This is a genomic window from Pseudomonas sp. CH235 (assembly GCF_004368175.1).
In the GTDB taxonomy this organism is placed as follows: domain Bacteria; phylum Pseudomonadota; class Gammaproteobacteria; order Pseudomonadales; family Pseudomonadaceae; genus Aquipseudomonas; species Aquipseudomonas paraglycinae.
Genome location: NZ_RRZJ01000012.1, coordinates 1 through 55,921, shown reverse-complemented (window position 1 = coordinate 55,921; position 55,921 = coordinate 1). Strand labels below are relative to the sequence as shown.

53 protein-coding genes (1 of these 53 cut by a window edge) are annotated in these 55,921 nt (G+C 60.2%); 25 read left to right on the top strand and 28 right to left on the bottom strand.

What is annotated here, in order from left to right:
• The 5 genes from EIY71_RS14835 to ppnN form a co-directional block, all read right to left on the bottom strand.
• Positions 1-179, bottom strand: partial view of a hypothetical protein gene (locus EIY71_RS14835; RefSeq protein ID WP_039767006.1) — the 5' portion only. 70 nt of this gene lie to the left of the window's left edge; 179 of the gene's 249 nt are visible here — the first part of the coding sequence; it begins with the start codon at positions 177-179; the stop codon falls past the left edge of the window.
• 108 nt (positions 180-287) lie between these two features.
• On the bottom strand, positions 288-1,022 hold the full coding sequence (locus EIY71_RS14830; protein ID WP_085746179.1) for an ABC transporter substrate-binding protein: 735 nt from the start codon (positions 1,020-1,022) through the stop codon (positions 288-290).
• Between the two features lie 161 nt (positions 1,023-1,183).
• Positions 1,184-1,606, bottom strand: a complete 423-nt coding sequence (locus EIY71_RS14825) for a hypothetical protein (RefSeq protein WP_085746180.1) — start codon at positions 1,604-1,606, stop codon at positions 1,184-1,186.
• 151 nt (positions 1,607-1,757) lie between these two features.
• On the bottom strand, positions 1,758-2,495 hold the full coding sequence (locus tag EIY71_RS14820; RefSeq protein WP_039766999.1) for a response regulator: 738 nt from the start codon (positions 2,493-2,495) through the stop codon (positions 1,758-1,760).
• 61 nt (positions 2,496-2,556) lie between these two features.
• On the bottom strand, positions 2,557-3,930 hold the full coding sequence (ppnN, locus tag EIY71_RS14815; protein WP_039766997.1) for a nucleotide 5'-monophosphate nucleosidase PpnN: 1,374 nt from the start codon (positions 3,928-3,930) through the stop codon (positions 2,557-2,559).
• Between the two features lie 210 nt (positions 3,931-4,140).
• Between ppnN and EIY71_RS14810 the strand changes: the two genes are divergently transcribed.
• Complete coding sequence (locus EIY71_RS14810; RefSeq protein WP_085746182.1) at positions 4,141-4,662, top strand: DUF3087 domain-containing protein; 522 nt, start codon at positions 4,141-4,143, stop codon at positions 4,660-4,662.
• Here the strand turns inward: EIY71_RS14810 and EIY71_RS14805 are convergent.
• Positions 4,659-5,045 carry a DUF2784 domain-containing protein gene (locus tag EIY71_RS14805; protein ID WP_007950517.1) on the bottom strand — a complete coding sequence of 129 codons (387 nt, stop codon included), beginning with the start codon at positions 5,043-5,045 and terminating at the stop codon, positions 4,659-4,661. The genes EIY71_RS14810 and EIY71_RS14805 overlap by 4 nt on opposite strands.
• A 155-nt stretch (positions 5,046-5,200) precedes the next feature.
• Between EIY71_RS14805 and EIY71_RS14800 the strand changes: the two genes are divergently transcribed.
• From EIY71_RS14800 to EIY71_RS28565, 3 genes are read left to right on the top strand one after another with little or no spacing between them, the layout of a single operon-like run.
• The gene (locus EIY71_RS14800) at positions 5,201-5,899 is read left to right on the top strand and encodes an AzlC family ABC transporter permease (protein WP_134022132.1); all 699 of its coding nucleotides are present in this window, start codon (positions 5,201-5,203) and stop codon (positions 5,897-5,899) included.
• Positions 5,899-6,210 carry an AzlD domain-containing protein gene (locus tag EIY71_RS14795; RefSeq protein ID WP_164872179.1) on the top strand — a complete coding sequence of 104 codons (312 nt, stop codon included), beginning with the start codon at positions 5,899-5,901 and terminating at the stop codon, positions 6,208-6,210. The genes EIY71_RS14800 and EIY71_RS14795 overlap by 1 nt, the downstream gene beginning before the upstream one ends.
• Positions 6,211-6,250: 40 nt before the next feature.
• Positions 6,251-6,397 carry a hypothetical protein gene (locus EIY71_RS28565; RefSeq protein WP_165369550.1) on the top strand — a complete coding sequence of 49 codons (147 nt, stop codon included), beginning with the start codon at positions 6,251-6,253 and terminating at the stop codon, positions 6,395-6,397.
• A gap of 46 nt (positions 6,398-6,443) precedes the next feature.
• On the opposite strand, the gene EIY71_RS14790 is transcribed toward EIY71_RS28565, so the two are convergent.
• The 4 genes from EIY71_RS14790 to EIY71_RS14775 all read right to left on the bottom strand — a co-directional run bounded on the left by EIY71_RS14790 (position 6,444) and on the right by EIY71_RS14775 (position 9,607).
• On the bottom strand, positions 6,444-6,716 hold the full coding sequence (locus EIY71_RS14790) for a hypothetical protein (protein WP_085605099.1): 273 nt from the start codon (positions 6,714-6,716) through the stop codon (positions 6,444-6,446).
• A gap of 268 nt (positions 6,717-6,984) precedes the next feature.
• Positions 6,985-7,665 (bottom strand): SOS response-associated peptidase, encoded by a 681-nt coding sequence (locus EIY71_RS14785; protein WP_134022130.1) that lies wholly within the window; start codon positions 7,663-7,665, stop codon positions 6,985-6,987.
• Between the two features lie 54 nt (positions 7,666-7,719).
• Positions 7,720-8,559, bottom strand: a complete 840-nt coding sequence (locus EIY71_RS14780) for an ABC transporter permease (protein WP_011334671.1) — start codon at positions 8,557-8,559, stop codon at positions 7,720-7,722.
• A gap of 61 nt (positions 8,560-8,620) precedes the next feature.
• Positions 8,621-9,607: an aliphatic sulfonate ABC transporter substrate-binding protein gene (locus EIY71_RS14775; RefSeq protein WP_085746185.1), complete on the bottom strand. Its 987-nt coding sequence runs from the start codon at positions 9,605-9,607 to the stop codon at positions 8,621-8,623.
• 292 nt (positions 9,608-9,899) lie between these two features.
• On the opposite strand from EIY71_RS14775, the gene EIY71_RS14770 reads away from it, so the two are divergent.
• The 3 genes from EIY71_RS14770 to EIY71_RS14760 all read left to right on the top strand — a co-directional run bounded on the left by EIY71_RS14770 (position 9,900) and on the right by EIY71_RS14760 (position 12,246).
• Entirely contained in the window at positions 9,900-10,847 is a 948-nt protein-coding gene (locus EIY71_RS14770; protein WP_085746186.1) for an ABC transporter substrate-binding protein, read from the top strand.
• Between the two features lie 134 nt (positions 10,848-10,981).
• On the top strand, positions 10,982-11,881 hold the full coding sequence (locus EIY71_RS14765) for a polysaccharide deacetylase family protein (RefSeq protein ID WP_085746187.1): 900 nt from the start codon (positions 10,982-10,984) through the stop codon (positions 11,879-11,881).
• A 122-nt stretch (positions 11,882-12,003) separates the two neighbouring features.
• A complete protein-coding gene (locus tag EIY71_RS14760; RefSeq protein WP_007950507.1) occupies positions 12,004-12,246 on the top strand; it encodes a DUF1652 domain-containing protein in 243 nt (80 codons plus the stop codon).
• Between the two features lie 3 nt (positions 12,247-12,249).
• Here the strand turns inward: EIY71_RS14760 and EIY71_RS14755 are convergent, their stop codons facing one another.
• Positions 12,250-12,612: an NUDIX hydrolase gene (locus EIY71_RS14755; RefSeq protein ID WP_085602944.1), complete on the bottom strand. Its 363-nt coding sequence runs from the start codon at positions 12,610-12,612 to the stop codon at positions 12,250-12,252.
• A 197-nt stretch (positions 12,613-12,809) separates the two neighbouring features.
• Between EIY71_RS14755 and EIY71_RS14750 the strand changes: the two genes are divergently transcribed.
• Positions 12,810-12,998 carry a hypothetical protein gene (locus tag EIY71_RS14750; RefSeq protein ID WP_039766970.1) on the top strand — a complete coding sequence of 63 codons (189 nt, stop codon included), beginning with the start codon at positions 12,810-12,812 and terminating at the stop codon, positions 12,996-12,998.
• Between the two features lie 59 nt (positions 12,999-13,057).
• Here the strand turns inward: EIY71_RS14750 and EIY71_RS14745 are convergent, their stop codons facing one another.
• The gene (locus tag EIY71_RS14745) at positions 13,058-13,297 is read right to left on the bottom strand and encodes a hypothetical protein (protein WP_007950501.1); all 240 of its coding nucleotides are present in this window, start codon (positions 13,295-13,297) and stop codon (positions 13,058-13,060) included.
• A 176-nt stretch (positions 13,298-13,473) separates the two neighbouring features.
• Here EIY71_RS14745 and EIY71_RS14740 point away from each other — a divergent pair, with 176 nt between their 5' ends.
• Positions 13,474-13,809, top strand: coding sequence for a hypothetical protein (locus EIY71_RS14740; RefSeq protein WP_041475321.1), 336 nt, complete (start codon positions 13,474-13,476; stop codon positions 13,807-13,809).
• Between the two features lie 63 nt (positions 13,810-13,872).
• Here EIY71_RS14740 and EIY71_RS14735 read toward each other — a convergent pair whose 3' ends face one another.
• Complete coding sequence (locus EIY71_RS14735; RefSeq protein WP_007950499.1) at positions 13,873-14,421, bottom strand: Rrf2 family transcriptional regulator; 549 nt, start codon at positions 14,419-14,421, stop codon at positions 13,873-13,875.
• 337 nt (positions 14,422-14,758) lie between these two features.
• On the opposite strand from EIY71_RS14735, the gene EIY71_RS14730 reads away from it, so the two are divergent.
• The gene (locus EIY71_RS14730) at positions 14,759-15,964 is read left to right on the top strand and encodes an NAD(P)/FAD-dependent oxidoreductase (RefSeq protein WP_134022128.1); all 1,206 of its coding nucleotides are present in this window, start codon (positions 14,759-14,761) and stop codon (positions 15,962-15,964) included.
• Positions 15,965-16,019: 55 nt separating this feature from the next.
• Here the strand turns inward: EIY71_RS14730 and EIY71_RS14725 are convergent, their stop codons facing one another.
• The 3 genes from EIY71_RS14725 to EIY71_RS14715 are packed head-to-tail and all read right to left on the bottom strand — an operon-like array spanning position 16,020 to position 17,300.
• Positions 16,020-16,298 carry a Rho-binding antiterminator gene (locus tag EIY71_RS14725; protein ID WP_102717555.1) on the bottom strand — a complete coding sequence of 93 codons (279 nt, stop codon included), beginning with the start codon at positions 16,296-16,298 and terminating at the stop codon, positions 16,020-16,022.
• Positions 16,299-16,302: 4 nt separating this feature from the next.
• Positions 16,303-16,560: a DUF2024 family protein gene (locus tag EIY71_RS14720; RefSeq protein ID WP_007950496.1), complete on the bottom strand. Its 258-nt coding sequence runs from the start codon at positions 16,558-16,560 to the stop codon at positions 16,303-16,305.
• A complete protein-coding gene (locus tag EIY71_RS14715) occupies positions 16,560-17,300 on the bottom strand; it encodes a hypothetical protein (RefSeq protein ID WP_102717554.1) in 741 nt (246 codons plus the stop codon). The genes EIY71_RS14720 and EIY71_RS14715 overlap by 1 nt, the downstream gene beginning before the upstream one ends.
• Positions 17,301-17,417: 117 nt before the next feature.
• On the opposite strand from EIY71_RS14715, the gene EIY71_RS14710 reads away from it, so the two are divergent.
• Positions 17,418-17,984, top strand: coding sequence for a MarR family winged helix-turn-helix transcriptional regulator (locus tag EIY71_RS14710; protein ID WP_102687084.1), 567 nt, complete (start codon positions 17,418-17,420; stop codon positions 17,982-17,984).
• A 183-nt stretch (positions 17,985-18,167) separates the two neighbouring features.
• On the top strand, positions 18,168-18,773 hold the full coding sequence (locus tag EIY71_RS14705; RefSeq protein WP_134022126.1) for a DUF6338 family protein: 606 nt from the start codon (positions 18,168-18,170) through the stop codon (positions 18,771-18,773).
• A gap of 142 nt (positions 18,774-18,915) precedes the next feature.
• Here EIY71_RS14705 and EIY71_RS14700 read toward each other — a convergent pair whose 3' ends face one another.
• Positions 18,916-19,815, bottom strand: a complete 900-nt coding sequence (locus EIY71_RS14700) for a LysR substrate-binding domain-containing protein (RefSeq protein ID WP_064379392.1) — start codon at positions 19,813-19,815, stop codon at positions 18,916-18,918.
• A 126-nt stretch (positions 19,816-19,941) separates the two neighbouring features.
• Between EIY71_RS14700 and EIY71_RS14695 the strand changes: the two genes are divergently transcribed.
• The gene (locus tag EIY71_RS14695) at positions 19,942-21,309 is read left to right on the top strand and encodes an MFS transporter (RefSeq protein WP_134022124.1); all 1,368 of its coding nucleotides are present in this window, start codon (positions 19,942-19,944) and stop codon (positions 21,307-21,309) included.
• Positions 21,310-21,333: 24 nt separating this feature from the next.
• On the top strand, positions 21,334-22,608 hold the full coding sequence (locus EIY71_RS14690) for a glucarate dehydratase family protein (RefSeq protein ID WP_134022122.1): 1,275 nt from the start codon (positions 21,334-21,336) through the stop codon (positions 22,606-22,608).
• Positions 22,609-22,650: 42 nt separating this feature from the next.
• Here the strand turns inward: EIY71_RS14690 and EIY71_RS14685 are convergent, their stop codons facing one another.
• On the bottom strand, positions 22,651-23,535 hold the full coding sequence (locus EIY71_RS14685; RefSeq protein WP_134022120.1) for a LysR substrate-binding domain-containing protein: 885 nt from the start codon (positions 23,533-23,535) through the stop codon (positions 22,651-22,653).
• 159 nt (positions 23,536-23,694) lie between these two features.
• Between EIY71_RS14685 and EIY71_RS14680 the strand changes: the two genes are divergently transcribed.
• The gene (locus tag EIY71_RS14680; protein WP_134022118.1) at positions 23,695-26,724 is read left to right on the top strand and encodes an FAD-binding and (Fe-S)-binding domain-containing protein; all 3,030 of its coding nucleotides are present in this window, start codon (positions 23,695-23,697) and stop codon (positions 26,722-26,724) included.
• Positions 26,725-26,839: 115 nt separating this feature from the next.
• Positions 26,840-28,009, top strand: a complete 1,170-nt coding sequence (locus tag EIY71_RS14675; protein WP_134022212.1) for a DUF1624 domain-containing protein — start codon at positions 26,840-26,842, stop codon at positions 28,007-28,009.
• A 6-nt stretch (positions 28,010-28,015) separates the two neighbouring features.
• Here EIY71_RS14675 and EIY71_RS14670 read toward each other — a convergent pair whose 3' ends face one another.
• Positions 28,016-28,921 carry a LysR family transcriptional regulator gene (locus EIY71_RS14670; protein WP_134022116.1) on the bottom strand — a complete coding sequence of 302 codons (906 nt, stop codon included), beginning with the start codon at positions 28,919-28,921 and terminating at the stop codon, positions 28,016-28,018.
• Between the two features lie 130 nt (positions 28,922-29,051).
• Here EIY71_RS14670 and EIY71_RS14665 point away from each other — a divergent pair, with 130 nt between their 5' ends.
• Both EIY71_RS14665 and EIY71_RS14660 read left to right on the top strand, forming a co-directional pair.
• Positions 29,052-29,882: an oxidoreductase gene (locus tag EIY71_RS14665; RefSeq protein WP_134022114.1), complete on the top strand. Its 831-nt coding sequence runs from the start codon at positions 29,052-29,054 to the stop codon at positions 29,880-29,882.
• A gap of 76 nt (positions 29,883-29,958) precedes the next feature.
• Positions 29,959-31,491: an MFS transporter gene (locus EIY71_RS14660; protein WP_134022112.1), complete on the top strand. Its 1,533-nt coding sequence runs from the start codon at positions 29,959-29,961 to the stop codon at positions 31,489-31,491.
• A 47-nt stretch (positions 31,492-31,538) separates the two neighbouring features.
• Here the strand turns inward: EIY71_RS14660 and EIY71_RS14655 are convergent, their stop codons facing one another.
• Positions 31,539-32,930, bottom strand: a complete 1,392-nt coding sequence (locus tag EIY71_RS14655; RefSeq protein ID WP_134022110.1) for an aldehyde dehydrogenase family protein — start codon at positions 32,928-32,930, stop codon at positions 31,539-31,541.
• 103 nt (positions 32,931-33,033) lie between these two features.
• Here EIY71_RS14655 and EIY71_RS14650 point away from each other — a divergent pair, with 103 nt between their 5' ends.
• Together EIY71_RS14650 and EIY71_RS14645 are read left to right on the top strand one after the other, a co-directional pair.
• Positions 33,034-33,915, top strand: a complete 882-nt coding sequence (locus EIY71_RS14650) for a LysR family transcriptional regulator (RefSeq protein ID WP_007950470.1) — start codon at positions 33,034-33,036, stop codon at positions 33,913-33,915.
• 87 nt (positions 33,916-34,002) lie between these two features.
• Positions 34,003-34,665, top strand: a complete 663-nt coding sequence (locus EIY71_RS14645) for a M24 family metallopeptidase (RefSeq protein WP_134022108.1) — start codon at positions 34,003-34,005, stop codon at positions 34,663-34,665.
• A 45-nt stretch (positions 34,666-34,710) separates the two neighbouring features.
• On the opposite strand, the gene EIY71_RS14640 is transcribed toward EIY71_RS14645, so the two are convergent.
• The gene (locus EIY71_RS14640; protein WP_134022106.1) at positions 34,711-36,276 is read right to left on the bottom strand and encodes an aldehyde dehydrogenase (NADP(+)); all 1,566 of its coding nucleotides are present in this window, start codon (positions 36,274-36,276) and stop codon (positions 34,711-34,713) included.
• Positions 36,273-36,911 carry an isochorismatase family cysteine hydrolase gene (locus EIY71_RS14635; RefSeq protein WP_011334648.1) on the bottom strand — a complete coding sequence of 213 codons (639 nt, stop codon included), beginning with the start codon at positions 36,909-36,911 and terminating at the stop codon, positions 36,273-36,275. The genes EIY71_RS14640 and EIY71_RS14635 overlap by 4 nt, the downstream gene beginning before the upstream one ends.
• Before the next feature lie 99 nt (positions 36,912-37,010).
• On the opposite strand from EIY71_RS14635, the gene EIY71_RS14630 reads away from it, so the two are divergent.
• The gene (locus tag EIY71_RS14630) at positions 37,011-37,508 is read left to right on the top strand and encodes a helix-turn-helix domain-containing protein (protein WP_134022104.1); all 498 of its coding nucleotides are present in this window, start codon (positions 37,011-37,013) and stop codon (positions 37,506-37,508) included.
• A 70-nt stretch (positions 37,509-37,578) separates the two neighbouring features.
• Here EIY71_RS14630 and EIY71_RS14625 read toward each other — a convergent pair whose 3' ends face one another.
• From EIY71_RS14625 to EIY71_RS14600, 6 genes are all read right to left on the bottom strand, one after another.
• Entirely contained in the window at positions 37,579-38,994 is a 1,416-nt protein-coding gene (locus tag EIY71_RS14625) for a cytosine permease (RefSeq protein WP_007950463.1), read from the bottom strand.
• Positions 38,995-39,283: 289 nt separating this feature from the next.
• Complete coding sequence (argE, locus tag EIY71_RS14620; protein ID WP_134022102.1) at positions 39,284-40,432, bottom strand: acetylornithine deacetylase; 1,149 nt, start codon at positions 40,430-40,432, stop codon at positions 39,284-39,286.
• Entirely contained in the window at positions 40,429-41,106 is a 678-nt protein-coding gene (locus EIY71_RS14615) for a DUF1028 domain-containing protein (protein ID WP_074688650.1), read from the bottom strand. The genes argE and EIY71_RS14615 overlap by 4 nt, the downstream gene beginning before the upstream one ends.
• Positions 41,107-41,133: 27 nt before the next feature.
• Positions 41,134-41,550 carry a RidA family protein gene (locus tag EIY71_RS14610; RefSeq protein WP_007950460.1) on the bottom strand — a complete coding sequence of 139 codons (417 nt, stop codon included), beginning with the start codon at positions 41,548-41,550 and terminating at the stop codon, positions 41,134-41,136.
• A 58-nt stretch (positions 41,551-41,608) separates the two neighbouring features.
• The gene (locus EIY71_RS14605) at positions 41,609-42,916 is read right to left on the bottom strand and encodes an NAD(P)/FAD-dependent oxidoreductase (protein ID WP_134022100.1); all 1,308 of its coding nucleotides are present in this window, start codon (positions 42,914-42,916) and stop codon (positions 41,609-41,611) included.
• Between the two features lie 260 nt (positions 42,917-43,176).
• The gene (locus EIY71_RS14600) at positions 43,177-43,995 is read right to left on the bottom strand and encodes an alpha/beta fold hydrolase (protein ID WP_134022098.1); all 819 of its coding nucleotides are present in this window, start codon (positions 43,993-43,995) and stop codon (positions 43,177-43,179) included.
• A 181-nt stretch (positions 43,996-44,176) separates the two neighbouring features.
• Here EIY71_RS14600 and EIY71_RS14595 point away from each other — a divergent pair, with 181 nt between their 5' ends.
• From EIY71_RS14595 to EIY71_RS14580, 4 genes are all read left to right on the top strand, one after another.
• A complete protein-coding gene (locus EIY71_RS14595; protein ID WP_085746213.1) occupies positions 44,177-44,626 on the top strand; it encodes a helix-turn-helix domain-containing protein in 450 nt (149 codons plus the stop codon).
• Between the two features lie 150 nt (positions 44,627-44,776).
• Complete coding sequence (locus EIY71_RS14590; protein ID WP_134022096.1) at positions 44,777-46,483, top strand: ShlB/FhaC/HecB family hemolysin secretion/activation protein; 1,707 nt, start codon at positions 44,777-44,779, stop codon at positions 46,481-46,483.
• Positions 46,484-46,508: 25 nt separating this feature from the next.
• Positions 46,509-55,172: a DUF637 domain-containing protein gene (locus EIY71_RS14585; protein WP_372239288.1), complete on the top strand. Its 8,664-nt coding sequence runs from the start codon at positions 46,509-46,511 to the stop codon at positions 55,170-55,172.
• Positions 55,172-55,756, top strand: coding sequence for a hypothetical protein (locus tag EIY71_RS14580; protein WP_039766929.1), 585 nt, complete (start codon positions 55,172-55,174; stop codon positions 55,754-55,756). The genes EIY71_RS14585 and EIY71_RS14580 overlap by 1 nt, the downstream gene beginning before the upstream one ends.
• Positions 55,757-55,921: the final 165 nt, after the last annotated feature.

The window sequence follows — 55,921 nt, the reverse complement described above, 5'->3', positions numbered from 1 at the left end:
TTCTGTTGCAGTTTGAGGCCTTGGTGTTCGGCGTCGTTGCTGACGGTGTCGACGTTCAGGGTGCCGGACTGGCCGACGGTCGCCGCCGCGACAACCGGGGTGCTGGCGTGTGGGGCGGCGATGGCGGAGGTGGCGCCAATCAGAGAAACAATGAAGCCGAGTGCGATGATGTCTTTCATGATGTTGCTCCAGAGAGTGGGGAGAAGATGGGGCCCACTGTAGTGCTGGAGGGGTTTGATGTGAAAACACCCTTGCGCATAGTTGTTATCGAAGGTGTTGATGCGCGATCAGCGCGGTAGGGTATTGCTCAGCCAGCGCTGGCGCAGTTGCTCCAGACGACCGTCGGCCCGCAATGTATCCAGCGCCTGCTGCCAGCGTGCGACCTGTTCCGGATCGGTCTGCGGCGAAAAGGCAATGTAGGTGTTCTGTTTCATCAACGGGATCTGGTACTGCAAGCGTCCCGGCTCCATGCCTTGTTCGCGGGCGAGGGCGGCTTTGGACCAGGTATCGGAGACCACGAAATCGGTACGCCCCAGGCTGAACAGTCGCATCATCTGCTCCGGGGTTTCCACGCCGTAGAGGTTGTTCAGGTCTTGCCCTTGCAGATAGCTGTAGACCAGCCATTTGCGCGGTACGGTGATCCGGCCCAGGTGATCGGCTTCACGCAGGCTGTGCACGGGAGGCTGGAGATTGTCGCGGGCGTATAGCGCGGTTTCGACTTCGATCAGCGGCCCGACCCATTGATAGCGATCGTCGCGCGCATCGGTACGCAGCACGGTGAATACGCCGGTGTCGGGCGTGTCGCTGGCCATGCGCAGGGCGCGCAGCAGCGGGACTTGTTGCAGATGGATGCGGTCGCCGGTCTGGGTCGCCAGAGCCTGCACCACGTCCACACCGAATCCTGCGAGCTGATTGCCTTGCATGAAATGCAGGGGCGGGTGGTTGTCGGTGAGCAGTTGCAGATCCGCCGCAGTGGCCGTCAGGGCCAGCATTGACAGCAGACAGGCGGCAAATCGTTTCATGGATCGTCCCTGAACAAAACAATCGCGCAGCTTAGTACGAGCCATGACGGCTGTCGTGGGGAAACAGCGGGGCTTTTGTGTCAGAGAACAAGGCTTATCGGTAGTGATCGCTGCGGGGGCAGAGCGCCCCCGGCAGGAATCGACAACGGCGGTACAAACGATCAGTAACGCTGGTACTTGGAGCCGAACTCGGGACGGTTCTCGGCGACCAGTACGCTGCGGGCCGAACGTTCGCGCAGTTCCTGTAAGCGATCGGCACCCCCTTCGGCGACGCGTTCGCGCAGCTCTTGCAAGCGGTCCGCACCGCCCTCGGCGACGCGCTCACGCAGTTCCTGCAAACGATCCGCGCCGCCTTCAGCCACGCGTTCGCGCAGTTCCTGCAAGCGATCCGCGCCGCCTTCAGCCACGCGTTCGCGCAGTTCCTGCAAGCGATCCGCGCCACCTTCGGCTACGCGATCCTTCTGCAGGTTTTCCGAGCCGTATTCGGCAACCAGCGGCTGGGAGCTGGCGGACGCCAGGTCGGCCAGGGCCAAACCGCTGAACAGGCTGATTGCGAGTACCAGGGATTTCGAGGACTTGAACATGGTGCTTCTCCTTGCGTTTGAGATGAGTGAACCAGTGCTTTCTGGTGGGTTCATTCAAACGCGAGGGTGTATCGCTGATATGTGGTGTTGCGGCCCGAAAACGCGGATTACGTATCTGCGCGGCGAATTTATACAGAGCGATACAAATCCGTCAGGATTCGGCGAGCATCTCCACGGCGAAGGAGAAAACATAACCCTCGTTGCGCACGGTCTTGATGTAGGTCGGCTCGCGGGAGTCGTCCAGCAGACGCTGGCGCAGGCGGCTGACCAGCAAATCGATGGAGCGGTCGAACAGGTCCGCGTCGCGACCCTGGGTCAAATTCAACAACTGATCGCGGCTGAGCACCCGTTGCGGATGATCGAGAAACACCCGGAGCAGGCGATATTCGGCGCCGCTTAGGGCGACCATGGTGTCGTCTTCATCGAGCAGGTGTCGGGCGGTGGTGTCCAGGCGCCAGCGGCCGAACGCGAGCAGGCGTCCGGTTTCGGTGATCAGCAGATTGGGCGGCAGCATTCGCGTGCGGCGCAGCACGGCGTTGATCCGCGCCAGCAATTCGCGGGCAGCGAAGGGTTTGGTCAGGTAATCGTCGGCACCCATTTCCAGGCCGAGGATGCGGTCGGTCTGGTCGTCGCGGGCGGTGAGCATCAGGATCGGGATCGCCTTGTGCTTGCCGGCGCGCAGTTCGCGGCACAGCACCAGCCCGTCATCGCCGGGGAGCATGATGTCGAGCACGATCAGGTCGACCGTGTTGGCTTCCAGAAAACTGCGCATCTGCCGGCCATCGGCGACCACGGTGCTGCGCAGGCCGTTCTTGGTCAGGTAATTGCCGACCAGCTCGCGGATCTCGCGGTCATCGTCGACGATCAGGATGTGGTTGATGTGATCCATGGTTCGCTCTTTTTATAAGGAGTGCCCGAAGCGTTGCGCTTCGGGCACTGGTCGCTTCTAGTCAGGACACCACGCGATAGCACGGCACATACGCCGCGCCGCCCGGCAGTTTCATCCGGTGCTGGGCGACGAAGGCTTTGAGCAGCAGATCGAGGGGCTGCATGATCGCGGCGTCGCCACGGATCTGATACGGCCCGTGTTCCTCGATCAGGCGGATGCCCTTGTCCTTGACGTTGCCGGCGACGATCCCGGAGAACGCGCGGCGCAGGTTGGCCGCCAGTTCATGGGGCGGCTGATCGCGGTGCAGCTTGAGGTTGGCCATGTTTTCGTGGGTCGGATCGAACGGGCGCTGGAAGCCTTCGTCGATCTTCAGCAGCCAGTTGAAGTGGAACGCGTCGGCGCGTTCGCGGCGGAATTGCTTCACGGCCTTGAGGCCCGCCGTCATCTGCCGCGCCACTTCGGCCGGGTTGTCGATGATGATTTCGTAGTGCTTCTTCGCCGCTTCGCCGAGGGTGGCGGTGACGAAGGCGTCCAGTTGTTCCAGGTACGGCGCGGCGTGTTTCGGCCCGGTCAAAATCACCGGGAACGGCAGGCCGGCGTTGTCCGGGTGCATCAGGATGCCCAGCAGGTACAGGAATTCTTCGGCGGTGCCGGCGCCGCCCGGGAAGATGATGATGCCGTGGCCGACGCGGACGAAGGCTTCCAGGCGTTTTTCGATGTCCGGCAGGATCACCAGCTCGTTGACGATCGGGTTCGGCGCTTCGGCGGCGATGATGCCCGGCTCGGTCAGGCCCAGATAGCGGCCGCCATGAATGCGCTGTTTGGCGTGGGCGATGGTCGCGCCTTTCATCGGGCCTTTCATCACGCCCGGGCCGCAGCCGGTGCAGATATCGAGGCTGCGCAGGCCCAGTTCGTGGCCGACTTTCTTGGTGTATTTGTATTCTTCGGTGTTGATCGAGTGGCCGCCCCAGCACACGACGATTTTCGGCTCGACGCCCGGACGCAGGGTGCGCGCGTTGCGCAGCAGGTGGAAGACGTAGTCGCTGATGCCTTGGGAGGTGCTGAGGTCGATGCTCAGGGCATCGAGTTCGTTTTCGGTGTAGACGATATCGCGCAGGGCGCTGAACAGCATTTCCCGGGTGCTGGCGATCATTTCGCCGTCGACGAAGGCGTCGGCCGGGGCGTTCAACAGCTCCAGGCGCACACCGCGATCCTGCTGGTGGATGCGGATTTCGAAGTCCTTGTAGGCTTCAAGAATGGTTTTTGCGTTGTCGACATGGGCGCCAGTATTGAGGATGGCCAGGGCGCACTGGCGAAAGAGGGTGTAGGTGCTGCCGGTTCCGGCCTGGCTCAGTTGCTGAACTTCACGTTGGGAAAGGGTTTCGAGGCTGCCTTTTGGGCTGACCGAGGCATTGATTACGTGTCGTTGGGTCATGCAGTGATCCTTAAAACGATGTCATTGCCGGCATGGCCAATGGCATCCGAATAGTGTGTATCCATGAATGAAGATGGCACGATCTGCGTGGTATCGCCATGTCCCCGTTGGACGTTGAAAAGATGAAAAGGCGCTCCAGCATAGCTAAATCCGCCTCAGAGGCGATAATGCGCAGCCTCTTTTTAACTCAAGCCATGGAAGCCTGTCGCGATGTTCGAGATTCAACCGATCGATGCCATCACTTATCGCCAGCAGACCCGGCGCAGCACGCTGATCATCGCGGTGCTGTTCCTGGTGCTGGCGATGGCGTTTTCGACGGCGGCGGTGGCGCTGTTCGGCGAGCCGGGCGGGGATAACCTGCGGTTCAATGTCGGCGGGGTGTTTGGCGCATTTCTGCTGACAGCGGCGTTGCTGCGCGGGCGTTTCTGGAACCAGACCTGGATGGCCCCGGCGGTGTACGGCTGGCGGCTCAAGCGCAGCCTGATGAGCGTCACCAATGTGATGCATCAGGTGACGGCGGCGGTGGAGAAGGGTGATCCGGTGGCGATGAAGGTGCTGCGTTTCTATCACCTGGGGCTGACCCAGATGCATGAACTGGACGGTAACTCCAGCGATCACGCGCAATTGCACCGGGAAGTCGAAACACACAAGACGCGGATGGAAGCGCTCGGTCTGGATACCGATCAGACGCGCCTCGATCCGGCCTGGCTGGAAACCTTGAAAGCGCGTTAAAACGGAATGCGCGCGGCGCGCCGCAGTTTCCAGCGGCGAATCAGACGCCCGTAGACCAGCAGGTTGACCACCAGCACCACGCTGCCCAGCACCAACTGAATCTGCGGGGTCAGCCCCGCCGGGTAGATGATCGGCCAGATGTAATGTTCGATGAATCCGCCGGCGTATTCGGTCTGCCCGGCGGCGTGGCGCATCAGGTTTTCCCAATAGGTCAGCGGACAGGTCAGGTGCAACACCTCGACCGCCACGCCCCAGGCCGCCGCCGGCAAATGCAGCCACATCAGCCGCGGCCACTTGAGCACCAGCAGCCCGCCGAACAGCACGAACAGAATGAACAGCAAATGAAACAGCACCAGCCCGTCGGCGGCTATTCGATACAGCATGTCGTCTCCCTGACGCGTGTGTGAATGGTTGTCATGTTACGCCGGTAAACGACTGACGGAAGGAAGGATTTGCGCCAACTGCGCAAGATTGTTCAAGCCATGAACGGGCGTTTGCTGGCAGAGTCCGGGGCCTTGTCTCACGGTTGAAGCGTGTTATGTCTGACTCATTAATGCCGCGCAGTGCCTTTCTTCGCGGAGCCGCGGCGATCATGCCGTTATCGCTGGCCACCGCACCCTGGGGGCTGCTGGCCGGCTCCATGGCGATCGAAGCCAACCTCACGCCGCTGCAAGGGCAGGGCCTGTCGAGCATCGTGTTCGCCGGCGCTGCGCAATTGGTGGCGATCGGCATGCTCAAGGGCGGCGCGGGGATTTTCTCGATTCTGCTGACCACGCTGCTGCTGACTTCGCAGCATCTGCTTTATGGAATGAGCATGCGCCACGTGATTTCGCCGTTGCCGGGGCGCTGGCGTATCGGTCTGGGCTTTTTGCTCACTGATGAACTGTTCGCTCTGACCAGTCAGCATGATCGTCAGCAGTTCAGCCGCTGGTACGCCTTGGGCGTGGGTCTGACGTTTTACATCGCCTGGAACCTCTTCACCCTGGCCGGCATCGTGCTCGGCAGCAGCATTCCGGGGCTTGAGCATTTGGGGCTGGACTTCTCGATTGCCGCGACCTTCATTGCCCTGATCACCCCGGTGGTGCGCAATGTGCCGACGGTGGTCTGCGTGGCGGTGTCGCTGTTCTGCTCGGTGCTGTTCAGCTACTGGCAATGGGGTTCGGCGCTGGTGCTGTCGGGCCTGGCCGGCATGACCGCCGGGTTTATCTGCAACAAGCTGTATCGGGAGCGCACATGATGGTCTGGGCAGTGATTTTCGGCATGGGGATTCTGGTGTTCCTCAACCGTTACGTGTTTCTCGAACCGCGCCTGCCGGTGCGTTTGAGCAGTAACGCGCGGCAGTTTCTCGGGTTTGCCGTGCCGGGCATGTTGACCGCGATTTGCGGGCCGATTGTATTCATGCCGGACAAACAACTGAATCTGCAGTGGGATAACCCTTATCTGCTGAGCTCACTAGTGGCAATCGGTCTGGTGATCTACACGCGTAATACATTGCTTAGCATGCTATTGAGCATGGCGTTCTTCTTTCTATTGCGCTGGTGGCTTTAAGTTCTACGCTTAATGGATGAATTCCATTAGCGAGGTGAACATGGCAACCGAGCAGAAACGTCCCGAAAAAGATGACGAGCCGAGCGAAGAAGAGATCGAGCGGGAGAAACACAAGGAGCAGACCTGGAAGCATGACGACAGCCGCGAGTTGTCCGACCGTGATCAGGAACGCCCGCTGAAACCCTGAACGCCACAACGAAAAAGCCCCGCGATTGCGGGGCTTTTTCGTTTCATCAAAGATCGTCCAGCTGCGTGAAATCGGGGTGGGAGGCCCGATAACCCAAGGTCTTGTCGATCCAGGCATTCAGCTCGTTGACCATCACCGGCGGGTGGCAGGGATAGTTTTCGAGGGTGGCGCGCAGGATGCGGTCGATATCGGGTACGTCACGCAGGTTTCGAGTCTTTATGTAGTGGCCGATAAAACAGTCGAGTTGAAAGCGTTCTGTCGTGGACAGATGAATACACTCCAGGCCTGTGACCTGTTTGATTGCAAAATCGTCGCGCAACTTAGTTCTCTGCAAGGCTTGTTAAGTTTGTGGGGTATTCCTGGTTTTGCTGACTCTTTGGTCAACTGGTATGCCAAAAGGAAATGCGGCGCGCATGCTATCCGTAGTGTTTGTAAATGTATGTATGACGGTTGAAATGTCAGACAGGCGGTTAGTTCAATCAAACGACTGTTTATGTTGAATGTTTCGCGTTTGAAACACCGGGTGTAACGCGCAGGATTCAATTCGTGAATTCCTGCTCTTGATAACGCACCGTATCGGCATTTATTTACGTCACCGCTTCAATCAATTCAGACCCCTGATTGCGGGAGTTGCCCACCGCTTTGCCGACTTTGTGCCATTGGAACGCTTCGCTGGGTTCGGCTTCAAACAGCAGCATCTGCTCGGCGCGCTCGGTGGGCGTGGCGGGATCGAGCCATTCCTGTACCCGATCGGCGTGCAGCACAATCGGGCGACGGTCATGCACATCGAGCAAGCCACCTTCGCTGTCGGCGGTGATGATGACGAAGCCGTCGTCTTCCCGTGAGGGTTCGCCGGGTATCGGAAACTGGCCGATGGCGGCGCAGAAAACCGGTTGATGGTCGGCGCGACGAATCAGCCACGGCTGTCGGCTCTTGTCGGGTGCATCGACCCACTCGAACCAGTTGTCGACCGGCACGATCAGTCGATGGCGCCAGATCGCTCGAAAGAACGGCCCGTGGGCGACTTTTTCCACCCGCGCGTTGATTGGCGCGGCGCGATCCTTGGCCCAGTGCGGGCGCCAGCCCCAGCGCAGATTGTCGGCGTATAGCCGTTGTTGGTGCTGATGGAGGATCGCCAGTGACGTCGTGGGCGCAGCGTTGTAATGCGCCAGCGGTGCGTCGCCGACGTGATTGATCAGCGCATCGGGAATGCTCAGCACCGCGACAAAATCGTGGATGCCACGGTATTGCGACAGTCTCCCGCACATCGGCCGATCCTCCGGCGAACCAGCTGCCTGAAGGCTTCAGTTTAGTTGCACGGTTCAATCCTTGCTGCCCTGGCCGGTGAAGGCGTCGCGCCAGACCAGCCAGCGGCGTTCCAATATGGCCAGCAGGCCATCGCTGAGTTTGCCGAGCAGTGCCAGGACGATGATCGCGGCCAGCACGATGTCCGGTCGCGAAGTCTCGCGACCGTCACTGAGCAGGTAACCCAGCCCTTTGGTCGCCGCGATCAGTTCGGCCGCCACCAGAAACATCCACGACAGGCTCATGCCGCTGCGCAATCCGGTAAACAGACCGGGCAGGGCAGCTGGCAACAGAATCCGTCGCACCAGTTGCAGCGGACTGAAACCGTAGATATGCCCGACCTCCACCAGTTTGCGGTCGATGTTGCGAATCGCCGCGACCACGTTGACGTAAACCGGGAAGAACGCGCCGATGGCGATCAGGACGATTTTCGAGGTCTCGTCGATCCCCAGCCACAGCAACAACAGCGGCACCCAGGCCAGGCTGGGAATCGAACGCAGCGCGGCGAAGGTCGGTTCCAGATAGGCCTCGGCTTCGCGGCTGAGGCCGACCCATGCGGCGAACACCAGCGCCAGACTCGCGCCGATGGCAAACCCCAGCAGCACGCGAATCAGACTGGCGCCGATGTGTTTCCACAAGGCACCTTCGGCCAGATCTGTAAGGGTCAGGGCAATCTCGCTCGGCGCCGGCATCTGGTAGGACGGCAGCCAGCCGATGCGTACGATAAATTCCAAGGCGATCACGATCAGCAATGGCAGGGCCAGGCCCTTAAGGCGCCGGCGCCAGAGCGGATTCAGCAGTGGGAGTTTTCGCCGTGGTGCCGACAAGGCGAGGCGGGCGGGCAAGTCGTTGCTCATGGACGGTTCTCCGCTCACGACAAATCCGCGACGGGCGCGGACTTGTCATGAGCCTGATCGGTTACTGGGCGGCGGCGACTTGCTGGAAACCGGTGTCGATCAACTGATCGATGACCTGATCGACATTCACCCCACGGCGCACCAGTTCTTCGGAGACCAGAATCGGCGCGGCGGCTTTTGAGGCCAGCACGTCCCTGGCGGTCAGTTGCGGGCTGCTCAGGTCGGTGCGCGACAGTTGCAGCTTGGCCACGTCCAGCGGCAGGCCGGATTCGCTGGCGAGCAACTTGGCCAATTCTTCGGGGTTCTTCACCGACCACTCGCGGGCCTGCTCATAGGCCTTGATCACGGTGTCGATGGTTTGCGGGTGTTGCTTGGCGTATTGCTCGGTAACGCTGACCACGCCGTAGCTGTTGAAGTCGCGATTGCGGTACAGCAGGCGCGAACCGGCCTGCACCTGGCTGGCGGCCATGTGCGGATCGAGGCCGGCCCAGGCGTCGACATCGCCTTTCTCCAGCGCGGTGCGGCCGTCCGGGTGTTGCAGGTGCACCAGTTCCACATCGTCCTTTTTCAGCCCGGCCTGTTGCAGGGTGCGCAAGGTGAACAGGTACGGATCGGTGCCTTTGGTAGCGGCGATTTTCTTGCCCTTGAGGTCGGCGACGGACTGGATCGGCGAGTCCTTGCGCACCACCAGCGCGGTCCATTCGGCGCGGCTGTAGACGTAGACCGATTTGATCGGGCTGCCATTGGCGCGGCTGAGCACGGCAGCGAGGCTGGCCGACGAGGCGAAATCCACGCCGCCGCTGTTGAGGTACTCCAGCGAGCGGTTGCTGCCCTGGCTCAGCACCCAGCTGACTTTGCTCTGGGGCAGGGCTTTTTCCAGGTAGCCCAGATGTTTGAGCGCCAGGCTGACCGGCGAGTAATAGGCGTAATCCAGATGCACTTCGGCCGGCGGCGCTTCGGCAGCGTGGGCGAAAGGGTGCAGGCTCAGGGCGACTGCGCAGGCCGCGAGCAGCGTTTTGACGCGGGAAAACGGTAAGAGGGATTTCATGGGCACGCTCCGGCAAGGCAACAGATTCTCATGTCCAAAAAGATACTTTTATCGAATGCTTCCTGCATGAATGGAATATTGCAGGCTCTGTGCCATGTGCGCCTTGTCCCGTATTTACGGGGTCTAACGCCGGTTTTGCAGGTTTGAAGTGTTGCAGGGAGAACACTGTGCCGAGCCACTGTTGCTCGGCCAACAGTGCGGCGGGAAGGTGCTGAGCTTATGCGCTAATCGAATTTCAAATCTGATTTGTAAGAGCGTTATGGTCTATAAAAATCCCTCTGCAGGACTCGCCATGAAGCTCTCACGTTTCCTACGCGCCGCGTTGACCAGCGCACTGTTTGCCACGCCATTGACCTACGCTGCCGAACCCTTGGTCCTGCACGTCGGCGACCAGAATTACTACAACATCCGCGCGTCCATAGAGGCGTCCGGCGTGTTGAAGGACGCGCCTTACACGGTCGACTGGAAACACTTCCAGGCTGCCGCGCCATTGGCCGAGGCGTTGCAGACCGGATCCCTGGATCTGGGTTTCCTGGGGGATTCGGGGTTTCTGTTTCTGGCTGCCAAACAGGCGCCGGTGAAACTGATCGGGGTGTCGCGACAGAACCCGGACACCATCGCCCTGTTGGTGCCCAAGGATTCTCCGGTGAAAACCATCGAGGACCTGAAGGGCAAAAAAGTCGCCTACTGGCCGGGTGCCTGGAGTCAGCAATTGACCTTGCGGGCACTGGAGCAGGGCGGTTTGCCGGAGAACTACGTCGACTTCGTCAAGCTGATGCCGATCGATGCAGCCGCCGCGCTACCGCAAGGCAGCATCGATGCGTTCCCGGTCTGGGAACCCTACATTTCCCAGCAGATCGTGTTCTCCGGTGCGCGGCCGATTCTCACCGCGAAAAACCTGATGCCGGGTTTGAGCGCCATCGCCGCGTCTGCGCCGTCCATCGACAGCAAGCGCGAAGCGATCGCCGATTTCCTCGGGCGCCTGAAGCAGGCCCGGGCCTGGGTCGACAGCCACACCGACGAATACGCCGACCTGTGGGCGAAGAAAGCCAACCTCGATCAGCAGGTTTCGCGGCACTGGTTGCGCCAGGCGCACATGACGGTCGGCCCGGTCGATCAACAGGCTGCCGCCGATCTGCAAAGCACCGCCGACTTCCTGTTCAAGGTCAAGACGCTGCCGGCTCCGCTGGCCACGGCGGGGATCATCGACAGCTCGTTTCAACAGGCACTGGCACGCTGAGCGAGCGCCGGAACCAAACCCCGTGTATCTTTATCCAACCTCGGCCCATCTCAATGGGTCGCAGGGAGGCAGCAGCGGCGAAGGAGTTTTGCCAATCGACAACATGACCGCAACGGTCGGGCTCAAGGCAAAACATGACACAGTGGTTCAAGCTTTTCTGCGCGATGGTGGTGGCCGTCGGGCTGGCCGGGTGCATCGCCGCTCCCATCGAAATGACCGCGCAGACCGAGGCCCGGCTCAAGGCTCAGGCGCCTGTGCGATTCCTGTTGACCTTCGATGACGGGCCCAGCGCTTCCAGTCTTTTCAACCCGACCGACACCGTGCTCGACAGCCTCAAGGACAACCCGCTGCAGCCGGGGATCAAAGCGGTGTTTTTCGTCCAGACCCGCGCGCCGCGAGCGGGCAACAGTGAGATCGGCCGGCAGGTGATGCGCCGCGAGCACGCTGAAGGGCACATTCTGGGCTTTCACACTGCGACCCATTGGCACACCAATCATCGATTGCTCGACCCGGATGAGCTCGAAACCACGTTGACCAACGGCTCGGCGGACATCGCGGCGATCACCGGCGCGCCGCCAACATTGCTGCGTCCGCCGTTCTGGAACTACGACAAACGCACCTTCGCCGCCTATCAGCAGCACCACATGCAGGTTTTGCTGACTGACCTGAGCGCCAACGACGGCAAGATCTGGGGCTTCAACGCCAGCCCCCGGCGGCGGGCGAACATGCTGCGTCAGCTGTCGGAAGTCCGCGAACGGATTGCCCTCGGTGAATTGCCAACGGTGGACGGGGTGATTCCGGTGGTGGTGACCTTCCACGATCTCAACCGCTACACCGCCCGCCATACCCGCGAGTACTTGCAGATTCTGCTCGACAGCGCCGCCGCCACCGGCGTGCGACTGGCGGACAAACCGTTCTATGAGGATCGCGCAGCACTGGAAAAAGCCGCGCTGGCGCGCACGGTGGGTGAGTCGTCGAAGCCGGTGAATCTGCCGGGGATCTGGAACTGGATTTGGGACCATGACGCGCATTGAGAGTGGCGACTTGAAGATGTGAAGCGGTTGGCAAATTTTGCGGGTGTCGGTGAGAGCAAGGCGACAAAAGCTCATCTATGCTGATCGGGTCGCCCGAGCCTGCGCCTGTGAGGCGTGCCCCCATGATTGCCATTACCGACATTTGCCGCATCGTCGAATCCGGCTTTTCGCCGCTGTATTGCGATTGCACCGAAACGGCGCAGGGCCTCTTGCAGATCAAGGTTTACGAACCCGACAGCGGGCGTGTCAACCTGTTGCTCAACGGGGTGTCCCCGGAGCATCTGGTCACCATTCGTGACATCTCCAATTTCATCGGTGAATTGCGCACTGAGATGAGCGCCGGACGCCGGGCATTCGCCGGTTGAGGGTCAAAGGCGTCGCTGAAAGGCGCGGACGATGCTCAGCGTGGCGTCACTGACGTTCAGATTCTGCACCGCATCCAGCGGGTGCCAGAGACAGTCGACGATTTCATTCAGCGGGCGAACCTGATCGATGTTCAGCACCGATGCCTCGTAGACGTGGTGGCGGGTGCTGCCGTTCTGCAATTCCATCAGATAAAGCATGTCATCGCTGTCCAGCCCGGTTTCCTCCTTGAGTTCTCGGACGGCAGCTTGCGCGCGGGTTTCTCCCGGTTCGACGGTGCCCCCCGGAAGCGTCCAGCGGCACCTGGGTTTGCGCACCAGGAGAATGTGTCGATCCTGTTCGCAGATGACGGTTGCTCGTACTTTCATGTGTTACCCGATTGCCGGTTGTCATAAATCTGTCATGAATTAGCAATATTTGGGCCGCTACCGGTTTAGAGCTTCTGAGTGCCTGGAAGCGGCAAAAGTGCCGGAGACTTGACGCGGCCACGGTGCGACGTCCGGTCGGCACGACTGCGTGTTGCGGGTGTAAGGTGCAAAAGTTCGTTAGAAGACAGGAGGTGCCTATGAGCATGGCGATGCTGAACAAAATGCACATGAATGGCTACGACGTACTCAGCGTGAACAACGGCCCGTGGCGGGTCTGCACGCAGGGTGACCGGCTCGCTTCGTTTGCCAGTCGCGAAGAAGCGCTGGCCTACGCCGCTGCGCTGCCGGGGTACAAAAGCCGTGTACGCGGTCGCAAGACAGGCTGAAGGCCTGTGGAGAAAAAGCCCCGGATGTCCGGGGCTTTTTGTTGTGGACCGGGTGGGTTTCAGTGGACTTTGGTTCGGCTGATGGCGCGGGCTTTCACTTCCCGGGCATACAGTTGCAGGCGTTCTTCATCGCTTTGCAGCACTTCGCAGGATCGCAGTACCGCCTGGGCGTCCGCCTCGTTGCCCGACTGACGCAGTTGCTCGGCGATGCGCTTGAGGTCCACCGCCGACCATCTCAGGTCCGATGCCACGCTTTGCAGGTCACGCTGAAGTTCGTGTTCGTATTCATTGAGCCGCATGATCACCTCCGGAACATTCTCGGTAAAACAGAGTAGCCGCATTTTTCCGGTGTGGGGCAAGGTCTTCTGTCGGTGAGCTGAATGGCCCGGTTTTCGGGGAGTACCGGCAGAGCGCTACGATGGATGTCCGAACAGTTACAGGGTACATTTGCGTTTTTTCAGATGAAGGAATCACTATGCGGATGTTGATCGGAGGGATGCTGATGGCGGCATTGGCCGGTTGTTCGTTGCCTGCGTCACTGGTGCCGGGCGAGCCGAATGTCAGCAAGACCAGCGACAAGACTCCCAAGGACTACGCCGCATGTGTATTGCCGCTATGGCAGCAGGACGTTGCCAAGACGTCCCAGACAGCGATTTCAAATGGCTACCGGATCACCGCGCCGAGCATCGTCACCGCCGACGAGATTCTCGATGTGGTCAAGTACAAGGACGGCAGCCGCGTTTCCCTGTACCAGGGGCCGCCGTGGGCGAAGTCCGGGTCGTTGCGCAAAGCGGTGCGCGACTGCCTGTAATGGCGAAATAAAAAAGCAGAAACCGGAGATCGGTTTCTGCTTTTTTTTGCCTGCTGATCGGGCTCAGTCCGAGATGTCGGTGAGCGGAATGCCCGCGCCACCGGTTTTCTTTTCCCGGCGATCCTGCATCCAGTCTTCCACTTGGCTATTGAAGCCCGCCGGCGCCTTGCGCCCGACCTTTCTGGCGATGTCGAGGATGGTCTGTTGGGCGAGGGCTTCTTCCATACGCTTTTGCGCGGTCATCATCGCGGCGTGAATCGAGCAGGTGCCGTCCAGTGCCCAGTCCGGCGGGGAGCCGTCGAACAGCGCGCAGCGTCCGCGAATGTCCCGGCATTCGAAAATGTTCTTGGGACCATCGATGGCATTGACGATGTCGAGCAGGGTGATTTCGTCCGCCGGACGCGCCAGAGTGAAGCCGCCGCGCACACCGCCGGTGGATTCCACCAGTTTGCCTTTGGCCAGTTTGGTGAAGATCTTCGCCAGGTAATCCAGCGGCACCCCTTGCAGCTCTGCCAGGTCACGCACGCTGGCTTCACGACTGTCACCGCCGCTGCCCACCAGAAAGGCCAGGCAGTGAATGCCGTACTCGACCCCCGCACTGTAAAGCGACATAACTATCTCCGACTGTATTTGTCGCCGATGTTATCAGGGTTGTTCGTGGCAAACAATTCGGGAACACTTTGGTTTTTTGGCTATGAGGATCCCGTTTTTCTTGGTTTTCAGCTAAATCAACGAGTTAAAGAGGGTGGCTCAGATCAATCTGAGCTATCGAAGTTTTCGATGCTAATCATCACAAAATCTGACTTGTTGGATCTAAAGGCGACCAATAGAGTCGCCGTTATCCGGTGAGCAGCCTTCCGCGTTCTTGAAAAATACAGCCGAGTCCGCTCCCGATGATGTGAATCCTTCAACCTCATTCAGTGACTTGGCTTCGTGCCTGGAGAGAACAATGAAACAGCACATTCTGGTAATCGGCGCAGGTTTCGGTGGCATGTGGACGGCGTTGAGCGCCACGCGTCTGGTCGACATTCACAATCGGGACAACATCGAAGTGACCGTGTTGGCGCCGCAGGCCGAGCTGCGCGTTCGTCCGCGTTTCTACGAGCCGAATGCCCACACGCTGGCGGCGCCGCTGGGCGATCTGTTCGACGCGGTCGGCGTCAACTTCATCAAAGGCGCGGCGAACACCATCGACGTACAGGCGAAAACCGTGGGCTACACCGACGCAGCCGGTGCGCAGCAGGTGTTCAACTACGACAAACTGGTACTGGCCTCCGGCAGCGGCCTGGCCCTGCCGGACACCCCGGGCGTGGCGCAATACGCGTTTGACGTCGACCAGATCGAAGCCGCCATCCGCCTGGAAAACCACCTCGATTCGCTGATTGGCCTGCCTGAAAGCCAGGCGCGCAACACCGTGGTCGTCGCTGGCGGTGGTTTCACCGGTATTGAAACCGCCACTGAAATGCCGGCGCGTCTGCGGGCTGTGCTGGGCGCTGATGCCAAGGTTCAAGTGATCATCGTTGACCGTGGGCAGAAAGTCGGCGCTTCCATGGGCGAAGCCATCAGCGTGTCGATTGCTGAAGCTAGCGAAGAGTTGGGCGTGGAGTGGCGACTGGGTGTGTCGGTGCTGTCGGTCGATGAAAACGGCGTGACCCTGTCGGACGGCCAGCGCATCGAGGCAAAAACCGTGGTCTGGACCACCGGTGTGCGCGCCAGCTCCCTGACCGAACAGATTCCTGCCGAGCGTGATCGCCAGGGCCGTCTGCACGTTGATGCCAACCTGAAAGTCATCGGCCAGGACGACATCTTCGCCACCGGCGACGTGGCTTACGCGGCCACCGACGATGTCGGCAACTTCGCCCTGATGACCTGCCAGCACGCGATTTCCCTCGGTCGTCACGCCGGCAACAACGTCGCGGCGCAGATTCTGGGTGTCGACCCGACGCCGTACAGCCAACCGAAGTACGTGACCTGCCTCGACCTCGGCGCCTGGGGCGCGGTGTACACCGAAGGCTGGGATCGTCAGGTGAAACTGGTCAAGGAAGAGGGCAAGTCGCTCAAGACCCAGATCAACACCCAGTGGATCTACCCGCCGGCGGCTGACCGCGCGAGCGCGCTGGCGGCTGCGGATCCGATGATTCCCGTGGTCGCGTAAAACGACGTGTCGCAGACAATCCCGCCCGGTTGACGCTGGGCGGGATTTTTTTCGTTCAGATTCCGCAGACCTCTCCGGTAAGTACCACCCGACCGAACTCGGCGTTGGTCTCCTGAGGTGTGATGGCGAGCAACTGGTCGAGGCGAATTTCCTGTTGCGCGCCCAGTTGTTCGATCACCAGAAATTCTTCTTTGTCACTGCTGGTTCGCGTGGTCACGGCCCGGGCCATCAGCCGCTGACCGTCGATCAGCTCGATGTCCAGCTGATAGCCGCGCAGGCAGGCGATTTCCAGGTAGTCGTGCAGATCACAGTTCAACGGCTGATAACGGGTCATTGCGTTACTCCTCGAAACCTTGCAGGGTGATGATGAAATAGCCGTCTTCGGCGATGGCCTTGGCGACCTGCGGATTGGCCGGCTCGCTGTGGCAGAACAGACACTGGCTCTGGGAAATGTCTTCGTCCTGCAAGCCGTTGTCCATCAGGAACTGCCGGGCGTAGGCCTTTGCCGCTTCGGCTTCGCGATCGGTCAGTACGTCAAAATGAAGATAGCGGCCATCTTTGGTGCGCACGTGGGTATCGAATACTTTGACGAACATTATTGGCTCTCCTGCATTTTCCAGGTGCCGGGCAGCGAGAGGTTGCCCGAGGCGATGTCGTAGACGCTGCTGACACACAGCAGCGGGTTGTGCAGGTCGGCATTGACCTTCAGCGCTGCGGTGACGCCGTCATAGTTGAAGCTTTGCGGGAAACCGACGGCAGCCAGCGGCACGCGGATCTGCGCGGCGTTCTGTTTCACACTCAGGTCGTAGCCGGGGGAGTCGATGTAAATCGGCGCGCCGGGCCAGGTCGCGGGCAGTTTCGGTTTGGCGTCCTTGGGGATGTCGCGCACTTTCAGGCCTCCGGGGCCGCAGCTTTCATCCTTGCTCAGAACCACCCAGTGCGAGTGCCAGAGGCCACCATCGTTGTCCTTCTTGCCATCCTTGTTTTCATCCAGCTGCGGGGTGTCATCGAAGTCCGGATGCGAGGTCAGAGCGAGGGCGAGAATGCCTGAGTTCGCTTCAAAACCGACGGCGCCGCTGTCGAGGCTGGTGGGCCAGACGTAGCTGTAGACCTCGGCGCCGGCGAATGAACCCTTGGCGGTCGGCACGCGGCTGCCGGCCTTGCCATCGACCAATTGTTCGAAGACCAGGGTGTTGCCGTCCTTGAAAACACGGGTGTGGACCAGATCGAACGCGGCGTCGGTTTTACCGGGTTCGCTGTGAATGCCTTCAGGTCCGTGGGCCCAGGCTTGTGTTGCCAGAAGCGTGCTGATAGTCAATGCCAATGCGCTTTTCATGGGATGCCTCAAAGTGTATTTTAAGTTTCGAATCGACACCGCAATCCTAAAGTGACACTGCTTTTTGTCAATAAGGTTTTTAAACGATACTATTTATCGATCCCATTGAAACAGGCGATGACCGTGTTGTTTGACCTGCTGGAAAGATTGTCGAGCCTGACCCGCGTGTGGTTTCGCGAACACCCGCTGCTGGCCGAACTGCAACCGATTCAACTCAGCGCGCTGCTGTACCTGGCGCGGTGCAACCGCTATTCGAATACGCCGCTGGCGGTTACCGATTATCTGGGCCTGACCAAGGGCACCGTGTCGCAGTCGCTGAAGGCGCTGGAGACCCATGGTTTTCTGACCAAGGTTCCGGACGCCCGAGACAAACGCAGTGTGCATCTGGAACTGACGACCACTGCGCGCGAACTGATCGACGCAGTGATGCCGCCGGATTTCCTGAGCAATGCCGCGCAACGCATGGGCGCGCGTGCCGGCGATCTGGAGGGCTTGCTGCTGGAGTTGCTGCGCAACATTCAACACAGCGAAAACGTACCCAGTTACGGGCTTTGCCGGACTTGTCGCTTCCACCAGACATCGACTGCCGGCGCCGTCTGCGGATTGACCGGCGAAGCGTTGGCCCCGCCGGAAATCGAACTGATCTGTCGCGAGCATCGGTTACCTGAAGAAATCCCTGTTTGATCTTCTTTGTGCCACGGCTGTGACTAATCCTCACGGCTCCCTGTTTTCTCTACGATGCGTAATGCCCCGTGACACTTGATCGCAAGCGTCTTTCCAGCGTGCACTAGGCTTTGAATGCCGGCCCATTACGGGCCGGCATTGCTGTTTCTGGAGGATTGTTTTTGATTCAAGGAGCGACCGATCATGGATGATCTGGTGAAAGAAGTGATTCCGCTGTTGCAGTACCTGATCCCGGGGTTTGTCTCGGCCTGGATTTTCTACACCCTGACGGCCTTCAAGCGGCCGGATACGTTCGGGCAGATTGTACAGGCGTTGATTTTCACGTTTGTGATTCACGGGATGGTGTTGGGGATTGGGGCGATTTGTGTGTGGGTGGGGGAGAAGGGATTTTCTATAGGGAAGTGGGATGCCAAGGCTGAAGCGTCGTGGGCATTTTTTGCATCGCTGGTACTCGGGTTGTTGGCCTGTTGCCTGTCAGCGAATGGCAAGTTACATGGTTGGTTGCGCAGCAGAAACGTCACGAAACAATCTTCCTACCCCAGTCAATGGTTCAGCGCATTTGCGAAATATGATCGCGTTATCACCCTGCATTTGGATGATGAAAGGCGCGTTCTAGGGTGGCCGGTGGACTGGCCACCCGAGTCAACCAGCGGGCAGTTTGTGATGCAGTATCCCTGCTGGATCAACGAGGATGGAACGGAGGTGCCTATTAGTGCGGAATTTTTGTTGATAGATTCCACAAGGGTTAAATGGGTTGAATTCAGCCCTGTATCAGAGGGTTCATCATGACCGCCAGAGCATCACAACCAATACCGCCACATATAAAGCGTCTTTTTGTAGGGCCGGACGGCAAGCGGCTGGAGAAACCATTGATCGAGGCATCAAAGGCACCTCCTCCGCCGAAGTACCCTCCATATCCTCATACCCATTCCTAGCCCCATCCATCCTTCACCGCCCGGCGAATGCCCTCCAGCAACATCGCAAACGCCGGGTTGTCGTTGTTCTCCCGCCAGATCAGATGCAGTTCGCTCTGCACCCCTTCGCCCAGATCGATCTCGCGAAACACCACATTCCTGAACACCACACTGGTCGCGCAACGCGGCACCAGCGCCAGGCCCATGCCCGCATTGACCAGCGCCAGAATCGTCAGCGAAGACCCCAGCCATTGCACGTAATCCGGAGCGACCCGGGCGGAGCGCAGCATGCCGGTGAGCAATTCGTTGAACGGCGGATAGGCCGCGTGGGAATACATCAGGAAGGGTTGCCCATCCAGATCCTTCACTGAAACGTCGTCTGCCTCCGCCAGTCGATGGCCGCTCGGCACCGCCAGCACAAACGGCTCGCGCACCAGGCATTCGGTGGCGTAACCCGGCTCGAGCAACGGCGCGCGGACGATGCCCAGGTCGATGCGACGGGCACGCAGGGCTTCGTGTTGCTGATAGGTGTTCATTTCAGTCAGGTCGATCTTCACCTGCGGCTGCTTGAGGCGCGCCTCGGCGATGACCTTGGGCAGAAACTCGTACACCGCGCTGCCGACAAAACTGATGTTCACCGAACCGATATCGCCCTCGGCAAAGCGCCGGGCGGTGACGGCAGCCTGTTGCGCGCGTTCGAGCAGATTCTGCGCTTCGATGAAAAACGCCCGGCCGGCAGCGGTGAGCGCCACGCTGCGAGTGCTGCGGGTAAACAGTTCGACACCCAGGTGATGCTCCAGCAACTGGATCTGCCGGCTCAATGGCGGCTGGGTCATGTTCAACCGCTCGGCAGCGCGACGAAAGTTGAGTTCGGTGGCGACAGTGGTAAAGCAGCGCAGTTGGGTGAGTTCGAACATTGATCTAATCCAGGTATCAATCGAATGCCAAGTTAGATTAGACGGGATCAATTGCCCCGTCCATGATCGCTCTACGCCTCAAAGGCCACCGCTATCCCTACAAAAACAAAGATCGGGAGTCGCCCCTTGAATACCCTCCAGAGTCCGCCGGACATCACGGTACTCGCCCGCGCCGCTGCCAAGGTCAAGCGCCATGTGCTGCCGTTGTTCGTGGTGATGTTCATCGTCAATTACATCGACCGGGTCAACATCGGTTTCGTGCGCAGTCATCTGGAAACCGATCTGGGTATTGGCGCCGCTGCCTATGGCCTTGGCGCCGGTTTGTTTTTCATCGGTTACGCCTTGTTTGAAGTGCCGTCCAACATGCTTCTGCAACGCTACGGCGCCCGCGCCTGGCTGACGCGGATCATGTTCACCTGGGGCGCAGCGGCGATGGCCATGGCGTTCGTCAAAGGCGAAACCAGTTTCTACGTGCTGCGCTTCATCCTGGGCGCTGCCGAGGCCGGGTTCTTCCCTGGAATCATCTATTACTTCACCCAATGGCTGCCGGCCTCGGAGCGCGGCAAGACCATGGCGGTGTTTCTCAGCGGTTCGGCGATTGCTTCGGTGATATCCGGCCCGGTGTCCGGCGCGCTGTTGCATATCAGCGGTCTGGGCCTGCACGGCTGGCAATGGATGTTCCTGATCGAAGGCGCCGCGTCGGTGGTGCTCTGCGGGTTTGTCTGGTTCTGGCTGCAATCCCATCCGCGCCAGGCCAAGTGGCTGAGCGAAGAGGAGCGCGAGGCGCTGGTGGCCGCGATCGCCGAGGAGCAGCGTGCCCGCGAAGCAACCCACGTCGCCAAACCTTCGATGTTCAAACTGTTGGCTGACCGGCAGATCGCGCTGTTCTGCTTCATCTACTTCTCTATCGCCCTGACGATCTACGGTGCCACCTTCTGGCTGCCGAGCATGATCAAGAAAATGGGCAACCTCAGCGATTTCCAGGTCGGACTTCTCAACTCGGTGCCGTGGATCATTTCCATCGTCGCGATGTACGGCTTTGCGGCGCTGGCCGGCAAGTGGAAATTCCAGCAGGCGTGGGTCGCGCTGACTCTGGTGATCGCCGCGTTCGGCATGTTCATGTCCACCACCGGAGGGCCGATTTTCGCCTTCGTCGCGATCTGTTTTGCGGCCATCGGTTTCAAGGCGGCTTCGGCGCTGTTCTGGCCGATTCCGCAAAGCTATCTGGATGCGCGCATCGCGGCGGCGGTGATCGCGCTGATCAACTCCATCGGCAATCTGGGTGGCTTCGTTGCGCCGACCGCGTTCGGTTTTCTGGAGCAGACCACCGGCTCCATCGAGGGCGGCCTGTATGGTCTGGCCGCAACTTCGCTGGTGGCAGCAGTGGTGATTTTCTTCGCCCGCATGGCGCCCGGCACCAAAGGCAAAACCCCGGCAAAGCCTGAACCCGAGACCGCCGTTGCGCCGACGGCCAATCCGGTGGCGAGCCACTGATTCCGACTCAACAGGAGCGTCATTTTGAAAATTACTCGTGTCACCGTCACTCCGATCGCTTTCCGTGATCCGCCGCTGCTCAACGCCAGTGGCATCCACGAACCGTTTGCCCTGCGCTCGATCATCGAGATCGAGAGCGACAACGGTTACATCGGCCTCGGCGAAAGCTATGGCGATGCCCCGGCGCTGGCGATCCAGCAACAGTTGCAATCGCAGTTGATCGGCCTCGATCCGTTCAACCTCAGTCAGTTGCGTCGCATCGTTCAGGCCACGGTCGCTGCCAACAAACCGGCCAGTCTGGCGGGTGCCGAACTGGCGCCCGGTTCTCACGCCAGTAAAGCGGTAAGCAATGCGTATTCGGCGTTCGAAGTGGCGTTCCTCGACTTACAGGCGCGTTACCTGAATGTGCCCCTGGTGGATCTGCTGGGTGGGGCGGTGCGTGATGAAGTGCCGTTCAGTGCCTACCTGTTTTTCAAGTATGCGCAGCACGTTGATTCACCGTACAAACCGGACAACTGGGGCGAGGCGCTGAATGAACAGCAGATCGTCGCCCAGGCCGCGCGGATGATCGAGGCGTACGGTTTCAAGAGCGTCAAGCTCAAGGCCGGCACGCTGCCGCCGGAACATGAAGTGGCGTGCATCAAGGCGCTGAAGAAGGCCTTTCCCGGTTATCCGCTGCGCATCGATCCCAACGGCAACTGGTCGCTGGAAACCTCGATCCGCATGGCCGAGTTGCTGGGTGATGATCTGCAGTATTACGAGGACCCGACCCCGGGTCTCGATGGGATGGCCGAGCTGCACAAACGCACCGGGTTGCCGCTGGCGACCAACATGGTGGTCACCGATTTCGACGAGTTCCGACGCAGCGTCGCGCTGAACAGCGTGCAGATTGTCCTCGCCGACCACCACTACTGGGGCGGCCTGCGCGACACGCAAACGCTGGCGAAAATGTGCGACACCTTCGGCCTCGGCGTGTCGATGCATTCCAATTCACACCTGGGCATCAGCCTGATGGCGATGGCTCACGTAGCGGCTGCCGTACCGAATCTGGACTACGCCTGCGACACCCATTACCCGTGGCAGGAACCGGATGAAGAAGTGATCAAGGGCGGCAAGCTGCCGATCGTCGATGGCTGCGTGAAGATCACGCGTGCACCGGGCCTGGGGCTGGAACTGGATCACGATCAACTGGGCAAGCTGCATGACCAGTACCTGACCTGCGGCATTCGCCAGCGCGATGATGTGCGGCAGATGCAGCGCTACAAACCTGACTGGAAAGCGCTGAAGCCGCGGTTCTGATCGAGCAAAACCAGAGGGCGCCAAACGGCGCCCTCTGTTGTTTCAGAGCGTGCGTATCAACCAGTCGCGAAACGCCTTCAGCGACGCCAGCGACTCATTACGCGCCGGGTACACCAGGTAATAGCTGCGCCGGCTGCTGATCGGCTCGCCGAGTTGCAGCAGCTCGCCGTTGTGCAACTCATCCTCCACCAGAATCCTCGGCACCAGCCCGATACCGATATTGGCGCGCACGGCCTGAATCAGGTGCGAGGTCATCTCGAAACTCGGGCCGATGCGCATGCTGCGATGGGGCAGGGCGTGATGACTGAACCACTCGGACCAGGCCTGGGCGTTGCTGCTGACGTTGAGCAGCAGTTGCCCGGCGATATCCTTGTCGGCCGCCAGACGTTCGGCATCGGTCAGCTGCGCACTGGCGATCACCACCAGTTCTTCAGTGTGCAGGCGGTGGGCGGTCAGCCCCGGCCAGTCACCGCCGCCGACACAAATCGCCGCGTCGATTTCGCTGGTGTCGAAGTCGATGGTTTCGATGCGTGAATGCAGGTGCACAGTCATGCCGGGGTGGGCAGTGTAGAAATCCTTCAAGCGTGGCAGCAGCCATTTCGAGCCGAAGGTCGGCAAGGTCGCCAGGCGCAGGCTGTGGATTCCCGAACCAAACGCCATGGCCTGCAACGTCGCGCTGCGGATCTGGCCGAGGGCTTCGGACAGTTCGCGCTGATACATGCGCCCGACGTCAGTGAGGATCACTCGCCGTCCTTCGCGGCTGAACAGGCGCATGCCGAGCATCTTTTCCAGGATCTGCACCTGACGGCTGACCGCACTCTGAGTCAGCGACAGTTCGTGAGCGGCGCGGGTGTAGCTTTCATGGCGTGCAGCGGCTTCAAACGCCAGCAGCAACGACATCGAGGGAGTAAGGGTTCGCGGATTCATTCGTTTTAGTCATGGATTGCGGGTCGATTTTACGGTTGTCCCGACATCGGTCTGCAATGAACATAAGGCCTATGAGATGGCGGGAGCGTGACGCAATCATTCATTGCGCACAACTGTTCACCGCCACACGGCCCGTTTTTGACCGAGATTGCACTTCCGATGATTGCTCAGCTGTCGCCTTCCACCACGTTGAACACCGACTACCAACAGTTTCTCAAAGCCCTTGAAACCAGCGGTTTTCGCGGCGAAATCAGTGCCGACTACGCCAGCCGCGTGGTGCTGGCCACCGACAACTCGATCTATCAACGCTTGCCGCAGGCGGCGGTATTCCCGCGTGACGCCGACGACGTGGCGCTGCTGGCACGCCTGATCGCCGAACCGGCCTACCAGAAAGTGGTGATCACCCCTCGCGGCGGCGGCACCGGCACCAACGGCCAGTCATTGACCGACGGTATCGTCGTCGACCTGTCGCGGCACATGAACCGCATTCTCGAAATCAACGTTGAACAGCGTTGGGTAAGTGTGCAGGCCGGCGTAGTGAAGGATCAACTGAACGCCGCCCTGAAATCCGCCGGGCTGTTTTTCGCCCCGGAACTGTCGACCTCCAACCGCGCTACGGTCGGCGGCATGATCAACACCGACGCCAGCGGCCAGGGCAGTTGCACCTACGGCAAGACCCGCGACCACGTGCTGGAACTGCACATGGTCCTGCGGGGTGGCGAGCGCTTGCACGGTCGCCCGCTGGAAGAAAGCGAGCTGACAGCGGAGTGTGCTCGCGAGGGCCGGGCCGGTGAGGTGTATCGCTGTGCGCGGCAGATCATTGATGAGCAGGGCGAGCTGATCCGGGAAACCTTCCCCGATCTCAATCGCTGCCTGACCGGCTACGACCTGGCGCACCTGCGCGAGGCCGACAACCGTTTCAACCTCAACAGCGTGCTGTGCGGCGCCGAGGGTTCGCTGGGGTTTGTGGTCGAGGCCAAACTCAACGTATTGCCGATCCCCAAGCACACGATGCTGGTGAACATTCGCTACGCCGGCTTCATGGATGCCTTGCGCGATGCCCGGGCGCTGATGGCGCTCAAGCCGCTGTCGATTGAAACCGTCGACTCCAAAGTGCTGTTGCTGGCGATGCAGGACATTGTCTGGCATGGCGTCGCCGAGTACTTTCCGGAAAGCGCCGAGCGGCCGACGCTGGGGATCAACCTGGTGGAGTTCTGCGGCGACGATCCCGAGGAGTTGCAACGCCGGGTCGAAGCCTTCGTCCGGCACTTGGGCAACGACGCCACGGTCGAGCGACTGGGGCATACGCTGGCCGTCGGGCATGCGGCGGTGAATCGCGTCTACGGCATGCGCAAACGCGCGGTGGGGTTGCTCGGCAACGTCGCCGGTGAAGCGCGGCCACAGCCGTTTGTCGAAGACACCGCCGTGCCGCCACAGCACCTGGCCGAGTACATCGCCGAGTTGCGCGACCTGCTCGACAGCCACCAATTGCAGTACGGCATGTTTGGTCACGTCGATGCCGGCGTGCTGCACGTACGGCCGATTCTCGACATGAAGGATCCGCAACAAGCTGCACTGGTGCGCCCCGTTTCGGACGGCGTCGCGGCATTGACCCAGCGTTACGGCGGCCTGCTGTGGGGCGAGCACGGTAAGGGCTTGCGTTCGGAATACGCGCCGGCCTTCTTCGGTGAGTTGTACCCGGCGCTGCAAGCCTTGAAGGCGGCGTTCGATCCGTTCAACCAGTTCAACCCCGGCAAGATCGCCACGCCGAACATTCCCGGCGCGGCATTGCTGAAGATCGACGAAGTGACCCTGCGCGGTGAACTTGATCGGCAGATCGACGAAAAAGTCTGGCAGGACTACGGCGCGGCGATGCACTGCAACGGCAACGGCGCCTGCTACAACTTCGATCCCGACGACGCCATGTGCCCGTCGTGGAAAGCCACCCGCCAGCGCGCGCAATCGCCCAAGGGCCGCGCTTCGCTGATTCGCGAATGGCTGCGTTTGCAGGGCGAGGCGGGTGTTGATGTGTTGGCCGATGCCAGCCGCCGTCCGCCGTTTTTCAGCACATTGCTGCAGCGCTGGCGCAACAGTCGTGCGCAGGAACAGGACTTCTCCCACGAGGTGTACGACGCCATGGCCGGCTGCCTGGCGTGCAAGTCCTGCGCGGGGCAGTGCCCGGTGAAAGTGAACGTGCCGGACTTCCGCTCGCGGTTTCTCGAGCTGTACCACACCCGTTATCTGCGGCCGGCGCGGGATTATCTGATCGCCTCGCTGGAGTACACGATTCCGTACATGGCGCGGATTCCGTTGCTCTACAACGGCGTGATGGGCGCCTCGTTCAGCCGGCGCTTGATCGAGCGCCTTGGCGGCATGGTCGATGTGCCGTTGCTCAGCCGTTTCGATTTTTATGCGGCGATGCGTCGCTGGCAGGTTCAGCCGGCGTCGGTCGAGGTACTTTCGGCGCTGACCCAGGAGCAACGTGAACGCAGCGTGGTGCTGGTGCAGGACGCGTTCACGCGGTATTTCGAGGCGCCGCTGCTGGCGGATCTGATCGAGCTGATTTCGCGTCTCGGTTATCAGGTTTATCTGGCGCCGTTCAGTGCCAACGGCAAGCCGCTGCACGTGCAGGGTTTCCTGTCGGCGTTCAATCGCGCGGCGTTGCGCAATGCCGGGCAGTTGCGCGCGCTGGCCGAGATCGGGGTGCCGTTGGTGGGGCTCGATCCGGCGATGACTCTGGTCTATCGCCAGGAATATCTGAAAGTCCCTGGGATGGAGCAATGCCCGGAGGTGGCGCTGGTGCAGGAGTGGTTGCTCAAGGTCATGCCGGAGCAGGCCGATCAGCGCCGCGAGGACACCTTCCGCCTGCTGGCGCATTGCACCGAGAAAACCAACGCCCCGGCCGCCACCCGGCAATGGGAGCAGGTGTTCGAACGTGTCGGCCTGAAGCTGGCGACCCAGGCCACCGGGTGCTGTGGGATGTCCGGTACTTACGGACACGAAGCGCGCAATCGCGAGACCTCGGCGGTGATTTACGAGCAGTCCTGGGCGAAGCAGATCGAGGCGCCGGCGGAGAAGGGCGAGGCGCTGGCCACCGGGTATTCCTGCCGTAGTCAGGTCAAGCGCCAAGCCGATCGACAGTTACGCCATCCGTTGCAGGTCGTGCTGGAAACCCTGCGTACCGCGTGATCGCTGCTTGAGAACCACTGGCGATTGGATCGGTTTTTCATGTTATAAGGTAACGCAAATTATGCGGCCGCTTTCGGGCGGCTGCATCGATCAACCTTTCGATTGCGATACCTCCATGACGATTGCGGTTCCCCGTTCTGCCCCCTTGGCGACTGGCCGGTTGCTGTCCATTGATGCGCTGCGTGGCCTGGTGATTCTCTTCATGTTGCTGGATCACGTGCGCGAAACCTTTCTGCTGCATCGACAGGTCAGCGACCCGATGGACATCGCCAGCACGGAACCGGCGCTGTTCTTCAGCCGCACCCTGGCACATCTGTGCGCGCCGGTGTTCGTGCTGCTGACCGGGTTGTCGGCGTGGCTGTTCGGCGAGAAGTACGACGGCAAGGCTGACGTCAGTGCCTTCCTGTTCAAGCGCGGTTTGTTTCTGGTGGCGCTCGAATTCACCCTGGTGAATTTCGCCTGGACGTTCCAGCTGCCGCCGACCGTGATCTACCTGCAAGTGATCTGGGCGATCGGCCTGAGCATGATCGCGCTGTCGCTGCTGGTCTGGCTGCCACGCTGGCTGCTGCTGACGTTGAGCGTTGCGATCATCGCCGGGCACAACCTGCTCGACGGACTGCACTTCGCAACCGAGTCGGCACTGCACGTGCCATGGGCAATCCTGCATGACCGCGGTTGGATCGAGGCCGGCGAGACTTTGCGTCTGCGCACCTCGTACCCGTTGTTGCCGTGGATCGGCGTGATCGGGCTGGGTTACGCGCTGGGGCCGTGGTTCGCTCGCGCAGCCGATTCCGGCGTGCGCCAGCGCCGTTTGTTGATCGGTGGTGTCGCCGGGTTGCTGGGCTTTGTCGGACTACGACTGGTCAACGGTTACGGCGAGAAACCCTGGGCCTTCGGTGACAGCGGTCTGCAAACCCTGATGAGCTTCTTCAACATCACCAAATACCCGCCGTCGCTGTTGTTCATCACGTTGACGGTAAGTGTCGGGCTACTGCTGTTGCTGGTGTTCGAACGCGCGCAGGATCGACGCTGGATTCGCTGGCTGACGGTGTTCGGCTCGGCGCCGATGTTTTTCTACCTGCTGCACCTGTACGCGCTGAAGGTGCTGTACCTGATTGGCGTGGCGCTGTTCGGGCTCAATCAGGGCACCTATTTCGGTTTCTCGTCGGTGACGGCGGTGTGGCTGGCGGCGATGGTGCTGGCGGTCGCTTTGTTCCCGGCCGTGCGCTGGTTTTCGGCACTGAAGGCCCGACGCCGTGACATCGCCTGGTTGAAGTATCTGTAGAACGGCTCAGCTCGTTTTGCCCTCGCGGGCATTGCGGACGAAGTCGATAAACGCCTTGAGCGGCGCCGGTACATGGCGTCGGCTCGGGTAGTACAGGTGCAGGCCGGGATAGTACGGACACCAGTCCGCCAGCACCTGCACCAGCCGTCCGCTCGCCAAGTGCTCGCGAGCCATGTCCTCGAACACATACGCCAGTCCCAAGCCCTGCAACGCCGGGCCGATCATCAGGCTGACATCGCCCAGGGTCAGGGGGCCGTTGACCTCGATTTCCTGTTCAATGCCACCGCGTTCGAATTCCCAACGGTACATCGAACCGCTCGGGAACCGATGTCGGATGCAGGGAAGGGCATGCAAATCTTCAGGTTTCTGTGGCGCGGGATGTCGTTCGAAAAAACCGGGCGAGCCGACCACCACTGAACGCAGATTCGGTCCGATGGGCATCGACACCATGTCAGCTTCCAGCCGGTTGCCGAAGCGTACACCTGCATCGAATCCTGAGGCGACGATATCCAGCAGCGCATCGCTCTCGACTACTTCCAGACGAATATCCGGGTAAATCTTCAGAAACTCGCTGGCTATAGGCAGCAGCACCAGCTCGCACGCCTGGCGCCCGGAGGTCATGCGCAGATTGCCCGAGGGCTTGTCGCGAAAGTGATTGAGGTCTTCAAGCGCATCTTCGATATCGCGAAACGCCGGTTTCAGCCGCGCATACAACCGTTCGCCCGCCTCGGTCAGAGCCACGCTGCGGGTGGTGCGATTGAACAGGCGCACGCCGAGGCGATTTTCCAGCGCTCGCAATGAATGGCTCAGCGCCGACGGCGTCAGGCCCAGATCCACCGCTGCACGGCTGAAGTTCAAGTGCTGGGCAATGCAGAGAAAGATCGGCAGATCCGTCGTGGACGGGTTTTTCATTTGTGAGCGCCTTTCACAAAGTCATGCAAATTTGTTGGGATTATCACATCAGTAGCACGGCTTTAAAGTCGACTCAACTCATCAAGAAGGCCCGGCAATCTCGCCAGGGTCACCGACAGGAGGAGTTGATATGCGTACCTGGCTGATTACCGGAGCTTCCCGTGGTTTTGGCACCCTTATCGCTGAACAGGCCCTGCGTGCCGGTGACGCGGTGATTGCCACCGCCCGCAACCCGCAAGACATCACCGACCGCCTCGGCGAACACCCGAACCTGCTGGCCGTGCGGCTGGACGTCACCCGCGAAGAGGAAGCCCACCAAGCGGTGGCAGCAGGCATCAAGCGCTTCGGTCGCATCGACGTGCTGATCAACAATGCCGGCTTCGGCGTGTTGGGCGCCGTTGAAGAAACCAGCGCCAGCGAAACCGAGCGCCTGTTCGCCACCAACGTGTTCGGCCTGCTCAACGTCACCCGCGCCGTCCTGCCACACATGCGCGCCCAGCGCAGCGGACGGGTCATCAACATCTCGTCGATTGGCGGTTATCAGGCCTACGTGGGCTGGGGTGTCTATGGCTCGACCAAGTTCGCAGTGGAAGGCATCAGCGAAGCGCTGCATCAGGAGCTGGCGCCGCTGGGCATTCATGCCACGGTGGTCGAACCGGGCTTCTTCCGCACCGACTTCCTCGACGAACAATCGCTGATCAAGACCGCGCTGGTGCTGCCGGACTATGACGAAACCGTCGGCAAGATGCGCACGTTTGCCGAAGCGGCCAACCATGCACAACCGGGCGATCCGCTGAAGTTTGCCGAAGCGATGCTGGCGCTGGTCAACGCGCCGAACCCGCCGCAGCGGCTGGCGTTGGGCAGCGACACGGTCGCGCGAATCGAGGCGAAGAACCGCTTGGTGGCGCAGGAGTTGGCCGAGTGGAATGAGCTGGCGTTGTCCACGGATTTCAAGAACTGACCTAGCCCCTCGTTGAAGCTATCGCAGGCTGCGCTCTATTGATCGCAGCCTGATTTTCTTTTCATTGGATGAAATCATGACAAACGTCTCCCAACACACTGGCACGCGCGACAAGCTGCTGATCCTCGCGGCCATCTGCCTGTCGGCGCTGGTCCTTCCGTTAAGTTTTACCGGTGGCGCGGTGGCGACGCCGGCCATTGGCCGTGACCTGGGCGGCAGCCCGGTGGCGCTGACCTGGATCACCAATTCGTTCATGTTGTCGTTCGGCAGTCTGCTGATGGCGGCGGGGGCGTTGGCCGATGTCTATGGACGCAAGCGCCTGTTCACCGCCGGCATGCTGTTGTTCACCGCAGCGTCGATTGCCCAGAGCCTGGCGCCTTCGGTGTTCTGGCTGGATGTGTTGCGGGCGATTCAGGGCGTGGCCGGTGCTGCGGCGCTGGCCAGCGGTTCGGCGGCGTTGGCGCAGGAGTTCGAAGGTCATGCGCGCACCCGTGCGTACAGCATGCTCGGCACCACGTTTGGTATCGGTCTCGCGTTCGGCCCGTTGGTGGCCGGAGCGTTGATCGAGGCGTTCAACTGGCGCGCGATCTTTGTGTTCACCGCGCTGATTGGTGTGATCGCGATGGTCTTCGGCCTGCCGCGCATGCGTGAAACCCGCGACCCCGACGCCAGCGGTCTCGACTGGGCGGGTACCGTGACGTTCAGCTCGATGCTGGCGCTGTTCACGTTCGGAGTGATCCAGGCGCCCGAAAGCGGTTGGGGCAGTCCGTTAGTGGTCGGTCTGTTGGGTGCTTCGGCGTTGTTGCTGGCGCTGTTCGTCTTCATCGAAATGCGCGTCAAACGTCCAATGCTCGATCTGACGCTGTTCCGCTTTCCGCGCTTCGTCGGCGTGCAGATGCTGCCGATCGGCACCTGCTATTGCTACATCGTGCTGGTGGTCATGCTGCCGCTGCGCTTTATCGGTGTCGAAGGCTTGAGTGAAATCGATGCCGGCCTGCTGTTGCTGGCGCTGTCGGCGCCGATGCTGGTGGTGCCGATGCTGGCGGCGTCCATGACCCGGTTTGTCTCGGCCGGCATCCTGTCGGGCGTGGGCTTCCTGATTGCCGCCGTGGGGCTGCACTGGCTGAGTCTGTACAACGTCGGCGAGCCGAAATTTGCGCTGGTGGTGCCGATGGTATTGATCGGAATCGGCGCGGGTCTGCCGTGGGGCTTGATGGATGGACTGTCGGTCAGCGTGGTGCCGAAAGAGCGCGCCGGTATGGCGGTCGGGATATTCAACACGGTGCGGGTGGCGGGTGAGGGGATTGCGTTGGCCAGCGTCGCGGCGATTCTTGCTTCGCTGCTACACACGGGTCTACAAGCAGTGGCCGGCGGTGCAGACGCAGCGCTGATTGCCGAGACCGCGCACCGGGTGACCACTGGCGACATGGCCCATGCGATCAACACAGTTCCGGGGTTGGCTAACGAACGGCTGGTGCAGGGTTACGCCTCGGCGTTCCAGTATCTGCTGCACATCCTGACGATCATCACCCTGGTGTCGGCGGCTGTGGTGCTGGGGCTATTAAGCAAAGATCGGACGGTGTCGGAACCCCAACAGGCTGCGGCATAAATGAAAAAGCCCGGAACGCAAAACGCTTCCGGGCTTTTTTCATTGGATCAACGGCGATCCAGCCACACCGTCTGCGCATTGCAGAACTCGCGCACGCCGAAGTGCGACAGCTCGCGGCCGAAACCGCTTTTCTTCACGCCGCCGAAGGTCACGCGCGGGTCGCTGGCGGAGTAGCCGTTGATGAACACGCCGCCGGTTTCCAGTTCGCTGGTCAGTTGCTGGGCCAGGGCGACGTTGGCGGTGTAGATCGTGGCGGTCAGGCCGAACTCGCTGTCGTTGGCCAGGGCCACGGCGTGGGCGCAATCGCGGGCGGTGATGATCGAGGCCACCGGGCCGAACAGTTCCTGCTTGAACGAGGTCATGCGATCGGTGACGTCGGCCAGTACGGTCGGCTCGTAGTAGTTGCCCGGGCCTTGGGCCTTGCCGCCGCCGAGCAGCAGGGTGGCGCCTTCTTCCAGGGTGTCGCGCACTTGTTGATCGAGCTCGTCACGCAGATCGAAACGTGCCATCGGGCCGATGTAGTTGTCGGCGGACAACGGATCACCCATCTTCAACTGGCGAGTGGCTTCGACGAATTTGCGGGTGAATTCTTCTACCACGCCTTCTTCGATGATCAGACGTTTGGCGGCGGCGCAGACCTGGCCGGAGTTCTGATAACGACCGATCACTGCTGCTTGCACGGCTTCGTCGATATCGGCGTCGTTGAGCACGATGAACGGATCGGAACCGCCGAGTTCCAGCACGCATTTCTTCAGCGCGGCACCGGCCTGTGCGCCGATGGCCATGCCGGCGCGGACGCTGCCGGTCAGGGTCACGGCAGCAATGCGCGGATCAGCAATGGCGGTGGAAACGCCTTCCGGGGTGACGTTGATCACTTCGAACACGCCATCGGCGAAACCGGCGCGGGTGAAGGCGTCGCGCAACAGATAGGCGCTGCCCATCACGTTCGGTGCATGCTTGAGTACGTAGGTGTTGCCGGCGATCAGCGCCGGGACGGCGCCGCGCAGCACTTGCCAGATCGGAAAGTTCCACGGCATCACGGCGAGGATCGGGCCGAGCGGACGGTATTCGATGCGCGCCTTGCCGCCTTCGACCAGCGTCGCTTCGGCGTTGAGCATGGCCGGGCCGTGTTCGGCGTACCACTCGCAGAGCTTGGCGCATTTCTCGATTTCGCCACGGGCCTGGGCGATCGGCTTGCCCATTTCCTGGGTGATCATGGTCGCCATGGCTTCGCTGCTGTCACGCAGCGCGCCGGCCAGCGCGGTCAGGGCGCGGGAGCGATCCTGCAGCGGTTTGCGTTTCCACTTGTTGAAGCCGAAGGCGGCGCGGGTCAGCGCAGCGTCGAGGGCTTCGGCGGATTCGAAGGCGTAGTGACCGATCTGCTCGCCGGTGGCGGGGTTGATCGAGATGGCGTGGGTCTGGCTGGAAATCGGGCTCATGGCATCGTCCTGCGAGGTCAGTGGATGCGCTCAGAGTAGGGTGGCGTTTGGTTTCTGGAAACTGAATAATAAAAAGCGTTTCTTTCACGATTGGAGAATGACTGTGGATCTGGTGCAACTGGAAATCTTCAAGGCCGTTGCCGAGCACGGCAGCATCAGCGCGGCGGCGGCGCAGATCCATCGCGTGCCGTCGAACCTGACGACCCGCATCAAGCAGTTGGAGGAAGATCTGGGCGTCGACCTGTTCATCCGTGAGAAAAGCCGCTTGCGCCTGTCGCCGGCCGGCTGGAGTTTTCTCGAGTACGCGCGACGGATTCTCGACCTGGTGCAAGAAGCGCGAGCCACGGTGGCCGGCGAGGAACCGCAAGGTGCGTTCCCGCTGGGCTCGCTGGAAAGTACGGCGGCGGTGCGGATTCCCGGTTTGCTCGCGACCTACAACCAGCAACATCCCAAGGTTGATCTGGACCTGTCGACTGGCCCGTCCGGGACGATGATCGATGGTGTGCTCTCCGGGCGCCTGGCGGCCGCGTTCGTCGACGGCCCGGTTCTGCACCCGGCGCTGGAAGGCATTCCGGCGTTCGAAGAAGAAATGGTCATCATCTCGCCGCTTCATCACGGGCCGATCCAGCGCGCGGCGGACGTGAACGGCGAGAACATCTATGCGTTCCGCTCGAACTGCTCCTATCGCCATCACTTCGAAAAATGGTTCAGCACCGATGCTGCCGTGCCCGGCAAGATTTTTGAAATGGAGTCTTATCACGGCATGCTCGCCTGCGTCAGTGCCGGCGCCGGCCTGGCCCTGATGCCGCGCAGCATGCTGCAAAGCATGCCCGGCTGCGCGACGGTCAGCGTATGGCCGCTGGCGTCGGATTTTCGCTATCTGACGACGTGGCTGGTATGGCGGCGGGGTACGGTTTCGCGCAGTCTGAGCATGTTTGTGCGCTTGCTGGAAGAGCGCGGTGTGGTGCGCGCAGAAGAGAATTGACACGTTGTGTCATGGTTGTATCTCAGGCGTCCTGTTTCGCAATATAAAAAAAATACAGCGCAAGCGATTAGCCAGAAGGAATCAGCGATGACCACAGCCCTGAGCGGAAAAGAAGCGGTAGGTGAGCGTTTTGTGCTGGAAACCATGCGCCACGCCCAGCAGTTGACCTGGAAGGCCGTGGACGAGATCGCCAAGGCGATCAAACCCGGGATGCGCGAGTCGGAAGCCCATGCACGGGGCAAGGAAATCCTCGTTGAACTGGGCATGGACCGGATCTGGCATCCGCTGCTGATCCGCTTCGGCGCCAACACGCTGAAGACCTTCAAGGAGCGTTCCGACGGTGATCCGGTGCTGGGCGAGAACGACATTTTCTTCATCGACATGGGCGTGGTCTGGGAGGGGCACGAAGGCGATGCCGGGGCGACGTATGTCACCGGTTCCGATCCGCAGATGATTGCCTGCGCAGCGGCTTCCAAAGAACTCTTCGACAAGGTCGAAGCCTTCTGGCGTCAGGGCGTGACCGGTGTCGAACTGTACCGTTACGCCACCGATCAGGCCGAGGCGATGGGCTGGAAACTGAACCTGGACATCAAGGGCCACCGGGTCAGCGATTTCCCTCACGCGATTTATCGGGGTGGCAATCTCGGTGACTTCGATCAGGCTCCGAATGCCGGTGTGTGGATTCTGGAAATCCAGATCGAACACCCTGAGCTTCCGTACGGTGCTTTCTATGAAGACCTGCTCATTTGATTGAAAAGCTTGCCCGGTTCGGTGATCCGCCGAACCGGGCATTTTTCATTGGCCGTCGATGCTGCGGGGCAGGTCGAGCGGATTACCGTCGCGCAACACCTCCGGCAGCAACGTATCCGGAAAGCCCTGATACGCCACCGGCCGCAAAAAGCGCTCGATCGAGGTCATGCCGACCGAGGTGAAGCGACTGTCCGAGGTGGCCGGGAACGGCCCGCCGTGTACGGTGGCGAAAGTCACTTCCTGCGGATGTGCGAAGGCGTTGACCACGATGCGTCCGGTGCGGCGCTCGAGGATCGGCAGCAGACGCCGGGCCAGATCCAGATCGCGGTCTTCAAGGTGAATGGCTGCGCTCAGTTGACCCTTGAACGAACGGGCGACCGCCAGCAACTCTTCATCATCCCTGACCGTTACCAACAGCGCCGCCGGACCGAACACTTCATGGGCCAGCGTCGGTTCGCTGAGCAGGCCTTGGCCGTTAACTTCCAGTAATGCCGAGCGCCCCTCAAACTGGCCATCCGCCGGCGCGCCGACCGCCACCAGCTTCGCCCCCACGCTTTCCATCGCCACCAGGCCTTTGACGTATGAACCGTGAACCCCCGGCGTCAACATTGTGCGTGCCGGCGCTTCGCTGACTCGCTTGATCATGGCGCTGCGCAGCGCTTGCAGACCTTCACCCTCGACCGCGATCAGAATCGACGGACACAGACAGGCTTGCCCGACATTCACCAGCATCCGCTCGATAAAACCATCGCCGATTTCACTGCCGCGCGCGGCCAGCGCGGCGGGCAAAATGAACGTCGGGTTGACGCTGGTCATTTCGGTAAACACCGGAATCGGATCAGGCCGCAACTGCGCGCGACGATAAAGCGCCATGCCGCCCACCTCTGAACCGGTGAACGTCACCGCTTTAATCAAAGGATGATCGACCAGCGCCTCACCGATCGCATTGCCGCCACCGCGCACCATCGAAAAAACACCCTCGTGCAAGCCATGCTTCTGCACCGCTTTACGGATGGCGCGAGCCTGGATTTCCGAGGCTCCAGGATGCGCGTTATGCGCCTTGAGAATCACCGTCGCACCGGCTGCAAGTGCCGACGCGGTGTCCCCGCCGGCCACCGAATAGGAGATCGGAAAATTGCTCGCACCGAAGATCGCCACCGGGCCGATGGCAACTTTCTGCAGGCGATGATCCATCCGTGGTCGCGGCTGGCGATCAGGTTGCGCCGGGTCTATCGCCAGTTGCAGAAAGCGCCCCCTGCGCACCACCTCGGCGAACTGACGGAACTGGGTCGCAGCTTTGGCGGCTTCGCCTTCCAGTTGTGCATGGGGTAGGCCGGTTTCCAGCGCGGCCCGGGCAGCCATTTCTTCGCGCACGGCGTCGAGGTTGTCGGCGATGCTTTCCAGAAACGCCGCACGTTCGGTCAGCGAGGTGTGGCTATAGCTATCGAATGCCGCGTCGGCGAGGGTTGCAGCCTGATCGACTTGCGCCGCGCCGCCGAAGGCAAAATCCGGCTCGATCAGCGTGTTGGTCGCTGGATTCAGCGCCTTCATCGTGCCCTCGGTGGCGGCGACGTCAGTGGCGCCGATCAGCATGTGGCCGGTCAGAGTCATTTTGCGTCACCTTGCGACTGAAGGTTGGCAATCAGTTCGTCTGTAGTGGTGATGACATGGGCGAACGTCGGGCCGTTGAGTTCGTGGGCGGCGTGCATCATTTCCTCTTTGAACGCGGCGGTCGCATCGCGCACCAGCGTGACGTGATAGCCGAGTTCGGACGCATAGCGGGCGGTGGCTTCGATGCAGGTATTGGCCAGCAAGCCGACGATGATCACGTGGGTGATGCCTTGCTGTTTCAGGCGAAAATCCAGGTCGGTGTTGGCGAAACCGCTGGAGCCCCAGTGTTCCTGGACCACGATGTCGCCGTCCTTCGGCGCGAAATCCGGGTGCCATTCGCCACCCCATTCGCCGCGCGCGAAGTGGTGCATGTGCATGATCTTTTGTTGGGTCGGGGTTGGGTGATCCCAGTTCTCGTAGTCGCCTTTGACCCAGCGGTGATGCGGTACGATGACGACCGGAATCGGCAGGGCCCGCACGGCGCGATCGAGTTTGCGCAGGTTGTCGAGCAGGCCGTTCTGCTCGGCCATCGGTTTGAGCAGCGGAAAGATCTTGCCGCCGTCCGAGAGAAAATCGTTGTACGGATCGACCAGCAGGTAGGCGGTTCTGTCGAGCGGATAGAGAGGTTTCGACATGACGATGTACTCCGGCAATGAGAGTGATCGATGCTTAGGGCTTGTTCCCGCATCTTGTTGATATGATAATCATAGTAACTGTGAAAGAGGCAAGCCCTGATGGCTGTAAACGATAGTCTTCCCGACACGCTGTGCCCGATTTCCCGGGCCGAGGCGATCGTCGGCGACCGCTGGACGGTGCTGGTTTTGCGCGAATTGTTCATGGGCAGCCATCGCTACGACGAGATCCTGGCCCAGACGGGCGGTACGCCACAGATGGTCGCCGCCCGTCTGAAAAGCCTGGAGGCGGACGGGCTGGTCGAGCGCCGCTTGTACAACGAGCGGCCGAAACGCTACGAGTACCACCTCACTGCAAAGGGTGAGGCGTTTTACCCGGTGGTGATTGCGTTACGTGCCTGGGGCGAGACCTGGTGCAAGTCGCCGGAGGAAGGGCTGGCGGTGAACATGACCCACAAGAACTGCAACCACAGCGCCGGCCTCGGACCGATGTGCGATCACTGCGGTGAAGTGTTGCGCCGTGAGGATTTGATCAGCCAGCCGCAAGAGGCGTACGCCGCGGAACGACAGGCGCGGCGTGAGGCGTTCAAGGCGAAATAGATGGCTTCATCCAAAACAAAAAAGGCCCTCATTTGCGAGGGCCTTCGTGTGTCAGCGCAGAACGAATGGCTTACAGACTGCCCGCCAGTTTTCCGGAAGTCAGCCGCCGACGATAAGCACTGTCACGAGTCGCCAGCCAGAAATACAGCGGCGAGGTCACCAGCAAGCCAACCACCCACGACAGGTCCGCGCCGTTGATGTGCGCCGACACCGGCCCGACGTACAGCGGCGTGTTCATGAATGGAATCTGCACCGCGATACCGATCGCATACGCCAGCAAGGCCTGCGGGTTGTAGCGGCCGTAGATGCCGCCATCGACCTGGAAGATCGAGCCGATGTCGTACTGGCCTTTGTGGATGGCGTAGAAGTCGATCAGGTTGATCGCGGTCCACGGCACCAGTACGACCAACAATACCAGCACCATGTCGACGAAGTGGCCGATGAAGTCTGCCGACGCGCCGACCGCAGCGAAGCAGCAGGCCAGCAGCACGATGATCGAAATCACCGCGCGGCTCTTGGCGGTCGGGATCCAGCGGTAGGCGAAGGTCTGCACCAGGGTGATCAGCGACAGCACCGCGCCATACAGGTTGAGGGCGTTGTGGCTGATGACGCTGAGCAGGAACAGCACCAGCATCAACGGGCCGATGGCGCCGGTGGCGAGTTTCACCGCGTCCATGGTGTCCATGCCCACCGGTGTTGCCAGCACGGCAACGGCGCCGAACACGAACGACAGGCTCGAGCCCAGCGCCGATCCCAGATAGGTCGTCCAGAAAGTCGCCGCCACCGGCACATTCGCCGGCAGGTAACGCGAGTAGTCCGACACGTAAGGCGCAAACGCGATCTGCCACAGCGCCGCCAGCGACACCGTCGCAAGCCAGCCCGAGATGTTGAAGCTGCCGCGAGTGAGGAAGTCATCGGTCTGGATGTGGGTGAGGATGTAGCCGAAGCCGACCACGATGCCGATCCCCAGCACCCAAGTGCCGATGCGGTTGAGCACGTGGATGAAGCGGTAACCGATGATCCCGATGATTCCCGAGCCCAGCGCGCCGATGACGATGCCGACCGGCACCGGAACGCTGTCGACCACGCCATGCAGGGACTTGCCGGCGAGCACGATGTTGGAGGCGAAGAAGCCGATGTACATGACGCCGGCAATCAACACCACCAGCAGCGCGCCGAGGGAGCCGAATTGCGCGCGGCTCTGGATCATCTGCGGAATGCCCATCTGCGGGCCTTGCGCCGAGTGCAGCGCCATCAGCACACCGCCGACCAGATGGCCAACCAGAATGGCGACGATGCCCCACACCAGATTCAGGTGAAACAACTGCACGCCGAGGGCGCCGGTGACGATGGGCAACGGCGCGATATTGCCGCCGAACCAGAGGGTGAACAGATCCCGAACCTTTCCGTGGCGATCTTCGGGCGGCACGTAGCCGATCGTGTGTTTCTCAATGAGCGGTGCGGACGTTGTTGCAGAGGTGGCCATGACGAACTCCAAGGCAAGGACGAGTACGTGGACGTACTTCAGTGAGCGCCGGCACGGACGGCGCATTTCTTGTTGGGGTTGATCATGGGCAAGGAAAGGGGAGAGATAAATTAGTAGTTTTGTTGCTTCAGGCGTTAAAAAAACGAAGCTCTCCGGTCAGCTGAAAACGCTCTGTTTCGGGCGTTTCAGCGCCATGAACGACAACGCAGCTGACCTCCATCGGAGCAGCTGTCTGTCGGTGATCCTGCGGCTTGGCTGCGGGTTGAATCCAGCAGCCAGACCGGTTTTTTCAGAGGCGAATCGAAACCAGCATCCGTTGCAGCATCTCATCGCAGGCCTCGAGTTGATTGAGGCTGACGAACTCGTCCGGCTTGTGGCCCTGATCCATGCTGCCGGGGCCGCACACCACCGTGGGAATCCCCACCGCATCGAACAATCCGCCTTCTGTGCCAAAGGCCACGGTGCCGAAATCGTCCGAGCCACAGAAAGTGGCGATCAATGCCGCAGCCTGGCTTCGGGCATCCGTCGCCAGCCCCGGATAGGCCGACAATTCGCTGAACCGGATATCGCTCTGCTCGCTGACCGCCCGCATGCGCGGCAGCATTTGCTGTTCGGCGTAGGTCTTGAGTTGCTGCGCGACAAACGCCGGATCCTGGGAGGGCAGGGCGCGGATTTCGAAGTCGAAACGACAGTCGGCGGGGACGATGTTCAACGCCTTGCCACCGTTGATCACGCCGGTTTGCACCGTGGAGTACGGCGGGTCGAAACGCGGATCGAGGTGTTCATCCTTGAGTTGCCGGCCGATGCGTCCCAGCTCGCCGATCAGTTCGGCGGCGCATTCGATGGCGTTCACTCCGAGCGGCGCGTAAGCCGAGTGACAGGCGTGACCCTGGACATCGCAGCGCATCGCCAATTTGCCCTTGTGCCCGAGCACCGGTTTGAGTTCGGTCGGCTCGCCGATGATGCACAGCAGCGGTTTGACCGGACGTTGCTCCAGCACCTTGAGCAGCGAACGCACGCCGAGGCAGCCGACCTCTTCGTCGTACGACAGGGCAATGTGCACCGGCAGGCGCAACGGTGTTTCGACCAACGACGGCACCAGCGCGAGTACGCAGGCGATGTAGCCCTTCATGTCCGCCGTGCCGCGACCGTAAAGCTTGCCGTCGCGCTCGCTGAGTTCGAACGGCGGCAGCGTCCACGGCTGGCCATCAACGGGCACCACATCGGTGTGCCCCGACAGCACGATGCCCGGCCGATCAGCCGGGCCGATCGTGGCGAACAGATTGGCCTTGCTGCGCTCATCGTTGTAGATCAGCTCGCACGGCACATCGAAACCTTCGAGGTAGCTGCGCACGAAATCGATCAATTGCAGGTTGGACTCGCGGCTGGTGGTGTCGAACCCCACCAGCGTCTTGAGCAACGCGACGCTGTCGCTCATCGGTCGTCTCCGGCAACCCCGTAGCCCGGCGCCTTGGCCGGATCGAGGGCGCGGTCGATGTAGTCCTGCAACTGCGGGCGATAGGCGTCCCACAGTTTTTGCAGTTGGCCGATCGGGTCTTCATCGGCCCAGTCCACCCGAAGGTTGACGATGGGCCAGGTCAGCTCGCCGACCACGACCACGGCTGCCGAATGCACCGGACCTGCTTCACCACCCAGGGCCTGGGCGGCGTGCAGGGCGTTGATCAGGCGATCGGCCAATTGACCTTCGCCTTCTTCGAACGCGCTGACCATGGCTTCGATCACCGAGCGCCCGGCGAGCATGTTGCCCGCCGCCACGCATTGCTCTCCCGACACGGCGTTGTGCACGCCCAAGGTTTGCGCGCCGCTGAAATGCGCGGTCTGGCCGAGGTGGTTAATGGCCGTGATCTGCCGGTACTGACTGTAGCCGTTGCGGGTCAGCACCTTGTCCAGCGCCGCCTCGGGCGCCAGGCCTTGCTCCATCAGGGCGAGCACTTCCGGGCCGAGCGACGGCAGAGTGATGTTCTGGCTCGACACCGCGCCGACACCCGGCAAGAGCCACGGGCAGCGGGCGCCGACGGCAATGCTGGAGGAGCTGATGGCGATGCCGAACTGACCGGTTTCGGGGCAGCGGGCGGCGATGGAAAATGTCATGTGTGGCCTCCTTTCGCTAAGGTCGAATTACTCGGGAATCACCGCAACCACATCAATTTCCATCAGCCACTGCGGCTGACCCAAAGCCGACACCACCAGCCCGGTGGAGATCGGGAACACGCCCTTCAGCCATTTGCCGACTTCCTGATACACCGGCTCGCGGTAGCGCGGGTCGATCAGGTAAGTGGTGGTCTTGACGATATGGCTCAGGTCGCTGCCGGCCTCTTCGAGCAGTTGCTTGACGTTGCGCATGGCCTGTTCGGTCTGCGCGCGCGGGTCGCCGAGACCGACCAGTTCACCGTCGAAATTGGTCCCGACCTGACCACGGACATACACGGTGTTGCCGGCGCGCACGGCCTGGCACAGGTCGTTGTCCAGGGTCTGGTTCGGGTAAGTGTCCTTGGTGTTGAACATGCGGATGCGGGTGTGGGTTGGCTGACTCATGTGCGGCTCCTGACGAATTCGGACCCGGCGCGACGGGCGCCAGGATTGAAGAGGGAAATCAAGCGTCGACGGTGTCGACAGCGTTGTTGTGCAGCGCGGCTTCGCGTTGTTCGGCATCGCGATAGGCCAGGTATTTGCGCTGGGTGGCGATGTGATCGGCCACGTGCTTGGCGTCGTGCCACACGCCCCAGATGAACGACGAACCACGTCGCGACTGCCACGGCAAGCCGAGGAAATACACGCCCGATTCGCTGGACACACCGCGCTGGTGTTGCGGCTTGCCGTTGTCGTCGAAAGCCGCGACTTTCAGCCAGGAATAGTCCACGGCAAACCCGGTGGCCCAGATGATCGAGGTGATGCCGGCGGCGGCCAGATCGAGATCGGCCAGCGGGTTTTTCACGCATTCAGGATCCGGATACGTTTCGCGGGCTTCCGGTTCCAGCGGCAGATCGAGGCCGTTGCGTTCGATGTAGGCGTCGGCGGCATCCAGCAGCGCGAGGTAGTTCTCGTCGCCACGCTTGAGGTTGTCGCGCAGGTCCTGCTTGAAGGTCACCACGCCGTCGCTGAACGATTCGGTGACACCAACCAAAGTCATGCCGCGATGGGCCAGACCACGGAAGTCGATGGTGCGGCCACCGTGGGCGCCGCTGACGGCGATGGTCACGTGTTCGCGGCCGGGTTTCATTGCGGCTTGATCCCACTCGCCGAGCACGCCGAGCCACCAGCAGAAATCACGATTGCGGTAAGCGCGAGGAGGGCGGTCATGGGCGCCGACCGAGAGGTAAACCTGCTTGCCCGAGCGCTGCAATTCGTCCGCAATCTGTACGCCCGACGAACCGGCGCCGACTACCAGCACGGCACCGGCCGGCAGTTGTTGCGGGTTACGATAATCAGCCGAGTGAATCTGCAGCAGGCGCTCATCCTTCGGCGCAATCGCCGGGATCACCGGACGCTGGAACGGGCCAGTGGCGGCAACGACGCGGGCCGCTTCAATCACGCCCTCGGAAGTCTCGACAGTGAAACCTGGACGCCCGACATTGCGCACTACGCTTTTCACATCGACGCCAGTGCGGATCGGCGCGTTGAATTTCTTTGCATACGCTTCGAAGTAATCGGCGACGCGCTCCTTGTGAGCGAAACCGTCCGGATCGACATCATCGAATTCCATCCCCGGAAACCGGTCGTGCCACGCCGGACCGTTGGCCACCAGCGAGTCCCAGCGTCCGGTGCGCCAGCGTTCGGCAATGCGGCTGCGCTCCAGCACCAGGTGCGGCACACCGAGTTTGCTCAGGTGTTCACTCATGGCCACACCCGCTTGACCGGCGCCGACAACAAGCGTGTCTGTTTTTATTATTTCAGTGGTCATCTCTGATCCCTTCTCACGAGGCCGTTGGATTCAGGTCGCTGTCGACCTGTTCTCTGTGCTTGGGATCAGACTAGGGAGGGGGTGGTTATCGGTAAAATATTATTAAGCTGGCATGTGAAGATAAAAACGTGATGCAGAGGCCTGAAAGCTCTGTAAATACGGGGCCTCGCCATTGCGCCGGAGTTCTGGACACAGAAAAAAAGGGCCATCGACAGGTGTGTCGACGGCCCTTTTCAGATGGCGCTCGATTTACATCGAACTCAACGATTGAGGAACGCCAGCAGGTCTTCGTTCAGTGCCTGCGCATGGGTCACGGCAAAACCGTGCGGCGCACCGGCATAAACCTTGAGCTCGGCACCCTTGATTTGTTCGGCGGCGCGTTTGCCGGTGGTTTCGAATGGCACGATGACGTCGCCGTCACCATGGATTACCAGAGTCGGTACATCGATTTTCGCCATGTCAGGGCGGAAATCGGTTTCCGAGAACGCGGTGACGCAGTCCACGGTGCCTTTCAAGGAAGCCAGCAGGGCGATGTTCAGGGTTTGTGTCAGCACGCCGTCCGAGACTTTCTGACCTTTATCGAGGCCATAGAACGGAGTGTTGAAGTCAGCGATGAACTGCGCGCGATCCTTCAAAAGCCCCGCCTTGATCCCGTCGAATACCGACGTGTCCACGCCCTCTGCGAAGTCCGGTTTCTTGCCGAACAGCGGTGTCACCGCGCCTAGCAACACCAGTCCGGCAACGCGCTCGCTGCCGTGGCGTGCGATGTAGCGGCTGACATCGCCGCCGCCCATGGAGAAGCCGACCAGGGTCACGTCACGCAGGTCGAGGTGCTCGATCAACTGCGCGATGTCATCGGCGAAGGTGTCGTAGTCGTAGCCGGTCCACGGCTGCTCGGAGCGCCCGAAACCACGACGGTCGAAGGCGATGGTGCGGTAGCCGCGGCTGCTCAGGTATTCCATCTGGTATTCCCACATGTCGGCGTCCAGCGGCCAGCCGTGACTGAACAGCACGGGCTTGCCGCTGCCCCAGTCCTTGAAATAGATCTCGGTGCCGTCTTGGGTCGTGAACGTGCTCATGAAAACTCCTTGGGTGAGGGCCTGCGTGGATGCCGTGATGGCAGCGTTCACTATCGCGACAAAGGGCATTGGCCACTTGTACGCAGGTGCTAAGTTTCGAGCCGCACGCGTTAACGGTTTGGCGGCATGAGTTGTAAGATGCAACCGCATCGAACCTGCCGTTTTGCCGGAGACACCCGAAATGAAGCGCAAAAGCCTTGCGGGCAATGCCTGCCCGATCGCCCGGACACTCGACCTGATCGGTGACTGGTGGTCGTTGCTGATCATCCGCGATGCGCTGGAAGGTATTAGTCGTTTCAGCGATTTCGAGAAGAGCCTGGAAATCGCCAAGAACATGTTGAGCACCCGGCTCAAAGGTCTGGTGGAGCGCGACATCCTGCGCCTGGTGCCGGCCTCCGATGGCAGCGCTTACAAGGAATATGTGCTGACCGAAAAGGGTCGGGCGTTGCAAACCGTGATCGTTGCGTTGTCGCAGTGGGGTGGGGAGTTCATGTTCGAGCCTGGCGAGCCGGGGTCGGTGATGGTGGATGCGCAGAAGCGTCAGCCGATCAGGAAGCTTCAGTTGCTGTCGGCCGATGGTCGGGTGCTGGCGCCGGAAGATGTGGCGACGAAACTGGCGGTTGAGCATTGAGATGATGTGATTCACCGATTCCGGAAGACTTTTACTGATGCCGCTGGTCGGCAATACATATTTAGTAATGACAAAAATTGACGTCAGAATAGTGGCTCATTACTATCGCGCCACTATTCTGATATCAGTTTCCGTCTCGAGGGATCGAACATGTCCTCACCCGCCCTCGTGGCGAGGTTGTGCCTGGCTTTGCTATGCCTTTCTCCACTCCAAACCGCACTTGCAGCACCCACCCCCGGTGAAACCGACCTGATCCGCGAACGCCAGAATCGTTTGCTCGAAGAGCAGCAGCGGCGGCTCGAAGAGCTCAAGGATCTGCCCGGTGAAGAGGCCAAGCCGGCGCAGCCGGAAGCCCCCGCCGACACACGTTGCTTTCAGATCAACGACATCGAGCTCAAAGGCGCCGACAGCCTGTCGGAGAACGACAAGAGCCGTTTGCTCAAGCCCTACATCGGCCAGTGTCTCGGTGTGCCTCAGCTGAATGAAGTGCTGAAGGTCATCACCGATCACTACATCGAGAAGGGTTGGGTGACCAGCCGTGCTTATCTGCCACAGCAGGATCTGTCCGGCGGGCACCTGAAAGTGCTGGTGGTCGAAGGCAAACTCGAGGGCTTGAAAGGCGCCGACAACAGCAAGCTCTCTGAGCGTGAGTTGTCGATGGCGTTTCCCGGCAAGGCCGGTGAGCTGGTGAACCTGCGCGAGATCGAGCAAATGGTCGATCAGCTCAATCGCCTCCCTTCCAACCAGGCCAAGATGGAGCTGTCGCCAGGCAAGAACGTCGGCGGCAGTGAGGTGCTGGTCACCAACACCCCGCAGAAACCATGGCGCGCCGGACTGTCGCGCAGCAACGATGGCCAGCGCAGCACGGGTGAGCAGCAATGGGGCACGACATTCGACTGGGACAGCCCGCTGGGTCTGGCTGATCAGTTGAGTCTGCGCGGCGGTCACGATGCGATGACCGATCACCAGCACACCTCCAACAACGCCATGCTCAACTACAACCTGCCGTGGGGCTGGTGGAACTTCAGCTACACCTACAGCCAGAGTGAGTACCGCTCGCAAATCGCGGCCAACGGCTACAACTTCAAGCAGACCGGCGACAGCGAAAACCATCAGCTGCGCGCAGAGCGGGTGATCCACCGCGACTCGGTCAGCAAGACCTCCCTCAACGCCGGCCTGTCGTATCTGCGCACCAACAACTTCATTGAAGACAGCAAGCTCAAGCTGAGCAGCAACCGTATCAGCGAAGCACAGTTCGGCTTCAACCACGGGCGGCGGATCGGCAGCGCCTTCGTCAACTTCGACGCCGGCATGCAGGAAGGCATCGGTGCATTCGACGCTCAGGGTAGCCACGATCCAGGTCCCGGCGAGCCGGATGCGCGTTACCGCAAATACACCGCAACCCTGAGCTATCTGCAGCCATTCAAAGTGTGGGGCGAGTCCTTCACCTTCAGCAGCCTGATGACCGGCCAGCGCAGTGAAGACGTGTTGTTCAGCCCGCAACGTACCAGCCTCGGCGGGTCGTCTTCGATCCGTGGCTACAAGGATCAATCGCTGTCTGGTGACAGCGGTGGCTACTGGCGCAATGACCTGCGCTGGTCGCGCCCGATCAACGCCGAATGGCTGCGCCCGGTGTTCGCCGAATACGGCACCAGCCTCGGTTACGATCAGGGCGTGATCCGTGGTGACCGCTACAACGGTGACCAGCATGGGCGCATGTCGAGCAACTCGCTGGAACTGTTTGCCCGGGGCGAACACGTTGCGGCCAGCGTGACCTTTGCCCACTCCCTGGAACGCCCTGACGTGCTGACCGAGCGCGAAGCGCCGATCTATTTCCGCGTGGATTTCTTCCTCTAGTTTTTGCCCTTTCCGAGATTCTGCTATGGACTTCCGCCAACTGGCTTTTCTGGCCAGTCAGCCTTCTGCTGCCGTAAAAAACCGCGAACGCTTCTGGGGCATGCCCAAACGCGGACTGGCGTTCCTGCTGGCCAACGTCATGTTCTGGCAGCCGATGTGGGCGCAGGCAGACGGAATCGTGGTCAGTGCGCCCGGCACCACGCTCGACCGGGCAGGCAATGGCGTGCCGATCATCAACATCGCCACGCCCAACGGTGCGGGTCTTTCGCACAACCAGTTCCACGATTACAACGTGGATGCTCAAGGCGTCATCCTCAACAACGCTACGAGCCGCACGCAGCTGACGCAGATTGGCGGAATCATTCTCGGCAACCCGAACCTGCGCGGTGCGGCGGCGCAAACCATCCTTAACGAAGTCAACGGTGGCAGTCCGAGTCAACTGCGCGGTTACACCGAAGTGGCGGGGCAGTCGGCGCGGGTGATCGTGGCCAACCCGTATGGCATCAGTTGCAACGGCTGCGGCTTCATCAACACCCCGCGTGTGACATTGACCACCGGCAAACCTGTGCTCGATGGCGCGGGTCGACTGGACCGTTTTCAAGTCGATCAGGGCAGCGTCTCCATCGATGGCAAAGGTCTGGATGCCAGCGCTGTCGACAGCTTTGAAATCCTCACCCGCAGTGCACAGATCAACGCGCAGATCCACGCCAAACGCCTGAACATCACCACCGGTCGCAACGATGTAAACGCCGAAACGCTCAACGCCACCGCGCGTGCCGATGACGGCAGCGCCAGACCGCAACTGGCGATCGACTCTTCGGCGCTGGGTGGGATGTACGCCGGGGCGATCAAACTGGTGGGCACCGAGGCCGGTGTCGGCGTGAAACTGGCAGGCGAACTGGCGGCCAGCGCCGGGGATATCCAGATCGACGCCAATGGCCAACTGACGTTGGCGAAGGCCACGGCCAGCAATGCGGTCGACATCAAGGCCAACAGTCTTGAGGCGCAGCAGGCCGTTTACGCGGGCACGCAATTGACCGTGCAAACCGCTAAGGATCTGGTCAACCAGCAAAGCCTTGCCGCCAGGGACAGCGTTCGCCTGACCAACGGCGGCACATTGACCAACGCCGGCGTGATTGAAGCCGGAGTGAATGCGGATAACAGCCGTAACAGCAATGGCGATGTTTCCATCAACAGCGGCTCGGTGAGCAACCGTGGCAGCGTATTGGCCAGTCGCTCGCTGAGCGCAAGTGCCGCAGGTGTGCTCGATAACCAGAACGGTATCGTCCAGGCCAAAGACGTCGCGCTAAGCGCCACTCGGTTGCTCAACCAAGGGGCTGACGCCCGGATTTACGGCGAGACCAGCCTGGCCTTCAACGTCCCGGCATTCGTCAACCTCAGTGGTCTGATCCGCTTCGCCGACGGCCAGGCGGCAACGCTCTCCGTCGACAGTCTGGACAACCGCAAAGGTCGTATCGAAATCGCCGGCGGCAGTCTGAAACTCAATGCGCGGGCGCTGCAAAACGATGACGGCAAAATCATCGCCGGACGTCTGGATATCGATACCCGGCTACTCGACAACGCTGGCGGCCTGATTGCTGCCAGCCAGGGCGAAACCAAGGTCGTCGCCCACGAACGTCTGAACAATGGCAAAGGCAAGATCCAGGCAAAGACCGACCTCGTTGTGTCGGGCGCCGAGTTGCTCAATCAGGGCGGCACATTGGCCGCCGATTCGATTCGGATCACCGGCACCCGACTGGATAACAGCAGCAAGGGTGTCATCAGTGCCGAAAACGGCAATCTTGATCTGGCACTGGATCAGGGCTTCGATAACCACGCTGGCAAGCTTCAAGCCTCGGATCGATTGAGCGTCGCTGCCCAGAGCATAGACAACCGTAATGCCAGCCTGACCGGCAAATCCCTTGAGGTCACCAGTCGCGGCAAGCTCGACAACTCCCAAGGCACGATTTCATCCGATGACAGCGTGCTGGCCAGCGAAGACCTGGACAACACTCAGGGCCTGATTCAGGGCAACACGACACTGAACCTGACCGCACGCGATCTGGACAACACCAACGGCCAACTGCTCGGCGGTGTTGTCGATGCGACGCTGGACAATCTCACCAGCAATGACAAAGGCGCGATCAGTGCCGAGACCGGCAAGCTCACGCTGGTCGTCAACCAGCACCTGAACAATGCCTTGGGTCGACTGCAAGCCAGCCAGGGTGACGTGGATGTTCACGCCGGCAGTATCGACAACCGTAAAGGTGTGGTGGCCGCGCAACAGCTGCTGTTGGTCGCCCGCGACGGTCATATCGACAACCGTGGCGGACGGGGCATTGGCGATCGCCTCAACCTGCAAGCCGGCAGCCTCGATAACGGCGAGGGCGGTTTGCTGGCCGCTGGTGCTGACGGGGCCCGGTTGATTCTCAAGCAAACCGTCGCCGGTCAGTCGCAACTGCTCAATCAAAAAGGCCGGATCCAGAGCGATGCCGACCTGTACATCGAAAGCGATACGGTCGACAACAGTGCCGGTGTGTTGCTGGGCAAAACCATCGAAGTCAACGCCACGCAGCTGAACAACAGCGACAAGGGCGGCATCGTCGGCACGGGCGGCGACATTGCGCTGAAAATTGCCGGTGTCTTCAAAAACGTCACGGGCGTGGTCGACGCCGCTGAGCAACACCTGCTGCTCGAACAACTGGTCGAACTCGACAATCGCGGCGGCACATTGCGCGGCCAGCGTCTGGATATCACCAGTACGTCCATCGACAACCGTGATGCGGGCCAGATTGTTGCCGGTAGTGATGGTCTGAAAATCGTCGGCAGTACCGTACTGAATCAGCAGGGTGCGATCCTCGCCAATGGCAGCCACGCAGAACTCGCGCTGGGCACCGGCAACCTGCAAAACCAGGGTGGCACGCTACAGGCTGACACGCTCGACATCACCAGTGCCGACCTCGACAACAGCGTGGTCAACGGCAAGGCCGGTTTGATCTCCAGCCTGCTGGGCGATTTGCAGCTGACCGTGACACGCCTGATCAACCATGGCGGCAAGCTCTTCGGCAAAGGTCAGGTCACTTTCGATGGCACCCGTCTGGATAACGCGGGTGGTGAGATCAGCGGCAATCGGCTGGGTCTCGAAGCGGTCGGCCAGATTCTCAATCAGGGCGGACTGATCGAGTCGGCGGCGGATCTGCAACTGAGCGGCGTCCAGCTGGACAACAGCGCTGGCGGGCAGATTCGTGCCCTGGGCGGCACCTCCAGCAAGATCAAACTGAACGGCAACCTGAATAACCAGAACGGCGTCATCGAGATTGGCAGTCAGGATCTGGAACTCGCCGGCACCCAGCTCAACAACCTCAGCGGCAGCGTGCGTCACGCCGCGCAAGGGTTGTTTGACCTGGATCTGAATAACCTGACCGGCACGCAGGGCAGCCTCACCGGTCTGGGCAAAGGCGTCTGGGATGTCGCGGCGGTTAATGGTGTGGGCACCTGGCAACTCAATGGTGGGCTGACTTACACCAGTTCGCAGGATTTGAACCTTAATGTCGGGGATCGCATCGCCAGTGCTTCGGCGCTGAACCTGAATGTCGCCAATCTGAATAACGCCGGGCAACTGCTCAGCGATGGCGATCTGACGCTGACCCTTGGCGGTAACCTGATCAACAGCGGTCGAGTGTCGGCTCAGCAGAAACTCACCATCAACGCCAGCGACGTGATTCAACAGGACGGGCGGCTGGTCAGCGGTGGCGAAACCGTGATGACCTTGCGCGGCACGCTGGACAACCTCGGTCGGCTGATCGCCAACCAGAACCTTACGGTGACGGCTGCCCGGATCGACAACAAAGGCACCCTGGGCGCCCAGGGCAATCTGGAATTCAACGCCGCCAACGGCATCTCCAACGGAGCCGATACGCTGCTGTTCAGCGGCGGCACGATGAAGTTGCATGGCAACAGCCTGAACAACTATTACGGCGATATCTACAGCCGGGGCAATCTCACGGTCGACGCCGTGGGTGGTGGTCGTGCTGCGTTGTTCAGCAACTTGTCGGGGACGGTCGAGGGCGAGGGGGATATCGACATCAATGCGATGTCGGTGGAAAACGCCAAGTCGGTTTTCGAAATGTCGCAGGGCGGCAGTTCCGGCTCCATCAGATGGATTTGCGGGCAGCATTGCGGTGGCCACGATGGCTGGAAAAAAGGCACGATCATTATTGATCGGACCTATAACGATGTGGTTCTCAAAGACTCGACCGCATCACGCTTCGTCGCGGGCAAAAACCTGACGATTCATGCCGGCAATGTCGAAAACCGCTACAGCATGATGGCTGCGAACGGCAGCCTAACGGTAACCGCCGACCGCTTGTTAAACCTCGGCGCGGAATCGCGCTCCGGCACTTCGACAGAATCGATTGGCACGCCTGGCAGGATCGACAATAGTCTGTGGGATCGGATGGAGTTCATCGAAGTCCCGGCGTTCAACGCGCAGACGCAGCAGGGGAATTTCGATGAGGCACGCTTCAACGAGTTGGTCGCCGTTACCAATGACAGTCGCTTCGCTCACCCTGAGAACGTACAAATAAAGTGGTCTCCCAATGGCAACACCTTGTATCCGGCCACCCTGCAGGCGGGAGGAACGGTAAGCCTCAACGTCACTGACTCCATCCAGAACGGCAAGCTCTACAACAATACTTACGATCAGCTCACCGGAAATCTGGACAGCGAAAAAGCCACCGGTGTGGGTGTCGTCGACATCAATCTGGGCAAGCGCAGCAGCGCCGCCAGCGTTCAGGTCGCCAAGGACGTCACTCGCATCGAAAAGGTGGATGCGGACGGCGTGAAGCAGATCAGCTTCGTCCCGGTTGATTTCCGTGGAGTACCGTTTGCTGCAGTAGATCCAACCGCGTCTTCGACATTCAGGCTTCCGAAAGGCCCTTACGGCATGTTCGTGCAGAGCCCGAATCCGCAGAGCCGCTACCTGATCGAAACCAATCCGGAGCTGACTCAGACCGCGCCATTCATGAGCTCGGACTACCTGCTGGGCAAACTTAATTTCAACGCCGATGAGGCCGCTCGCCGCCTCGGCGACGGTCGCTACGAATCGCGTTTGATCAGCGATGCAGTGTTGGCTCAGACCGGCCAGCGCTTTCTGGCCGGTGGCTTGAACAACGATTACGAGCAATTCCGTTACCTGATGGACAACGCGCTCGCCAGCAAAAACGAGCTGAATCTGACGGTGGGTGTCACCCTGACGTCGGAGCAGGTGGCGGCGCTGACGCATGACATCGTTTGGATGGAAGAGCGCGTCGTCGATGGTCAAAAAGTACTGGTGCCAGTGCTGTACCTGGCTCAGGCCGAGTCGCGCAACGTGCGCGGCGGCAGCCTGATTCAGGGGCGTGATCTGGAAATGATCGCCGGCAACGACCTGGTCAACGTCGGCACTCTGCGGGCCACCAACAACCTCACGGCAGACGTCAAAGGCAGCCTTTATAACGGTGGTCTGGTCGAGGCTAACGAACGCCTGAGCCTGATGGCCACCGACAGCATCCGCAATGCGCTGGCCGGTGATATTCGCGGTAATCAGGTCAGCCTGAGCACCCTCAAGGGTGACATCGTCAACGACCGGACCGCCGTGACTTACAGCCCGGGGCAGGGGTTGCGCACGTCACTTGACGACGGCGGCAACATCAGCGCCCGCGATACGTTGAGCATCAAGTCCGGCCGTGACTTGACCAACTCCGGCACGATCAACAGCGGCGCCGATGCAGACCTGAGCGCGACCCGCGACATCAACTTACTGGCGGTTCAGAACGTCAACGAGATCCACACAATCGAGAACGGCGGACATCGCTCGACCGTCACCACAACCGTGGAAAACCTCGCGTCCAGCGTGAAAAGTGGCGGCAACCTGAAGCTTGACGCCGGTCGCGACATCAACGTCCTCGCCAGTACGGCACAAGCCAAAGGCGATCTGCTTGCCGACGCGAAACAAGACTTGAACATGGCTTCGGCGAGCGACGAACACAATGTCGAAACCAACAGCAAAAGTGGCAAGAAACGCGTCCACGAAGAAGACAATCACACCGTCCAGAAGGCCGCTGAGTTCATCGCCGGTGGCGACGTCAAAACCAACTCCGGCCGCGATACCACATTGGTGGCGAGCAAGATCAGCGCGGGCAATGAAGCCTATGTGTATGCGGGTAATGACCTGAGTCTGCTGGCAGCGCAGAACAAGGATTACACCCTGTACGACATGAAGGAGAAGGGTGGTTTCGGCGCCAAGAAAATGCAGCGCGACGAAGTTACCCAGATCACTCATGTGGGGAGCGAGATCAAGACCGGGGGCAATCTCACGCTGGTTAGCGAGGGGGATCAGCGCTATCAGGTGGCGAAGCTTGAAAGTGGCAATGACATCACGCTGGACAGTGGTGGGGCGATTGTTTTTGAAGGGGTGAAGGATTCTCACGACGAGAGCCATACCAAAAGCGATGGAGATGCTTTTTGGACTTCGTCAAAAGGCCGGGGCAATAACGATGAAACGCTGCGTCAGAGTCATCTGATCGCATCTGGAAAGCTTACGATCAAAGCTGTAGACGGGCTGAAGATCGATATCAAACATGTCGATCAGCAAAGCGTGCACCAAGCCATTGACGCAATGGTCGAGGCCGATCCTCAACTTGCCTGGCTCAAGCAGGCAGAAGCGCGAGGAGACATCGACTGGAGGCAAGTCAAGGAAATCCACGAGTCGTTCAAATATCAAAACTCGGGCCTTGGGCCAGCTTCGCAACTGATCATTGCAATCGTGATGGCAGCAGTTATCGGTCCGATGTCGAGCATGATTCTGCAATCCGTTGCGGTTACCGCAGCGACAAAGGCCGCCGTCAGCACCATCGACAACCGAGGCAATCTGGGCAAGATTGCAAAGGACGTTACCTCCAAGGAAGCGCTTAAAAGCTATGTCGTGGCGGCAGCAACCGCGGGCGTTACCCAAAGCCTCAACTACGACCCAGGCGCAATTGGACTGAATCCCGAGAGCTTGAAGATTGTGGCGATCAAGGTGAGTTCGGATGCCTTGATCAAAACCGCTGTTTACGGCGGCAGCCTGAAAGACAATTTTGCGAGTTCTGCAGTGGGCACCGCTGCGGCCATCGGTGGCGCCTATGGGGCCGGGAAAATCGGTGATCTTTCCCTGAAAGACGGGAGCGTTGGGAAAATCCTCCTGCACGCCGGATTGGGCGGGTTGCTGGCTGAGGCCACGGGCGGTGACTTCCGTACGGGTGCCATCGCGGGGGGCGCCAACGAAGTGTTGATCGGTCTTCTTGGAGAGAGGCTCCTTCCTAAAAATCTCGTAAAAGGAAGCGCCGAATACGCTCAGGCTCAGGCGAACCTGCTCGCACTCTCGCAGGTCGTGGGTGTGTTGGGAGCGGCAGCTTCCGATGGCGATCTGGGCGTCGCAGCGACGGTGGCGGCAAACGCAACGCAATACAACTTCCTTGGGAAGCACGACAAGGCGGAACGTGATAACGCACGTGAGGAGTTCAAGGAAACAGGAGCAATAGATCCTGCTAAGCGGCTGGTGCGACTGGAGGGTGCGGATCACCGAAGTGATGATCTGCTCGCCAAGTTCCGCCTGGACAGAAATTCTCTGACACCACAGGAGCGCACGGAGTTAGCAGCTTACCTCCAAGTGTACGCCGCCCAAGAGTTGGAAAACTCGACGGTGGCAGAGGTCAATGCCCGGGTCAGCAAGCTAATCAGCAATGGCCCCGAGAACCCGGAGCTGTACCGTTACGCCGGAACCACCGAAGCCAAAAATGCTTTTGCCGATGCTCAGCGTGCCATTGCAGGTGGATGGTTCGATCAATTGGTCTGGACTCGGACAAAAACTGAAAACGAACTGATCTTCAGGGACGCTCAAGGTTATTTACGCATCAATAACGAACTGCAGGGTTTGTCGAATCTTGGAAATCCGGCAATTTATGGACTGACCGGTCCATTGGGCTCCAGCATACGTATGGCGGCAGCGGCCAATGGTTTACTCCAAATAGGTGTAGGAACAAACCAGGCGTTCAACGGCGATCTTTGGAACGCAGCTGGAAATATTGTCATTGGGGCTTTGGGGGTTGCCAGTGCGGGACTTCCTGGTACCAAACTGCCTAACAACGCAACAACGGGGTTAATCTCCGAAACGGGTCAATACACACGACCTACCGAGGCAGTAGGCTTATTTGATCGAACAGTGTTACACGCTCCTGCAAATGATAAGTTTTATGAGCGGGCGACCCAAGAATTACTGGATGCTATCAATGCGATTCCTAGCAATACCCAAGCATCTAAAGTGGCAACTATGATTAGTGCCTATGATCCTGTATCAGGGAAGATTGCGGTAGGGAGCAGTAATGGCAATATTAGAGCTGATATGTTGGATGTGCGAACCGTTAACTATATAGAAACACAACTTGGTGTGAAGGTCGGTGAGATCACAAACCTCTGCCGCAATGCTGCTGGTGCCTGTGCTGAAGTCTCGGCGGTTGACAAATTAGTTAGGATGGGTGTCAATCCTGCTGAAGTGAAATTTACCAGTGCTCTGCGCCCCCGTATTGTTAGAGATGAGGGCGGGATTACGAAAAATGCTATAATTGACACCTGTGCGAACTGCAGTGTTACCTGGCCGGAGGGAAAGTGATGTCGCTGAATAAAGACTGGCAGCCTAGTTTTGGAGAAATAATAACTTGGTTCGCCATGGATAGAAATGGGTTGATAGCAGTTATGGTCAATAACTGTTTTGGTCGCCTGCCTTCTGCATTGTTGGAAGTTCCAGACTTGGAGGCAAAGCTGGATAGCATAAACGAGTTTATGTGGGAGGAGTCGTCAGACTTTTTTGATTATCCGAAAAATAAAGTAGGCCGTACTTTGTTGGATATGTACTCATTTCGCAGATATCGTAATGCCCGTTCGCGCATAGATGTGGAATTAATAGTTTCAGAGAGGTCGGGATTTGATAAAAAGCTTTCAGAGTATTCAATTCCGTCAATTAAGGGGTTTTACATTTACCATGCAGTTGAAAGCTCTGCTCCTGGTGAGGACTATCCGGTCGGATACGAAGGAGAGACAGTTGTTGGGGATTATTTTCGGTTTTTAGTACCAACTGTACATGGGGGAATCGAAGATTTTCCCGAGGATTTGAGGTCATTAGTTTTAGTCTCGGATAAGCTGGATTTTACCTCGGATCAGATTGTCGCGAGCGATTCGATTGACTTGTTGTTTTAAAAGAAGAAAGAAGAAGGGGGGGCGGATTTATTTATTTTAATAAATCTGAGAATCATCTGGCCGGCCTCCCCACCTCACGGAGGTGGCGCAAAATTCAAGGTGCGAACTTAGTCTTTTGCGTAGGAGGCCGTGATGAAATTCTGTGGCATAGACCTGCATTCGAAC

Excerpts from the sequence above, each read along its gene's own strand:
- EIY71_RS14830 (WP_085746179.1), bottom strand. The coding sequence starts at position 1,022 with ATGAAACGATTTGCCGCCTGTCTGCTGTCAATGCTGGCCCTGACGGCC.
- EIY71_RS14825 (WP_085746180.1), bottom strand. The coding sequence starts at position 1,606 with ATGTTCAAGTCCTCGAAATCCCTGGTACTCGCAATCAGCCTGTTCAGC.
- EIY71_RS14820 (WP_039766999.1), bottom strand. The coding sequence starts at position 2,495 with ATGGATCACATCAACCACATCCTGATCGTCGACGATGACCGCGAGATC.
- ppnN (WP_039766997.1), bottom strand. The coding sequence starts at position 3,930 with ATGACCCAACGACACGTAATCAATGCCTCGGTCAGCCCAAAAGGCAGC.
- EIY71_RS14810 (WP_085746182.1), top strand. The coding sequence starts at position 4,141 with ATGTTCGAGATTCAACCGATCGATGCCATCACTTATCGCCAGCAGACC.
- EIY71_RS14805 (WP_007950517.1), bottom strand. The coding sequence starts at position 5,045 with ATGCTGTATCGAATAGCCGCCGACGGGCTGGTGCTGTTTCATTTGCTG.
- EIY71_RS14800 (WP_134022132.1), top strand. The coding sequence starts at position 5,201 with ATGTCTGACTCATTAATGCCGCGCAGTGCCTTTCTTCGCGGAGCCGCG.
- EIY71_RS14795 (WP_164872179.1), top strand. The coding sequence starts at position 5,899 with ATGGTCTGGGCAGTGATTTTCGGCATGGGGATTCTGGTGTTCCTCAAC.
- EIY71_RS28565 (WP_165369550.1), top strand. The coding sequence starts at position 6,251 with ATGGCAACCGAGCAGAAACGTCCCGAAAAAGATGACGAGCCGAGCGAA.
- EIY71_RS14785 (WP_134022130.1), bottom strand. The coding sequence starts at position 7,665 with ATGTGCGGGAGACTGTCGCAATACCGTGGCATCCACGATTTTGTCGCG.
- EIY71_RS14780 (WP_011334671.1), bottom strand. The coding sequence starts at position 8,559 with ATGAGCAACGACTTGCCCGCCCGCCTCGCCTTGTCGGCACCACGGCGA.
- EIY71_RS14775 (WP_085746185.1), bottom strand. The coding sequence starts at position 9,607 with ATGAAATCCCTCTTACCGTTTTCCCGCGTCAAAACGCTGCTCGCGGCC.
- EIY71_RS14770 (WP_085746186.1), top strand. The coding sequence starts at position 9,900 with ATGAAGCTCTCACGTTTCCTACGCGCCGCGTTGACCAGCGCACTGTTT.
- EIY71_RS14765 (WP_085746187.1), top strand. The coding sequence starts at position 10,982 with ATGACACAGTGGTTCAAGCTTTTCTGCGCGATGGTGGTGGCCGTCGGG.
- EIY71_RS14760 (WP_007950507.1), top strand. The coding sequence starts at position 12,004 with ATGATTGCCATTACCGACATTTGCCGCATCGTCGAATCCGGCTTTTCG.
- EIY71_RS14755 (WP_085602944.1), bottom strand. The coding sequence starts at position 12,612 with ATGAAAGTACGAGCAACCGTCATCTGCGAACAGGATCGACACATTCTC.
- EIY71_RS14750 (WP_039766970.1), top strand. The coding sequence starts at position 12,810 with ATGAGCATGGCGATGCTGAACAAAATGCACATGAATGGCTACGACGTA.
- EIY71_RS14745 (WP_007950501.1), bottom strand. The coding sequence starts at position 13,297 with ATGCGGCTCAATGAATACGAACACGAACTTCAGCGTGACCTGCAAAGC.
- EIY71_RS14740 (WP_041475321.1), top strand. The coding sequence starts at position 13,474 with ATGCGGATGTTGATCGGAGGGATGCTGATGGCGGCATTGGCCGGTTGT.
- EIY71_RS14735 (WP_007950499.1), bottom strand. The coding sequence starts at position 14,421 with ATGTCGCTTTACAGTGCGGGGGTCGAGTACGGCATTCACTGCCTGGCC.
- EIY71_RS14730 (WP_134022128.1), top strand. The coding sequence starts at position 14,759 with ATGAAACAGCACATTCTGGTAATCGGCGCAGGTTTCGGTGGCATGTGG.
- EIY71_RS14725 (WP_102717555.1), bottom strand. The coding sequence starts at position 16,298 with ATGACCCGTTATCAGCCGTTGAACTGTGATCTGCACGACTACCTGGAA.
- EIY71_RS14720 (WP_007950496.1), bottom strand. The coding sequence starts at position 16,560 with ATGTTCGTCAAAGTATTCGATACCCACGTGCGCACCAAAGATGGCCGC.
- EIY71_RS14715 (WP_102717554.1), bottom strand. The coding sequence starts at position 17,300 with ATGAAAAGCGCATTGGCATTGACTATCAGCACGCTTCTGGCAACACAA.
- EIY71_RS14710 (WP_102687084.1), top strand. The coding sequence starts at position 17,418 with ATGACCGTGTTGTTTGACCTGCTGGAAAGATTGTCGAGCCTGACCCGC.
- EIY71_RS14705 (WP_134022126.1), top strand. The coding sequence starts at position 18,168 with ATGGATGATCTGGTGAAAGAAGTGATTCCGCTGTTGCAGTACCTGATC.
- EIY71_RS14700 (WP_064379392.1), bottom strand. The coding sequence starts at position 19,815 with ATGTTCGAACTCACCCAACTGCGCTGCTTTACCACTGTCGCCACCGAA.
- EIY71_RS14685 (WP_134022120.1), bottom strand. The coding sequence starts at position 23,535 with ATGAATCCGCGAACCCTTACTCCCTCGATGTCGTTGCTGCTGGCGTTT.
- EIY71_RS14680 (WP_134022118.1), top strand. The coding sequence starts at position 23,695 with ATGATTGCTCAGCTGTCGCCTTCCACCACGTTGAACACCGACTACCAA.
- EIY71_RS14675 (WP_134022212.1), top strand. The coding sequence starts at position 26,840 with ATGACGATTGCGGTTCCCCGTTCTGCCCCCTTGGCGACTGGCCGGTTG.
- EIY71_RS14670 (WP_134022116.1), bottom strand. The coding sequence starts at position 28,921 with ATGAAAAACCCGTCCACGACGGATCTGCCGATCTTTCTCTGCATTGCC.
- EIY71_RS14665 (WP_134022114.1), top strand. The coding sequence starts at position 29,052 with ATGCGTACCTGGCTGATTACCGGAGCTTCCCGTGGTTTTGGCACCCTT.
- EIY71_RS14660 (WP_134022112.1), top strand. The coding sequence starts at position 29,959 with ATGACAAACGTCTCCCAACACACTGGCACGCGCGACAAGCTGCTGATC.
- EIY71_RS14655 (WP_134022110.1), bottom strand. The coding sequence starts at position 32,930 with ATGAGCCCGATTTCCAGCCAGACCCACGCCATCTCGATCAACCCCGCC.
- EIY71_RS14645 (WP_134022108.1), top strand. The coding sequence starts at position 34,003 with ATGACCACAGCCCTGAGCGGAAAAGAAGCGGTAGGTGAGCGTTTTGTG.
- EIY71_RS14640 (WP_134022106.1), bottom strand. The coding sequence starts at position 36,276 with ATGACTCTGACCGGCCACATGCTGATCGGCGCCACTGACGTCGCCGCC.
- EIY71_RS14635 (WP_011334648.1), bottom strand. The coding sequence starts at position 36,911 with ATGTCGAAACCTCTCTATCCGCTCGACAGAACCGCCTACCTGCTGGTC.
- EIY71_RS14630 (WP_134022104.1), top strand. The coding sequence starts at position 37,011 with ATGGCTGTAAACGATAGTCTTCCCGACACGCTGTGCCCGATTTCCCGG.
- EIY71_RS14625 (WP_007950463.1), bottom strand. The coding sequence starts at position 38,994 with ATGGCCACCTCTGCAACAACGTCCGCACCGCTCATTGAGAAACACACG.
- argE (WP_134022102.1), bottom strand. The coding sequence starts at position 40,432 with ATGAGCGACAGCGTCGCGTTGCTCAAGACGCTGGTGGGGTTCGACACC.
- EIY71_RS14615 (WP_074688650.1), bottom strand. The coding sequence starts at position 41,106 with ATGACATTTTCCATCGCCGCCCGCTGCCCCGAAACCGGTCAGTTCGGC.
- EIY71_RS14610 (WP_007950460.1), bottom strand. The coding sequence starts at position 41,550 with ATGAGTCAGCCAACCCACACCCGCATCCGCATGTTCAACACCAAGGAC.
- EIY71_RS14605 (WP_134022100.1), bottom strand. The coding sequence starts at position 42,916 with ATGACCACTGAAATAATAAAAACAGACACGCTTGTTGTCGGCGCCGGT.
- EIY71_RS14600 (WP_134022098.1), bottom strand. The coding sequence starts at position 43,995 with ATGAGCACGTTCACGACCCAAGACGGCACCGAGATCTATTTCAAGGAC.
- EIY71_RS14595 (WP_085746213.1), top strand. The coding sequence starts at position 44,177 with ATGAAGCGCAAAAGCCTTGCGGGCAATGCCTGCCCGATCGCCCGGACA.
- EIY71_RS14590 (WP_134022096.1), top strand. The coding sequence starts at position 44,777 with ATGTCCTCACCCGCCCTCGTGGCGAGGTTGTGCCTGGCTTTGCTATGC.
- EIY71_RS14585 (WP_372239288.1), top strand. The coding sequence starts at position 46,509 with ATGGACTTCCGCCAACTGGCTTTTCTGGCCAGTCAGCCTTCTGCTGCC.
- EIY71_RS14580 (WP_039766929.1), top strand. The coding sequence starts at position 55,172 with ATGTCGCTGAATAAAGACTGGCAGCCTAGTTTTGGAGAAATAATAACT.